At 55.8% G+C, this 57,671-nt stretch carries 39 protein-coding genes (2 of these 39 running past the window's edge); 21 read left to right on the top strand and 18 right to left on the bottom strand.

Annotation, left to right across the window (positions count from 1 at the left end):
* Positions 1 to 118, bottom strand: the beginning of a protein-coding gene (locus ACQUQF_RS17970; protein ID WP_435180510.1) for a tRNA-guanine transglycosylase. It extends 1,784 nt beyond the left edge of the window; the window shows 118 of its 1,902 coding nt (coding positions 1–118); its start codon is at positions 116 to 118; its stop codon lies off the left edge, out of view.
* Between the two features lie 143 nt (positions 119 to 261).
* Here ACQUQF_RS17970 and ACQUQF_RS17965 point away from each other — a divergent pair, with 143 nt between their 5' ends.
* From ACQUQF_RS17965 to ACQUQF_RS17950, 4 genes are all read left to right on the top strand, one after another.
* Positions 262 to 729 carry a 6-pyruvoyl trahydropterin synthase family protein gene (locus ACQUQF_RS17965; RefSeq protein WP_435180509.1) on the top strand — a complete coding sequence of 156 codons (468 nt, stop codon included), beginning with the start codon at positions 262 to 264 and terminating at the stop codon, positions 727 to 729.
* A gap of 4 nt (positions 730 to 733) precedes the next feature.
* Complete coding sequence (locus tag ACQUQF_RS17960) at positions 734 to 1,516, top strand: 7-carboxy-7-deazaguanine synthase QueE (RefSeq protein WP_435180508.1); 783 nt, start codon at positions 734 to 736, stop codon at positions 1,514 to 1,516.
* Positions 1,517 to 1,533: 17 nt separating this feature from the next.
* A complete protein-coding gene (gene queC, locus ACQUQF_RS17955) occupies positions 1,534 to 2,244 on the top strand; it encodes a 7-cyano-7-deazaguanine synthase QueC (protein ID WP_435180507.1) in 711 nt (236 codons plus the stop codon).
* Between the two features lie 61 nt (positions 2,245 to 2,305).
* Positions 2,306 to 2,779, top strand: coding sequence for a hypothetical protein (locus tag ACQUQF_RS17950; RefSeq protein ID WP_435180506.1), 474 nt, complete (start codon positions 2,306 to 2,308; stop codon positions 2,777 to 2,779).
* A gap of 455 nt (positions 2,780 to 3,234) precedes the next feature.
* Here ACQUQF_RS17950 and ACQUQF_RS17945 read toward each other — a convergent pair whose 3' ends face one another.
* The 15 genes from ACQUQF_RS17945 to ACQUQF_RS17875 form a co-directional block, all read right to left on the bottom strand.
* Positions 3,235 to 7,311: a DEAD/DEAH box helicase gene (locus tag ACQUQF_RS17945; RefSeq protein WP_435180505.1), complete on the bottom strand. Its 4,077-nt coding sequence runs from the start codon at positions 7,309 to 7,311 to the stop codon at positions 3,235 to 3,237.
* Positions 7,312 to 7,369: 58 nt separating this feature from the next.
* On the bottom strand, positions 7,370 to 8,044 hold the full coding sequence (locus ACQUQF_RS17940; protein WP_435180504.1) for a hypothetical protein: 675 nt from the start codon (positions 8,042 to 8,044) through the stop codon (positions 7,370 to 7,372).
* Entirely contained in the window at positions 8,034 to 10,943 is a 2,910-nt protein-coding gene (locus ACQUQF_RS17935; RefSeq protein ID WP_435180503.1) for a TFIIB-type zinc finger domain-containing protein, read from the bottom strand. Before ACQUQF_RS17935 ends, ACQUQF_RS17940 begins: the two co-directional genes overlap by 11 nt.
* Positions 10,940 to 11,761 carry a hypothetical protein gene (locus ACQUQF_RS17930; RefSeq protein ID WP_435180502.1) on the bottom strand — a complete coding sequence of 274 codons (822 nt, stop codon included), beginning with the start codon at positions 11,759 to 11,761 and terminating at the stop codon, positions 10,940 to 10,942. Before ACQUQF_RS17930 ends, ACQUQF_RS17935 begins: the two co-directional genes overlap by 4 nt.
* Positions 11,758 to 12,672 (bottom strand): hypothetical protein, encoded by a 915-nt coding sequence (locus ACQUQF_RS17925; RefSeq protein ID WP_435180501.1) that lies wholly within the window; start codon positions 12,670 to 12,672, stop codon positions 11,758 to 11,760. Before ACQUQF_RS17925 ends, ACQUQF_RS17930 begins: the two co-directional genes overlap by 4 nt.
* Positions 12,669 to 17,315, bottom strand: a complete 4,647-nt coding sequence (locus ACQUQF_RS17920) for a DEAD/DEAH box helicase (RefSeq protein WP_435180500.1) — start codon at positions 17,313 to 17,315, stop codon at positions 12,669 to 12,671. The genes ACQUQF_RS17925 and ACQUQF_RS17920 overlap by 4 nt, the downstream gene beginning before the upstream one ends.
* Positions 17,316 to 17,516: 201 nt before the next feature.
* A complete protein-coding gene (locus ACQUQF_RS17915) occupies positions 17,517 to 18,419 on the bottom strand; it encodes a phospholipase D family protein (RefSeq protein ID WP_435180499.1) in 903 nt (300 codons plus the stop codon).
* The gene (locus ACQUQF_RS17910; RefSeq protein WP_435180498.1) at positions 18,409 to 20,151 is read right to left on the bottom strand and encodes a Zn-binding domain-containing protein; all 1,743 of its coding nucleotides are present in this window, start codon (positions 20,149 to 20,151) and stop codon (positions 18,409 to 18,411) included. Before ACQUQF_RS17910 ends, ACQUQF_RS17915 begins: the two co-directional genes overlap by 11 nt.
* A 2-nt stretch (positions 20,152 to 20,153) precedes the next feature.
* The gene (locus tag ACQUQF_RS17905; RefSeq protein ID WP_435180497.1) at positions 20,154 to 23,432 is read right to left on the bottom strand and encodes a helicase-related protein; all 3,279 of its coding nucleotides are present in this window, start codon (positions 23,430 to 23,432) and stop codon (positions 20,154 to 20,156) included.
* Between the two features lie 2,282 nt (positions 23,433 to 25,714).
* Positions 25,715 to 25,927, bottom strand: coding sequence for a hypothetical protein (locus ACQUQF_RS17900; protein WP_435180496.1), 213 nt, complete (start codon positions 25,925 to 25,927; stop codon positions 25,715 to 25,717).
* A 153-nt stretch (positions 25,928 to 26,080) separates the two neighbouring features.
* Positions 26,081 to 28,138 carry a Piwi domain-containing protein gene (locus tag ACQUQF_RS17895; protein ID WP_435180495.1) on the bottom strand — a complete coding sequence of 686 codons (2,058 nt, stop codon included), beginning with the start codon at positions 28,136 to 28,138 and terminating at the stop codon, positions 26,081 to 26,083.
* Positions 28,135 to 28,689 (bottom strand): hypothetical protein, encoded by a 555-nt coding sequence (locus ACQUQF_RS17890; protein ID WP_435180494.1) that lies wholly within the window; start codon positions 28,687 to 28,689, stop codon positions 28,135 to 28,137. The genes ACQUQF_RS17895 and ACQUQF_RS17890 overlap by 4 nt, the downstream gene beginning before the upstream one ends.
* Positions 28,686 to 29,552 carry a DUF2797 domain-containing protein gene (locus tag ACQUQF_RS17885; protein ID WP_435180493.1) on the bottom strand — a complete coding sequence of 289 codons (867 nt, stop codon included), beginning with the start codon at positions 29,550 to 29,552 and terminating at the stop codon, positions 28,686 to 28,688. The genes ACQUQF_RS17890 and ACQUQF_RS17885 overlap by 4 nt, the downstream gene beginning before the upstream one ends.
* On the bottom strand, positions 29,549 to 30,268 hold the full coding sequence (locus ACQUQF_RS17880) for a hypothetical protein (protein ID WP_435180492.1): 720 nt from the start codon (positions 30,266 to 30,268) through the stop codon (positions 29,549 to 29,551). The genes ACQUQF_RS17885 and ACQUQF_RS17880 overlap by 4 nt, the downstream gene beginning before the upstream one ends.
* Positions 30,261 to 31,382, bottom strand: coding sequence for an ArsR/SmtB family transcription factor (locus ACQUQF_RS17875; protein WP_435180491.1), 1,122 nt, complete (start codon positions 31,380 to 31,382; stop codon positions 30,261 to 30,263). Before ACQUQF_RS17875 ends, ACQUQF_RS17880 begins: the two co-directional genes overlap by 8 nt.
* Before the next feature lie 69 nt (positions 31,383 to 31,451).
* Here ACQUQF_RS17875 and ACQUQF_RS17870 point away from each other — a divergent pair, with 69 nt between their 5' ends.
* The 10 genes from ACQUQF_RS17870 (at position 31,452) to ACQUQF_RS17825 (ending at position 47,013) form a co-directional block, all read left to right on the top strand.
* On the top strand, positions 31,452 to 32,972 hold the full coding sequence (locus ACQUQF_RS17870; RefSeq protein WP_435180490.1) for a metallophosphoesterase family protein: 1,521 nt from the start codon (positions 31,452 to 31,454) through the stop codon (positions 32,970 to 32,972).
* Complete coding sequence (locus ACQUQF_RS17865) at positions 32,969 to 35,680, top strand: AAA family ATPase (RefSeq protein WP_435180489.1); 2,712 nt, start codon at positions 32,969 to 32,971, stop codon at positions 35,678 to 35,680. The genes ACQUQF_RS17870 and ACQUQF_RS17865 overlap by 4 nt, the downstream gene beginning before the upstream one ends.
* Positions 35,680 to 36,945 (top strand): DNA double-strand break repair nuclease NurA, encoded by a 1,266-nt coding sequence (locus tag ACQUQF_RS17860; RefSeq protein ID WP_435180488.1) that lies wholly within the window; start codon positions 35,680 to 35,682, stop codon positions 36,943 to 36,945. The genes ACQUQF_RS17865 and ACQUQF_RS17860 overlap by 1 nt, the downstream gene beginning before the upstream one ends.
* 73 nt (positions 36,946 to 37,018) lie before the next feature.
* The gene (locus ACQUQF_RS17855) at positions 37,019 to 37,684 is read left to right on the top strand and encodes a hypothetical protein (protein ID WP_435180487.1); all 666 of its coding nucleotides are present in this window, start codon (positions 37,019 to 37,021) and stop codon (positions 37,682 to 37,684) included.
* Positions 37,684 to 39,327: an ATP-binding protein gene (locus tag ACQUQF_RS17850; protein ID WP_435180486.1), complete on the top strand. Its 1,644-nt coding sequence runs from the start codon at positions 37,684 to 37,686 to the stop codon at positions 39,325 to 39,327. The genes ACQUQF_RS17855 and ACQUQF_RS17850 overlap by 1 nt, the downstream gene beginning before the upstream one ends.
* Before the next feature lie 93 nt (positions 39,328 to 39,420).
* The gene (locus ACQUQF_RS17845; protein ID WP_435180485.1) at positions 39,421 to 41,712 is read left to right on the top strand and encodes a hypothetical protein; all 2,292 of its coding nucleotides are present in this window, start codon (positions 39,421 to 39,423) and stop codon (positions 41,710 to 41,712) included.
* Between the two features lie 624 nt (positions 41,713 to 42,336).
* Positions 42,337 to 42,651 (top strand): hypothetical protein, encoded by a 315-nt coding sequence (locus ACQUQF_RS17840; protein ID WP_435180484.1) that lies wholly within the window; start codon positions 42,337 to 42,339, stop codon positions 42,649 to 42,651.
* Positions 42,652 to 42,725: 74 nt separating this feature from the next.
* The gene (locus tag ACQUQF_RS17835; RefSeq protein ID WP_435180483.1) at positions 42,726 to 45,176 is read left to right on the top strand and encodes an Eco57I restriction-modification methylase domain-containing protein; all 2,451 of its coding nucleotides are present in this window, start codon (positions 42,726 to 42,728) and stop codon (positions 45,174 to 45,176) included.
* Between the two features lie 374 nt (positions 45,177 to 45,550).
* Positions 45,551 to 45,727 carry a hypothetical protein gene (locus ACQUQF_RS17830; protein ID WP_435180482.1) on the top strand — a complete coding sequence of 59 codons (177 nt, stop codon included), beginning with the start codon at positions 45,551 to 45,553 and terminating at the stop codon, positions 45,725 to 45,727.
* A gap of 944 nt (positions 45,728 to 46,671) precedes the next feature.
* On the top strand, positions 46,672 to 47,013 hold the full coding sequence (locus ACQUQF_RS17825) for a hypothetical protein (RefSeq protein ID WP_435180481.1): 342 nt from the start codon (positions 46,672 to 46,674) through the stop codon (positions 47,011 to 47,013).
* 338 nt (positions 47,014 to 47,351) lie between these two features.
* Here the strand turns inward: ACQUQF_RS17825 and ACQUQF_RS17820 are convergent, their stop codons facing one another.
* Entirely contained in the window at positions 47,352 to 48,044 is a 693-nt protein-coding gene (locus ACQUQF_RS17820) for a hypothetical protein (protein ID WP_435180480.1), read from the bottom strand.
* Positions 48,045 to 48,249: 205 nt separating this feature from the next.
* Here ACQUQF_RS17820 and ACQUQF_RS17815 point away from each other — a divergent pair, with 205 nt between their 5' ends.
* Both ACQUQF_RS17815 and ACQUQF_RS17810 read left to right on the top strand, forming a co-directional pair.
* Positions 48,250 to 49,056 (top strand): hypothetical protein, encoded by an 807-nt coding sequence (locus ACQUQF_RS17815; RefSeq protein ID WP_435180479.1) that lies wholly within the window; start codon positions 48,250 to 48,252, stop codon positions 49,054 to 49,056.
* 56 nt (positions 49,057 to 49,112) lie between these two features.
* Positions 49,113 to 50,045 (top strand): metallophosphoesterase family protein, encoded by a 933-nt coding sequence (locus ACQUQF_RS17810; RefSeq protein ID WP_435180478.1) that lies wholly within the window; start codon positions 49,113 to 49,115, stop codon positions 50,043 to 50,045.
* 69 nt (positions 50,046 to 50,114) lie between these two features.
* On the opposite strand, the gene ACQUQF_RS17805 is transcribed toward ACQUQF_RS17810, so the two are convergent.
* A complete protein-coding gene (locus ACQUQF_RS17805) occupies positions 50,115 to 50,627 on the bottom strand; it encodes a hypothetical protein (protein ID WP_435180476.1) in 513 nt (170 codons plus the stop codon).
* A 154-nt stretch (positions 50,628 to 50,781) separates the two neighbouring features.
* Here ACQUQF_RS17805 and ACQUQF_RS17800 point away from each other — a divergent pair, with 154 nt between their 5' ends.
* The 5 genes from ACQUQF_RS17800 to ACQUQF_RS17780 all read left to right on the top strand — a co-directional run.
* Positions 50,782 to 51,060: a hypothetical protein gene (locus ACQUQF_RS17800; protein WP_435180475.1), complete on the top strand. Its 279-nt coding sequence runs from the start codon at positions 50,782 to 50,784 to the stop codon at positions 51,058 to 51,060.
* Positions 51,061 to 51,318: 258 nt separating this feature from the next.
* Positions 51,319 to 51,951, top strand: coding sequence for a hypothetical protein (locus ACQUQF_RS17795; protein WP_435180473.1), 633 nt, complete (start codon positions 51,319 to 51,321; stop codon positions 51,949 to 51,951).
* Positions 51,952 to 52,039: 88 nt separating this feature from the next.
* On the top strand, positions 52,040 to 53,767 hold the full coding sequence (locus ACQUQF_RS17790; protein ID WP_435180471.1) for a hypothetical protein: 1,728 nt from the start codon (positions 52,040 to 52,042) through the stop codon (positions 53,765 to 53,767).
* Between the two features lie 188 nt (positions 53,768 to 53,955).
* On the top strand, positions 53,956 to 55,881 hold the full coding sequence (locus tag ACQUQF_RS17785) for a hypothetical protein (RefSeq protein WP_435180470.1): 1,926 nt from the start codon (positions 53,956 to 53,958) through the stop codon (positions 55,879 to 55,881).
* Positions 55,878 to 57,671 carry the 5' portion of a hypothetical protein gene (locus tag ACQUQF_RS17780; protein WP_435180469.1) on the top strand. The gene runs 690 nt beyond the window's last position, so only the first 1,794 of its 2,484 coding nucleotides appear in the window; it begins with the start codon at positions 55,878 to 55,880; its stop codon lies off the right edge, out of view. The genes ACQUQF_RS17785 and ACQUQF_RS17780 overlap by 4 nt, the downstream gene beginning before the upstream one ends.

Below are 57,671 nucleotides of genomic sequence, written 5' to 3'. Positions count from 1 at the left end.
TTCCTCCAATTAGGTTTACCACAGGCAGAAGTTCGGGCGTCTGGATACGGCCGGCAGGCGTGTCTATTTCGCCTCGACGGCCATATGTAGCCTTTCCAAGAGTCCTGAATGCCGACATCAAATGACCTGTGTAGTAACTCTATCGTTGCCCTCAATTAACTTCTCGTTCTCAAAATCGTCACATCTCCGACTCATTTCCGAAGTTACCATAACTTTCGGCAAGTGGTTCAAAGTTAAGTATGCCTCAGATAATATTGCAGTATGGCCCAGGACCTATATGAAGAGCACTCCTTCACATCGGAGGATCTCTCCGAGACTGAGCGAACCTTACACGTCGGACGTGAGCGGCCGATTCGCCTGAGTACAGGACACCGGATTCTACACCATGACGGCAAGTGCAGCCGTCCTCATGGGCATAACTACAAAATCAGCGTCTCGATAACTGGCACCCTGACCAGCGAAGGATGGGTCATCGACAAGGGAGACGTCACTTCTGTATTATCTGAGTGGGATCACCGATTTCTCGTGGAGAAGGGCGATCCACTGATCGAGGCTTTTGAGGCCAGCGGCGACGGCGATGCCCTAATCGTGCTCGACCAGCCCCCGACAGCCGAGGTGATGGGAATCGTTCTTGAACGACGGCTGGAGGAAACATTGCCGGAGACCGTCAGTAATGTCGCAGTTGAGGTTCGAGAGACCGGTGAGCTCGCTGCCGGGGAGGCCCTATAGAGCAATGCCGGTGAATTCGGATGTTCCAACGGTTGAGGAGGGTTCTACTGGCACAGAAACGAAGGACGGGCTGCCAGTGAATGAATTGTTCTACTCGTTACAAGGCGAGGGGAAGATCGCCGGGATGCCGAGCGTGTTCGTTCGGACGAGTGGTTGCAATCTCCGGTGCTGGTTCTGTGACTCGTTCCATACCAGCTGGGAGCCGACCCACGCCTGGCTCGATATCGATGCCGTCATCGACCGTGTCACCGATTATGAGAAAGCAAACCATGTCGTCGTGACCGGCGGCGAACCATTGCTCCACGATGAGACTACCGAGCTGTTAGATCGCCTCAGCGATGCAGGCTACCATACTACCGTCGAAACCAACGGTACGATCTATCACGATACTTCCATCGATCTAGTGAGTATCAGCCCCAAATTAGCGAGCAGCACCCCGACCGCGGCAAAGGACCCGCAAGGTGATGGAGAATGGGCTGATCGGCACGATGATCGACGGATCGACATAAACACTCTCTGCCAGCTCGTTGAGGGCTATGATTTCCAACTGAAATTTGTAGTTACAGATAGAGATGATGTGCCCGAGATCAACCGGTTAGTTGATCAACTCCGGGATGCCGCAGATACGGCGATTCGGGATTCAGACGTGTTGTTGATGCCGGAGGGTTCGACCCGTGAACGATTATCGGAAACCCGTGAACTGACTGCGGAGGTAGCGATGGAGTACGGATATCAATACACGCCTCGACTTCACGTTGACCTCTGGAACGACGCACCCGAAACATAGTATCAAATTATACAGCCATGACGACTACTCAAGGAGATAGCACGGATAGCGCGGTTGTCCTTGTATCGGGCGGGATGGATAGTGCGACTGCAGCATTTGAGGCGAAGCACAGGGGATATGACTTGTACTTCCTCCACACGACCTACGGCCAACAAACAGCGGACAAAGAGTCAGAGTGCGCCCGAGAATTGGCCGACTATATGGATATCGCTGACTTTCTTCACATCGAAACAGACCACTTAGCCCGGATCGGTGCTTCCAGCCTTACTGACGAGAACATAGATGTGGAAGAAGTCGATCTCGATAGCGATGAGATACCGTCAAGCTACGTTCCGTTCCGGAACTCGAACCTGCTATCAATGGCCACGTCGTATGCTGAAGCAAACGACTGTGGGGCCATCTTTATTGGTGCACACAGCGAGGACTACTCCGGTTACCCGGATTGTCGCCCGGAATTCTTTGATGCGTTCCAACAGGTCATAGATATCGGGACGAAACCAGAGACGCCAATCGATTTGGTGGCACCGTTCGTGGATTGGACGAAAACAGAGATCGCGGAGCGTGGTCTAGATCTCGATGTTCCGTACGAGCTCACGTGGAGCTGTTACCGCAATGAGGAACCAGCCTGTGGTACTTGCGATGCATGTGCCTACCGACTCAAGGCATTCCAAGACGTAGGAATGAAGGATCCGATCAGATATCGAGAGCGCCCTAGCTACAGTGACTGATAAGACGTGGGGCCAATAGAGGGACAAACGATTCTTGTTGGTGTGTCCTAATGCTCACATTATGGGCGAGTTTGCGGACGAAGTCGTTCATCGGTTGAAAGACCACCTAGCACAGTTCTCCTCATCTTATGCGTGGGAAACGGAGTACCCTATTGCACAAACACCGATTGACATCGTAGGAATCGATGGTGATCGGTACGTTTTAATCGAACTCGAATGGCGTCGAGCTGACCCGGCCGACAACGCCGCGAAGATTTTTCGCCACCTCAGTACGAGGGAGATTCCAGCTGACCAAGTTAGAATTCTGCAGTTATTCACCAATCATTACGATCTCATCTCTGGCGGCGTCTCGTCCAAGCGAAAAAACGCGGAGTTCGTAGGAGAAACTGCAGCGGAGTTACTGGAGCATCTCACCTACCACCCGATTAATTTTGAAATAGATCCGCCTAAATCAGGAGAAGACCGGCCTCCGCAATGGGAAGACATCACAGATTCGACAGCTAAGAAGCTCGCATCAGTAATTAACCATCCTTGATCTGCAGGTATTCTCTTCGCCGTTGCCGCTGTTCTCCGAGGTATCAAAGCCCTAGCTCTGTATCTAAGTATGTGCTAACGCTTCCGTACTCATTCTCCATAATTTCACAGAGCTCACGGTTGACTGTCAGACCGCTGTGAGTGATATTTGCAGATCCTACGTACACTAGTTCGGGACCCACGACCGCTTTCGCATGTAGATCATCTACGGTAGTCATCGAGGTGTTTTCCATACGAGAGACGAGAGAGCGCATGTAGTCGTTGTGTTGTTCGCCGGTGCGAACGTAGAAATCGACATCCGTGTTCAACTCTCTAATCGCCGCGGACAGGGAAAGTCGGCGGCTCGATAATTTATCGGTGAGTGGAAAGCGCAGTTCCACATCGCTGAGCCAGGGCGAACAAATCGCCACACGTTGGGCGTGAACGAGAGAGTACCCAATAAAGTACGAGAGCCCACTAGAGGGTAAAGAAAACGCTCGTACCATCGATCTCACCTCCTGGAAGCATCTCTCGGTCGATCATTTGCGACGTGACATCTTCGGACGGAACTCTTTCGATCAGTTTCTCTCGGAGGCGTTCGAGCAAGACATAGCTCAAGCTCTCCGACTGGTCGTGTGCCGATATGCACTCCGCTAAGTGTAGATTCTCGACACAACCGTCGATATCCGGAGAGAAAAACAGGGATTTCACCCGATCAAGGTCTCCAATATCGTGTGGCATTTTTCTGACCGCATCAGCAGGGAATTCATTGTTGCCCGCTACCTGCTCTTTTGAGACGGTCTGTTTGATTCGGTATGCCGTTTCGGTCGAGATGCCTTCCTCACTCGAAAGCTGCCTAGCTCGATCAATCGAGGAGAGTACTTCATCCACGATCAGATCGACGATATCGGGGAAAATCGGAGTTTCATCCATATCACGGACGACTTCTCGAACGGTGTGTTCGTCTGGGTTTTCCGGTATTCGTTCCACGAAGTCCTCTGATGCCCAAAGCCTCTCATTGATGACCTGTGGATTATAGCAGATATGGGTCAGCGCATTTAGTGCCGTACCCGGATCGGTCTGGAGGTCTTCGTAAACCAGATCAACGATGCCTTGGCCACCCTGAGACCGCTCGAACACATATACCTCGTCGGCTTCGTGATCAATCCCGTAGAAGAGCATACTTGGATTGACTCCGCCAATATCGGCGACCAACTGGGTGAAACAGTGCGCCGCTGTATGCCGAGCTACCTCGTTGAGAGATAGCTCATTCAGCGACTTATAGCGACGTACCCGTTTCTTAGTCTCTTCGTCAATGTCGGACGCGTAGTCGTCTAGGTCGAAAATCAACCCTCGGGTATCGAGCGAGAAACCCAAGGGCCGATTCCCGGTAGTGATCTCCTGAGAAATCCGATCCTCGCCGGTGAATATGAACTCATTTTCTTCACCAACGGGTCGTGCCGGTGTGATTTCGAGAGATACTCCCGTGAGAGTCACTTTCCCGGTAATGTCAGCGAGGGTTGCTCTCCCCCGTGTCGCTTCCTCTTGACGCCCTTCAAGTTTAGTCTCTACTTCCGGGTTAGAATGGATTTTTCCGAACGCCCTATCGTTATGACGTAAGCACCGATCCTCTTTAAGAATCTGGAAACACTCGGGACAGTACCTGACGATATTCAGAGCGCGACCGCCGCTGAGATCTTCTATATCGTCAAGAGTGATAGAGTCCGGAGTAATCATACCGTCGCGCCGGTCACCGGGGACGTCCTCAAAGGAGAATCTGACCCCGTCATCATCAGCAATGGTTTCGGGTAGGTAGGCTTGCAAATGACCTGCCTCTTGTTGATACTCGCTACGGTACGGAGCATAGGTCTGAACGAGTTTGTCTATAGACTGTTCGTCGCCATTCTCATCGTCCTCCCCATAGAACACCGTGAAGTACTTCCCAGCGTCTTGGAAGTAGTTCGGGGGGACGTACCAGACAGTGCCTTCAAGCGAACGGTCGTCAACTTTCAGGAACCGGTCATAATAATACGCCCCTCGAAGGAGATGCTTGACGTAGTACAGGCTCTTATCGTTCTGTTCAATAGAGTTGTATTCGTCGAGCTGAGTCAGCGTCTGTCTGAGATAGTAGATCTGTTTACGCTTCGTTGCCGTCTTATCGAGCTCCTCGCTTTTAATAGCGCGGCTGGCTGTATCGACGCGGTCAACCACCTGATCAACGGATGTCGGCAGTTCTGGAAGGTTAACAGACTCGTATTCTCGGTCAACGACACGCCGGAGTCTCTCGACGTCACTCGTTATCCCGTAGAGATCAGGGATCAGATCGTCTAATGCTTCAATTTGTTCAGTAGGCGGAGTTTCAGCGAGGTTTGTGACGGAGGTTCGAAGCTCTTCTAGAGTTGATTCCAAGGCATCGAGCTGTGATTTGACCTTCTCTTCGGTACTGACATCGGAATCTTCGATCTCGTCGATTAGCGCTTGTCGCTGACTACAGAATTCCAAGAAATCAGTTCTAATCTCTGAGACTAGAGACCGGGCCAAGTCTTCTCTTTGCATGGACTGCCCAACCTGATCCTCGATGAGATCCGATATTTCGGGCAGTGTCACGTCCTCCCGGAGCTCAGACAGAACCTGATCTACAGTCTCAACCGGCTCCTCTCCATGTAATGCAGGGAGCTGACTCTGACCCACGTCAATTCCGAACTCTCGGCGCAATACAGCTGCAGGTTCCGTGATGAACTCGTAGTACTGTTTGTAGCCCAGGTCTGAACAGAGGAACCGTTCGAGGAACTCTTCCTTCCGGTCAATTGACCCAGAGAACCACTCTTTCGAGACAGCTGTTGATGTTTCGTAGAACTTCTCGAACTGGTCGTGGATCCAGGCAATCACGTGATTATCCGTCTTCAATGGCGTTCGAATCTCAGACCCGAGGAAACGGTCGGCACGATAGAACATATTCGCGTCCTGAGTGAGATCCGAGAGGAATACGACAATGTGTGAGTCGGTGTCTTCCTTCCGCGCTGCTCGTCCCGCACGCTGAATGAATGACGACAGATCCCACGGCGTCCGATACTGCGTGACGATAGTGATCTCACCGACGTCGATCCCGACCTCAAGGAAGCTCGTCGAAAGCAGCAGGTCGCTCTCGGCTGTAGCAGCAGCGTCGAACCCAGCGTCTGAGTAGACAGATTCGAAGCGAAGTGAAGATTCGATGAACTCGCAATCCATCTCCTCAGCTACCCGATCCCAGTTAGAGTAATCGCTACCAGTTCTGTGATACCGCCAGAGTTGGTTTGCTCGATCAGCGTCCTCCAGTTGCGCCCTCTTTTGGTTCACTTGGCTTATACTGTCGATGAATGAGAGGATTTTCCCGCGCTCACCGGTCTCGCTGTTCAAGAGGCTATGTCCAAGCAACATCAACTGCTGGATGGCCATCGATGAGACCCCAGGACCTTCCTCCGACGTTTTGAGGAAGTAGTAGTGCTCCTTGTCCTCGTGGTCCGTTCGGAAATCTGAGTCAGGCGGCGCGACTGATTCAACTCGTCCACTTGGAACGGGAAAGAGATCAGTAGCAAATCGCTGTGGATCATCGACCGTCGCGCTTGAGCCTAGCCAGAGCAGCGAATGGTCTGTTATCGCCTCGATATTTTGTGCTATATTTGCAGTATGTGCTCCTCTGAGCCCGGTGTACAGGTGTACTTCGTCGAATACAATCGTATCGGCCCGGTCAATGATGTTGTAGTTCGGTTTGAGTGAGAATAGCTCCAGAGACTCTAACGTCGTCAGAAGAATGTCCGGCCCAGGCTGATTTTTGATATCAGTCCGATTAAGCAGGATCTCCCGATCAGAGAAGGAGTGTGCATCATTGTTCTCGCAAACCAGGCGGTAAGTCGAACTTCCTCCTTGGTAGGTGAATGAGTGAGTTTCGTCGTCTCCACACCAGCAATCGGCGAGCTTGAATCGACGCGTGCCGTGCTGATTAGCGAAGAATGCGTCTTCCCTTTCAACCTCTGATGACGTATACGGTGTGTTGCTGGTCCATACCCCAACAGAAAGGCTGGTGTCGTGCTCTGTTCTAAGGTTATACAGGTGTTCTAGAATCCGTCCGAGTTGGTCCTGTAGGAGGGCCCGACTCGGATAGACGACGATTGCCAAGTCCTGTTGATCTTCTGCTAACAGCTGATAGAGTGGGCCGAGGAACGCTTCTGTCTTTCCAAAGCCAGTGGGTGCCGAGAAAATCGCGCCACGCGAGTTGTTGGATGACCGTCGATCCGCATCGAGGTCGCGGATCAGTTGCCAGCTTTCGACCTGAAAGTCGAGTGGCTTGAAATCGAAGAGTTCGATGATGTCAGCAACGAACTGATCGTCACCAGTGTATTTACTCGTGGCTCGTCGATCCTGTGGCCTTTGTGTGTACTTGACACCATCCGTGATGTAAGGAGGATTGTCTTGGCCAGCATCAAATATCTGGGTGTTTGAGAGAAAACCGCGAATCAGCGGTCGGATATCATCAGGGATTCGTGAGGCATTCGAGTTCCGATCAAAGTACTTCATGCAGTCGATTTGTTGGAGATGGACACGATGCCGCAATCAATCTTTCCACGAGAGGCGATCATGAGAGAGTCACTTCGAGATAGTCTGCGAGATCGGACTCATGGAGGCGATTGAGTTCCTCTTCTGAGAGCGCTGCCAACGTTAGCCGTTCGTCGTCTAATAACCGGTCAACGAGATCATCAAGCGGTGTATCCCGGTATGGGCCAAACAGAGCGTCCTTTGCCTCCTCTAGTGATTGACGCATGAAGTGACCGTACTCTCTGGCCTCCTCTTTCCGCTGATCGATTTGATCCCCTTCAATCTGTGACTCCCAGTTCCAGTTATCGAGGAGGGTATCGAGTGCATCTAACTTGTCTTGATCTACCCGCTCAACCCGCTGGTTCAACCGAATCATGCCTCGGACAGTGTTGTGGACGTCGATTCTCGCTTGGTGAACGAAGTTGTTGACCTCCCTCCGTTGAGCTTCGACAGCTTCGCGGGTTTCGGGAAGTCGTTCTGCGAGAGCATCGTAATCGTCGTGCTCTAACAGAGATCTAGCCTCTTCGACCGCGTGTTTCGCCTCAGAGTCTATCTCAACTTCAGTCCGGAAGAAGGCTTCAGTAAGAACTCGTTCGAGAATCGTTTCCTCCATCGTTTCTGCGAGCTCGTCTAGTTCTGATTCCAGGCCTTGTCGCCGGTGCTGTTCGTAAATCGTCTCTAGCTGTTCCTGAAACGTACTGGAATTAGCTGACATAGTGATCGCTCACCTCCTTGAACCGCTCACCGAGACCTCCCCTGTGTCCACCGTTACTGCTCGCACCATCGATTGGAACAGAACGGAACCGTTTCACGACTGGTGTGGCTGCCAACTTCAGAGAGATCAGTGCTGCCTGAATCTGATCTTGAGTGTTTTCCATACGGAGAGTATCGGCGGTATCAGCGGCCTCAACAGCCATATCGATGTCTGCCTGAGAGAAATCAACAAACTTCGCCAGCTCCTGTTGGAGATCCGGATTCACGTTATCATAGGTTCTGAGATTAGACACGAGTTCGGAAACTCGGGTCATATTGAGCGTGGAGAATTCCGAGTTGATCTCCTCTATCAGTTCACGGTCGTAGCCGTGGTCCGCTACCTCTTCGAGAGCTTGGCGTACATCGTACATCGTATCCGCAATCGACCGGACATAAGCCTCTTGTCCGAATCGAACGCGGCTATCTATCTCTGCGATGTATTGCCGACCGAGCATGTCGAGAACCTCGTACGGTGGGTTCCGATCCAGCCGTCTCCGAATCTTCGGAACGTCTAGACTCCCCCCAGAGACGCCCAGTAGTTTTCCCACCATAGCTTCGATGTGATCGGCGGAGTCCATCGCTGTCTTGATGTGGTCGTACTCTTCCTGCGAGAGGATCTCAGTAATCTGTTCTTCGAGATGCGGATCAACCGAGAAAGCGTCGTCCTCGCTGAAGCGTTCATTAATCGCGGTCGCATCGATGTTGCGCCACGGAGAGTCAAGCATCACGAGATGGACGTATGTAGCTAAAACGAAGTCCGTGAAGTCATAATCTGCACTCCCTTTGTAGAACACCTTCTCCCCGTTAAGATATTCCTCAATCAGCATTTGACGCCACTGTAGGGCGTAGTACATCAACTGAGTCCCGCACTCTGTGAGAAGCGAATCAACGTCAGCACTCCGCGGTTCCTCTACCCGGCGGATTCCGTATTTGAGTATCTTCCGGAGGTCAGATCTTCTGAAGTCACGTCTGTCAAGCAGAATCTGATCTATTTCCGGTGAGTCATCACTCTCAACGTAGACGAACGGATCCTTCTGACTGCTAAGACGATATTCGAGTTTGGTTCCTTCGTAAAGTTTGAACCCGTCCGTGAGATGTTCGATAGCATCCCTGAGCCCTTGTCGGATGAAGCGGTTTGTCTTAGCGTATTCTTCTGGATTTTCGAGCCAAGAATCCACTAAGCCGTTGTGTTTCTCGATTAGCTTCTCGACACGACTCTTCTCCGGTGTCGTTGTTTGGTCGGTACTAGACGACTCCTCGTCGTCTTCTTCCGTCTGTTCGCTCTGTATTTCCGGCTCAGAGGGGGAAACCCCCGCACTGGGAATGATGATACCGTCATCGGTTACATCGACAACGGCAGGGGCCCCGTCTTCTAGAAGGTGGAACGCTTCCGCAAAGCGCCGATCAACCGTGATTTGATCATCTTCAACGCTACCGTACCATTTCGCTAAGTCCGCAAACTCTTCGGCCTCTTCGTACACTTCGTCTGCCGCGGATACGGTATTCCGAAGCCGTCGGAGGGAGCTTGCGCTTGAGGGTGCTTTGGCATGACCTTCATACCACTCTTCCAGAACTTCGAAGATCTCCATAATATACTCTCGCGGTGACTGCTGACTTTCGTCTAAGCCCGTGTAGATTCGGCGAAGGAAGACCTGGTTAAACGGGAACAGGTCACGGAACGCTTCGTCGCAGAAGCCACACTCTGCGCAGAGAGATCCGTCCGGTGCGGGCAGAAGCTCGAAGTCGCCGTTCTCTCTATCGTATCGAACGCTATCGTCGTGGGCTTTGATGTAGCCGAGATATGGACGGGCGAAGTCAACAGCAGACGGCTCGTCGAGGAATAGAACGTTCTTCGAGTGGCGCTTGTTTGTTTGGAAGAATTCGAATCGGTCCTCGGCCGTCCGTGTATGGAGCACTTCCGTGGAGTCTCGCGTTCCCGCGACGATGAAATCCCAGTTGTCATCGGGTTTATCTCGCTCCATGTAGTTACGGAGTCGCTCGGCCTCCATCGAGGCTATTGCGAAGTCCTCAAAAACGATGACTGGCCGGGTGTCCTCGAACTGACTGCCGACGTATTCGAGCACGTCGTCTAACGACGCGGTGTCATACCTGTCGCGGATCTCGCGCCACAACTCCTTATTAAAGGATTCGACCGCCTCATCAGCAGAGACGTGATCGGGGAAGACGCGGAGTTCCTCTTGTTGTTTGTACTCGCCCTCAGTAACGAATTTGATCTCACGAGCGTACTCCCCGCGTTCAACGAGGAGCTGTAGTTTTTCCTGGATGAAATCCCGAATGGCCTCCTCGTCTTCCCTTGTATGGGTAGTCTCGTAGCCCTGTCTACCAAGGTTCAGTAGTGCACCTGAAGTAGCATTGTTAGCGACAGTCTGGGGGTTGTTCGTGATATCGTCCCTGAGCTGTTTGAATTCAGACGCTCCTGGGAGTGGTTCCTCAAAGTGCTCCTGATAGAACTCCGGAATACGTTCCGAGAGAATAGACATGAGATCGTCATCTTTGTCGATGTGGAGGATGGGACGACCGTCGTCGTTCAACTGGTGAGAGAGATACGCACACAATTCGGATTTACCCGTCCCCACTTCACCTTCGATGACGACAACGAAGTTCCCGAGTTCGTCCTCGGAAAAGAGCTGATAGACCCTCTCTTCACCCCACTTTTCAGTGTCTTCTGTGCTTGTCCCACGGAAAACTTCGATTCTACGGTGAGTGAAATCGAAGAGCTCTCGATTCTCGGATCGTACTGCTGCGACCTTACTGAAGAGTTGTCTCAGGGTTCGTTCATCGATCTTCTGGAAATGTGGACACCACAGCGGCCCTCCCGGTATCTCTTCAGAAGAACTCATGCTATCACCTCGATTGAATTCGCGTCTTTCTCCATGCCGGACCGTCGTGGAGAGCGATCTAAACGGACTACGCCAGCATCACCATATTCGACCAGCTTGATTTTCTCCTCCCGGATCAAGTTGTAGAGTGTACGAGCGAAGGGTGCGGGGACATCCCGCTCGCCAGTAAGATCAATCAGTAGAAGGTTCTCCTGAAGCCAGTCTATGTACTCTTGGATGGCGATCCGTCTCTCATCACCAGTGGCGATTCGAAGGGATTCTAAGATCATCTCAGGGTCGGGATATACGACGTATTCGCGGCCGGTGGCTTTCTCGATTAATCCGAGGAAATCAGCTAGTCGGGTCCAGTTGACGAACTTGGGCTCGTTGAGTGTGATGGGGCCTTGCTGGGACCGAGGTCGGTATTCGCGCTGTTCGTGTTCCCATTTGTCTATAGCCTCATACAGAACTTGGTCACTCGCATGGAGGTGTTGAATGTCCTCCTGTAAGAGGTACTGGTAGTTGAGCAGAACGACCGATTGCTTCCCCCACTCACCCGGTGTCGCTTCTATCGCCAAGTTGTGGAGTGCAGTCATTCGGAAGTCAAGATCTCGATTACCCGTTTCCCAGGCAAATTCAGCCGTATAATAGTCGGGTTCCTGCCTCCCGATCATACCCAACTCCTGAAGCCCCCGAACTCCCTGGCTGCGCAGGTCTTCTGGAAGATCAGTGTCGTCAGCGATCTCTTCTTCAGTCGTATTACCCCGGTCTATTGAGTCATAGACCGTCCGTAGTGGGCCTGGAGTCTGAACCGTGTTGAGAATGTATCCTTCTGTCATAGTGCCTCCGTCGTGAGAAAGTCCTGGTATCTGGCGTCGATAGGACTGTCTTGGGGGTCAAGTTTGCTCGTGCTATCTCTCGCTTTCTGCATCGCAGGGCTCCGCCGGGCATAGGATGGGTCGAACACACTACCGTCCCGTGAGACGGCCCGGTTCAACTCACGAGCGATTGAGGTACTCGTCTGTCGATCCCACTCGATACGCCGCCGAAGCCATCGTCCCAATCCAGGAACCTCGTCTTCCGTATTCAGTGGTACGCTTCCGTATTCATCCGGCCGTGCAAAGATGTCGCTGAAAACACTATATAGGGGTAGATAAGGAGCATCGGGAAGGACGTCAAACAACTGTTCTGCGCGGCTAAGAGACTCTCCTGCCACAAGTTCGTAGATATTTGCGTTGTCCTGAATGAACACGTTCTTGGTATCTATCAGAGGCATGTCCCAATCATACCTCCGATACTGCTGTTTGAATGCCTCGTAGAACGACTCGACGCTACCAATTCGTTCCGTAAACTGCTCTTGGTACAGTGGACGCTGTCCGCCGATAGGCGTGAATTGTGGAGAATCGGCGATCACTACGAGTGTGCCCTCTCTTGAGGTGAACCTATTGACCAAATGTTCGATGGAGTACGATGTCTCAGTTTCGTAGTGTTCGTTTGTGATGACACAGAGGTCTGCGCCGCCCGGCAATTCCATATTACCGGTGACGTGGTATTCGTAATCGAGGTAGTCGTACTGCGACCCTCCCTGTGCGAGCTGCCGCCACGATGTGGGGAATGTGAAGTGATCGATCCCGAGATAGTGTAATGCAGGGAGAGTTCGGAGCATCCACCAGCGTGAGTTGCTGACGGGCTCGTGAGCGAACGCGACCTGATTACGAGTCAATTTGTCCAAGAGCGCTTCCGGTTTCATATGCTCTCCACCTCTGCTTCGTCTTTCCCGACGGTCGCTGCGAGCATCCGGCGATCCAAGAGATCTTTTTCGAGGTAGTACGCAGGAGTGCGAGCCAGTAGGAGACACTCATCGCAGTAATCAACGCAACGGTCACAATCGGCGACCTCAACGACCCTGGCTTCCAAATCAGACAGGCTCTGAAGAACCTGCCACGTGACCCCGTTTCCTCCTTGGCGGCTGTCCACGATATGGACGTCAACCGTGTTCGCCGTGCGCATCGCCTTGACCCGGAAGTCCGAGCGGTCACACTCTGCGACTATCGCAATCGCTTTTTCCAGTGCTTGTTGAAGACTGACGAGCGCCTGTGGCCAAGATTTCGTTTCGTGGGTCGTCCATTCGTAGCGCTCTTCGAACGCGTCCCGCTCAAAGCTTACCGTTACACCCTGAGTGTGATATTGCTGACCAACGGGTCGATAGACTTCCTCTTCGACGTCTTCCAGCATCTCCTCCCAGCTCTGGTCCTCCGTGGAAGAACTCGACTCGCGTTCGATTAGAGCCTCCGAGCGAAGGATCGTTTTGTCAGGACTGTTCGTGTGGCGGCGCTCGAAGGCATATACGAAGTCCGTGACCTCCTGCTGACCATAGTTAACTTCTGCTGGCAGGCCGAATAGTTCGACGTCTTCAGTCTTCTGAGAAGCGTCGGTCTCCGAGACGTATGTTGACATAAGAGCGCGAGTGCTATAGCCTCGCTGCCCGCCCATCGCCGTTTTGCACTCTACACTACTGATTCCGTGAACCTTCGTTTCCTCAAGTTCGGTTGCGCAGTGAGGGCATTCAGTCTCGCTCGGTGGATAACTCTGGAAGGGACGGTCACATTCCTCGTTGTTGCATACCGATATCTCGGTGAGGGGTGTCGAAGATCCACGAACGTCGTTGACGAGATATTTTGTTCCATGAAGTGTGGTCACTGCACCGTGATCGTTCTCCTCACCCGGGAACAGATCGTATAACCTCCCAGATGCCTCGAACTCGATACTCTCACGCCGGCCAGTGAATTTGACGGGGAAGTCTTGACCGAAGTTTCGGTAGTTCGCTAGATAGCCCAATCGGTCCAGCCAGCGATCAAGCCGTCCGTTCTGTTCCGTGATGTTCTTGTTCGTATCTGACGATCCGGACGCAGCGGTAAGCCGCGAGAACGTTTGTTCCGTCCGACGATCCATCGAGAGTGGTCCATCAGAATTAAAGACCTCATCGAGAATTTCGACGCCTCGTTGTCCGAAGATATCTCGAATATAGGAGCTCAGCGTATCCCACATCTCATCACGGATGAATCTCTGGAGAATGTCGAGATTCTTTTCGACAGCACTGACGAAGCTTCCCATATTCTCGTGTTTCGGCTCCGAGAGCGCGTACATCCGCTCGAAGACACCGGACTCGTGCGGATTCCTGGCTAAATAGGCAAAGACCTCAGTCACGACATGCCCGGCAAGTAGTTCGTCGAAGTCCTCCGGATCAGGTACCCGAACGGGTTCGAAATCGTTGAGGAAGCTATCGAGGTTTGCGTAGTAGTGGCCATCAACGGGATGATTCCCCCGGATAACGGTCATAACGAGTGAGGAACTTCCCCGCGACCTTCCTGTCCGTCCACTTCGCTGCACGTAGTTCGTTAAAGTCGGCGGAACTCCGACCTGAGCGACCGTATCGAGCGTCCCGATATCGACCCCTAGCTCCATCGTGGGCGTCGCACTCACGATGTTGACATCTGGATCGTCTTTGCGGAACCCTTCCTCGATAGCGCCCCGAAGGGTGTGGGGGATGTTACTTTTGTGAATCCCGACAGTGATGAACTCCGGTTCGCCTCCGTTCGTAAGCGGGCGTGCCACGTCGTGGGCCCAGTGGTCAATAGCGTAGTCCCAGCCAGACTCAACCTGTGCGTAGCCGGGATCGGCAGTTAGTTCACCGTCGGAACCCCGGGTGAACCGTGTATAGGTTTCCAGGCTCGCACCGCAGTTGTGACATATTTCGATGCCTCTCCCATCACTCGTGGCTGGATACGCACTATAGCAGTCAGCACAGAACGCTGCCGTCTCGACAAGTTCCAGCGAAGAACTGTCTATACGCGGGATGCGAGTGAACACGCCGCTTTCTGGCGGTTCAGACATAATACCCGCTGATTCGATTTGCTCACGCGCGTTTTCAATGTACTCCTGCACCTGTTTGCGCGGACCGTCATCGAGATTCGCGTTTCTGACCGCGGTTTTCACTTCATCAAGTGGCTGCTCGGTTATGATACCTTCTTCCAAGAAGCTGCTTAGTAGACGATTCAGCCGTTCGTCGATCCAGTCCTCGGTGAATCGGGTCCGAGATTCCAGCCTGTCGATTAGCTTCTCTCGTGTCAGGCCATCGATTGAGACCTTCTTGTAGGTGAAGCTGGCTCCTTGACCGAGTGTGAATAGCTTGTATATCTCGTGTGCGAGAACTAACTCCTCCGGATCGTCGAGGTTAGCGACGACATCGGCTGTGACCAGAGCCCCATCCAACAAGCTCTCGCAGTTGTGCAACATCGCGTGGGACTCGATGTCGTCGAGCAACGAGCGGAGGAAGTTATACGCCGTTCCGTCCTCATCGATCTCGTTCTGAATGAGAGGTTCCCAGTACTCCTCTCGAAGCCGAGTCGAGACGGTATTGAAGAGCTCGTAATTGTCTTTCTTCCCACCGGCTTCGATTAACTCCTGCAAATACAGTGTTTCAGCCATCAATCCGTACTCCGTATCGATTATCCGATCACCGACGCTCTCAGCAGAGCTATGTGAGTCGGAGAACACGAGAGTCTTTTTCGATGGGGTGTGCCGGCAGACCTCCGTTAGCATATACGAGAGCAGAGATGATGTCGGAACACCCGCATCTGTAAGATTCACCCATTTTTCGCAGCCAGGACAAGAATCAACAGGAGATCCTACACTAATGGGTGCGAACTCCTCGTCACCGTTTCCGGGATCAATCTCAACATATGGTTCATGACAACGACGGCAAAACTGCACTTCAGGGAGACGGCGGTTACATTCGGGGCAACGGCTGTCGCGGAACACTTTCTCGCACTCTCGGCACCAGTACACCTTGTAAGGAGGTTTTAGGAAGACGTGATATTTCTCGGTCACGACACCCGCGAGACGCCCGAATGCCATAACCGTCTCAATGACCCCTTCAGGGTCTTCGACGCCTTGGTTCCGAGCGCGAGTCAGCAACTGGTCGTAGGATTTGAAGCCAACGACGCCAGTGGTGTCCGTCTCGAACCACGTAGCAAACGCAGCGACTTCAGGGACGTTTGTCAGTACATATTCGTACCAGCCACTGTTGGTTCCGCTCTCGTCGATAACGGCCTCGACGAGTTCGTTCCGTCCCTTGACGGAGTTGAGTACTGACTCGACGTCATCAAACTCCGTTCTAGCCAGTGACAGGAGTCTCGTTTCGATAGCGTCAGTTGCCCACTCTCCAATATTGGTCTTAATTTCAATTTTCTCGTCTGCTACAAGGCCGACTTCACGCGCCGTTGAGAGCGCATCTTCGAGGTCGTATTCTCTAAGATGGCTCGTCGGATCATCGATGTCCCCGACTGCGAGTGCCAGTACGTGAACAAGATCGGCGATGTCACAGGGAGAAAACCGTCCGAAATCAGGTTCGCCAAGAGTCGGAAAGTCTCTTCCAGTGAACCCAATCGTGTTAATTTCGTCTTCGTCCGTCCCAGTCAACGAACTCGCCAGCTCTCGCGGGTTATCCACCGTGGCGGAGACCATCGATATCTGGGGATCCCGGTCGTCGTAGAAGTGCTTGAGACGCTGGGAGAGAAGGGAAACCGCCGCACCTTGGATCCCGCTCCAAACGTGGGCCTCATCGAAGACGATGTGCTCAACGGGATGTTCTCCGGGCGTATTTCCGAGTACATCCCGGGTTTCATCGTTGTCACTGATGAACATATAGTCGAGTGCCTCCGGGACGGTCAGCAGAATATCAACACCGCGCCGGATGCTATCGCGGGTAACCCGTATCCAGGGGTACTGGTTATCGTCCGTCCCCACGTTCGTTTCGCCCAGCACTCGGAGTTTGTCATCCGGGTTCCGTGGATCCTCAAGCCCACGGATGTAGGACCCCGGTTCGACTTCGTGGTCTCGTGTACCGACGCGGGTAGGCGTGTCGCCGTCCCAGATACCGATTGTGATCCGTTCGTCGGAGTTTCGATAGCGATTAATTTGGTCGAGATAGGCGATGAATCGATTTAACTGATCCACGCCCAGGGTCTTCATCGGATAGAGAATAATCGACTTCAGCCCGTCCTCCTGGGTCGAGAGGCAGTGATTTAGAATAGGGAAGAAGAAGGCCTCCGTTTTCCCGGTAGCCGTCGGTACGGCGAGGACGTTGTCGCGGTCCGTCGTCTCGATCTGCTCGATCATTTCGGCCTGATGCTGATACAGTGACCCCTCTTTGCCACCGAAGAGTTCATCGTTGACAGCATCGATTATCTCGTCACGGTAGCCGAGGCCCTTAAGAAACTCCGACGCCGGCTGATCGTGGAACTCCGGAGCATCGACGAACTCGACGTATGGACCCTTCTGTTCGATCAGGTCGTTCTCGACGAACGACTGGGCATTCGTGATTCCGTTCACCTGGTTTAATTTCGTCATCCGGCGGTTCCACCAGGTAATTTCTGCAGCTCGGTCTTTCGCGCTCGCAAGCGTATCTTGAGGTGTTTGCATTTGTGAGGCGTTGGTTGGTTGTCTGGTTGGTTTATGGGCGGGACATAAAACTGCTATCCGATGACGGATGCAGTCGAACCCTCAGTCGCTGAAGCCGATATGATAGCGATGTTAGTGAGATTGTGCTCGTGCGACGGTTTTTTCGACGTCTGTCGCCTCCTCCCAGAACAGGTCGAAGAAGTCCCGCCAGAACGCCACCTCGGCCGTGGTAACAGTGAGTACACCGGCCTCTCCATTCGTCAGGAAAGAGTTCTCCCGGATTTCACCACTGCCGACGTAGGCGACTGTCTCGTCCGCGATGACCATTTTCTGATGGATACCACGGTAATGCCGTGACGGCTCGTTCGGGTGGCCACGAATGCGGCTCCCGAAGTCCCGGATGCTAAGGTTCGCGCCGACCTGCTGGTTGGCTCCATACAGATCCGTGAGCTTCGCAAGCGCCCGGCACTTATTCGTGTGGTCGTAGCCATCACCCTGTTCCACGTCACGAGTCAGAACTCGGAGATCGATTCCTCGGGCCGCGAGATCGGTCACGTGGTCTAGCAGCGCGTTGAGCCCGGACTGTTCAAAGAACGGGACTGCGAGACACACTTCGTTCTCGGCGGCCTGTAACACGGTGATTACCGCCTCTCGAAGCGTGCAGACGTCGACGCTCGGATGGTCAGCACGGAGATCATCGAGATCAGGCTGCATATCCAACGGCACGCTCACCACAGCCTGCCGGGCCGTCGGAAGCGTGTCCGTCGACATTCGTCCAGCGTCAGTCCCGGAATCGGACTCGCCGGTCAGGTAGGCGTCGATGATCTTCTCAAGCGCCGGCGCGTCGACGAGTGTGTAGACCATCGCATCCGCTCGACGCTCCGAGCGGACGACACCGCGGGTCACAAGGAATTCAAGGAAGAACAACGCATCCTCTGCGTTGTCATCGAGCTTGTCGTCGATGTCCGCGCGCGAGATATGCGCGTACTCCCGGAGCTGGTCAGCAAGCCACTCGTAGATGGCGTCAGTTCGCATTGATGAACTGGTCCGCATAGTCCCTGTTCAGCAGTGCATTCGGCGGCACCCAGCGGTTCACTTCACTCGGCAGGTACGGCCGACAGTCGAAGTCGTCGGCGTACACACAGGACGGACAGCCGCTCTCACAGAGTTGCCCACAGGCCGACAGATGTTCGGCAGCCTTCCGGAGGAACTTCTGGAGCACACGGCCTTCGCCGTCGAGTGTCAGCTGGGCCAGTCCGCCGGCACCGACGTTTTCACGCTCGTAGAGGATGACGGCACCATCCTCGATGAGCAGTTTGCTCCCGAGGACATCGTCCATGCCAATCTCGTGAGCTGCCGCCTCGAACAGAGCGTGCTCAAGCGCGTGTAACAGCGGAATCACAACAAGATCGTGATCGCCGTCGACTAGTTCCTTGACCGGCGCGTCACAGAGTGTTTCGAGTTCATTGCGAGCCACCTGGGTGTAGGTGTCGCCCTCGAGATCGCTAGCAATCTCTTCAGCGACCGAGTACAGAACGTCGACATCGAGGTCGAAGACGAGCCCACGACCCCGTGACCGGACGACGTAGGCACGCTTCGTGTTGTCGTCGTGGTCGAAGGTTCGGATCAGGCGGTCGTCGTCATCGATGTCCGTTCCCTTGGCGGTCACACTAGTCCGGTAACCGTAGACGGCGGTCAGGGAGTTGACGCTCTCTACGGTGAACAGCCCGGAAAGACCCCAGAAGTCCGTGAGAACATTCTCTTGGTGGGTCGGCAGGTCTGACACACGCCAGCGATACGGGTCGTGATTCGCGTCGTGAGCGTCAAGGAGCGTCGCCAGCGAGATGTGGTCACCGTCGATGAACAGCGCGCTCTTGACCATCGGCGTGATGAGGCTGTTAGCGTCGGTCGGCGTCGGCTTCATGACCGACGGCGTACCATCTTCGCCGTCCTCGTCCGACGGGATATGGCACTCTTGACAGAAGCGCCGGACATCACGAGTCGCGTCACACTGGACACACTCGAACTGCGCAGTGCTCAGCGACCGGTCGTGGTGCAGGTCGTAGTGCCCCTTACCACAGTCCTCGCATCTGATCGTGCCGATGTGGTTGTCGTCGATGCTGACCTGCCACGGTTGCATCGGCTCGACGTTCGCACACCGCGGACAGGCATACACCAGCGGATACTGCCGGAGCGTTTCCGAACAGTCCGGACAGGTGAGGTCACTCGTCGACGGGTCCAGGACCTCGAAGTGGTCACACCGCGGACACCGGAACGTCTGCGGCGACACTCTCGCCCGAACACGGCTGTCCTTGGTGAGCTCAAGAAGCTTGACCTGACTCGGCGGAATGACCCAGTCTCGACCGCCGCTGGTTGCAGCAGTCGTGCCACCGTCCGGGTGCGGGTCCGGATGCTCGTCCGCGTTTGTGGACGTCTCATCATCGGTGCCGCCCAGCATCTCTTCGAGTGCCGAACCAGCACTGCTAGTGCCGTCGGCACCCTGTTCACTGTCCGATCCGGTCGAGGAACTCGGCCCCGCCCCGAATCGTTCCCGGAAGCGGGCGTTTTTGCGTTGAGTATGATCTCGGTTTGCGCGCTCTGCGTCGTCGATGGCTTCAGCGACGACTTCGGTCATCGGGTGGTGCTGCAACGGACTGCAGCCAGTGACACGGTCGACACGCAGCCGCGTGCCATCACGGGTCAGGAACCCACCGTCGTGTTGACCGAAGATGACCTGATACTCTGTGAGTGTGTAGTTATTACTCATTGTTAGTTTGTAACGGTGTAGTCGGTGTTGATCTCGTGTAGGACGCCGTCTTCCTCGATGTCAACAGTGACCGACCTGTCACTGCTCTTTCGCAGGGTGTACATCAGCTCGTCTTGGCCCTGGAACCAGTTCGAGAGGTACGGCGACTCGTCCAGGCGACCCCACTCGTGAGCGTACTCACCGAGTGCGGTGGTGATGACGTCGTGAATCTCGGCGACCAGCGCCTTGTCGGTATCCGACGTCCGCAACAGCCTAAGGAGGTCGGCCTGGATCTCTTCGTTGCGTCGGCTGTCGGAGAGGGCTTGCGCGGCGGTGTTCGCGGTGAGAGCGAACTCCTCGTAAGAGAGGCCGGCAAGGACGGCCTTCAGCAGGTTCGGCACCAACAGCTCTGCCGCGTGGGCGTTGGTCGGCTGGATCGGGTAGGTCTCGTAGTACCCTTCGATGTCGCCCATCACTCTATGGAAGTTGGTGTAGAGGTACGCGTCTCGCGGGTTCGACGGCAACAGGTGTATCGTCACGTGCCCCGGGGCATCACCGCGACCGGTTCGGCCAGCCGTCTGTGCCTGTTCGGTCATCTGCTTCGGGGCACCCAACATGATCATCTGATTGAGCGTCTCGATGTCCACGCCGAGCGAGATGACGAGATTAGCGAGGAGAACCGAAAGGTCACCCTCCTGGGCCTGCTCGAACAGTTCACCCATCTCCTCGTTGCCCGTATCGCCGCTCAGGAACGGCGGAGTCAGCGCCTTGTCGATACGCTCACGGCTCTTGTCGGCGATGCTCGTCTGAAGTGCACGCCCATCTGCCTTCTTGTAGACGTACCCCAGAAGGAACTCATAGGCCGAGAGGTCAGCCCCGCGACCTGCGGCGTCAAGTGCGTGCTGTAAGGCGGCCCGATAGTCGTCGTCGTTGTGGGTCGCATCATGGGTTGCGATGATCCCTCGTTGGACGGACTGCCGATTCGAGGTTGCAACCGGCAACATAGCGAGCACTCGGTAGCGAACTGAGTCCTCGTCGACGTCGAAGAAGTCACGATAGTCGCCGGTTGCCGGAATCGGACGAATGTTTGTCTCGTCCGTCCTCGTGATGGCCGACAGCAACTCGGTCTCGTTAGCGATCGTCGCCGTCCCGGTCTCGAACGTCGGCTGGTGACAGTACCCGTCTCGATGGTAGTCGTGACCCTGGATTTTGCTGTAAAGCAGGTCCGGTAGCTCCAGGAAGATCGACAGGAGAGTCCCTGTCAGATTGTGAAGCGAATGGACCTCGTCGAACACCCAATGGCCAATCGGTGAGTGTTCGTAATTGTCCGGATCGAGCGGGATAGCCTTCTCACACTGCGGGCAGGTAACGTCGTCCCAGTCCGGATGCGGATTCATAACCGACGCGGCCGCACCACAACGGTCACACGGGAGGTACGTGCCGCCGAAAAACGGGAGCTTACCGTACGGCTGGCTTTCGTACCCGCGGACAGTCGCTTCGTAGAACAACTTGTCCGGCGTTGCGACAGTGAACGTCGGCAGGTAGGCGACTGCCTCACCCGGGTGGTAGACGTAGTCGATATCGTGTCCACAGTCCTCGCAGTGACCGATGACGCGGTCAGACTGTTCCGCAGCGACGACACTGCCACGGGTGTTGCAGGCCGGACAGCGGTCGTACTGTGCGAGTGTCTCACCCTCCTCGATGTCACGGAGTGATCCATACAGCGGGTCGGACTGCCCCACGAGCAGGCCAGCCGAGAGGTCCTCGCGCCCGATCACCTTCCGAAGCGCGTAGGTGAATCGCATCACCCGCTGACTCATGTCTTCGTTTAGGAGCCTCGTCGGAAACGCCAACACGACCCGCGTATCCTGGTACAGCGCCGTCAGCGCCGCGTTCACGAGGAACGGTAGGGTCTTGCCTGCAGCTGTCGGTGCTTTCAGGACCGTCGTCTCCTGCTGGTCGGTCGCCAGGATGGCAAGTCGGCGTTGGATCGCCTCCCACTGGAACGCGTACAGACTATCGGTGGCCGATAGGTCGAATCCGTCCGGCACGGCATTGAGCACCTGCCGGGCGAGTTCGAGAAGGCCATCAGCGTCTGCCACCGCGGCGCGTTCCTCGTCGGTTAGGCCGTCGAGTCGGTCTTGGAGCCCGGTGCGGCTTTCGGTCAGCGACTCGATGGTGTAGCTCTCGACCGGAAGCTCGCGGTGGTAATCGTACACGCCGTACGGGGTCAGCAGGAACGTCGACTCGTCGGAGACGGATTGGGTCAGCGTTCCATTGACCTGGGTGTAGGTAGCCTCGATCTCCTCGCGGTCCTGCTGACTGGTTTCTCCCCGGCCATCGACAGCGTCCTCGATAGCGTCAGCGTGCTGTTGATTCGGGAACTTCAGTTCGGCCCCGCGGAAGGACAGCTGAAGGTTCGGATTGAACACGGACTGTGACTTCTCGGCGAGTCGGTAGCCCTGACTCGGCATTGACCCAGCACCCGTGTTATGGAGTCTGACGCGCACGCGGGCATAGTCTGTGTACGTCGTCGATGTCTCAAGCGTCACTTCGAGTGCGAGGGCGATAGTGCCTCGCTCAAGGGTGATGTAGGCCGCTTCGCGGTTCGAGTCTTCGGTGTACGGCGTGACCGTAACCGGGTCGGTGACAGTACCGTCTGCGTCGATGGTGGCGATCTCCGTGGTGTCGGTGGCCGGGTCGTAGAGTCGAATCGGAACCGACTCACTCTGGAGTGTCGCTGTCCTGCGGGCGGACTCGTCGTTCGTCCAGAGGTCGCCGAGGTTGATCGGCGACTTGAGGGACAACTCATATCCCTGGAGCGGGACGCTCTTGTCCTCGTATTTTTCGCCGTTTTCGGTCTCGGTTCGCAGCGAGACCGTCGAACCGCCGATATCGACTGAGGTGAAAGAACCCGGCGTGTAGATAGCCGAGCTGCCGGTAATGCGCCCAGTGTAGTTCGGCCGGGTCTCACGGTAGGTGAGGAAACCGGCACGGTGGATCGTACCCCCAATCTCTAGTTCGGCATCTTCGAGACTGTCCTTGTGGACCAACACCGACGCTTCCATATGCGGCGGGTACCGCCACGACTTCTCGCGGTTGTCCGTCGAGACCGGCTGCGGAACTAAGTGGTTCGCGTCCGAGACCTGTCCCGGCAGTTCGTCAACGCGGTACGTCGCGTCGCTGAGTTGCCGCTGTGACTGGATGTTCAGCGCATCCTGGTCACGCGTGTGCGGTGTTTGTTCTTGAAGTAGCTGTTCAACTTGGGTTTCGAGTGTCGTTGTTACCCTTCGTAACTTCATCGTTGAAGATGACTCGGGATCGGTGATCAGGCCGATCCAGGAGTCGGGCGACGGACACGGGTCGTGCCTCTGGAGTACAGCCGACAGCGACCATTCGCGGAGGATCGATGTCGAATGGAGAAGACCGCGTGCCGTCAGGGGTTAGTTAGCGTACGATGCGGTTGCTGTCATGCGGACCTAAGGTCCGTCGTCGTCGTCCTGTTCCATTGATGGGAAACTGTGGCACAGTAGCCAGCCGGCAGGGCCGGAGCCACGGGGTGCCGGTCGCCCGTGGCTGGTTAGGGAGCGGTAGCTCGTATTTTCCCCTGATTTCACGCCGCGCGTAGCGCGGCGATCCGCCTGGGGACTCCCTCGTCGACGAGCCGCTGTGAGGTACCCTAACAGAGTCGGTTTCTGCCGGGCCCCGTACCTCGATTTTGAGACTCGTCTTCGAGAGAGGCACCGGTATAGTACACTAGATGTGTACAGTACCGGTGGACGGAAGCCGCCAGCAGTGTTATCACTGCTGCCGACCTCGAAGGGCGTACTATCCACTCCTTAGCGCTCCCACAGAGTGGGAGCGTGCTGTTTCAGGCCACCGCTCACAGTAACACGTCTCTCCCTCAGTGGCCACCTGAGTTCCCGACGTAGCCGTGAGCTGACATGCCTGCTTGAAGCAGAGCGGTCCGAAATGGGAATTTTCGGACCCCGGCGTCGGAGAGAAACATAGCTACCGAAAGCGTCTTGATGCCGTAGCCTTTAGATATGACTACGGCAGGAGCGGTATTCCCCTCCTGGCCGAGGATTTACTTTCCCCCCGGCCCGGTGGTTGGCTCCCGGTGGGCCGGGGGAGCGGTCAACACACTTTGTGAGTGCGATGACCTTACAGGTCCTAAGAGCCGCTGGTTTTTCTCCCCCTCGATGACAGAAACAATATCCGCAGTAGAAACCCCACAAGTGATGATTTGCATAGATTAGGGGGTGAGCCCTGGCCAATGTGTTCGTTCCAATCTATATATGTATATGTGATATATTTGGATCCATAACAGAGGTATGTATTAGAGGCTCCAGTCAGTGAACCACGAGGGGAACCCCTGGCAGTAATACGTTAGTGGGTCAGTCGCACCGCACCTCGTCGCGCGCGTGGGACAGCAAAATAGAGTCCGAGCTCCGCTCGGATACCAGCAGTATATAAGTGAGCCCCAATATAACCCCGCTGAGAGTTGACAACCATAATTTTCCTGATGTTTTGGCAGGGTTTCGGGTGTAGGATAAATTACCATTCTCAAATTCTCGGGCTCTCAAAAATCAAGGTTGTGCCGACAGAGCTATTAATCAGAGTTGGGATCCGAGTTTAAATTAGAATATTTGGTAATGTAATATACTAAGCTCTCCTTTTGAGATTTGTGTGTTTACTTATACCTAGATCAATCTCACAATAGGACGACACGGCGATCTGCACAGTCAATTACTTGATAGAGGGTTTATAAAATTCTGTCACTTACCAAAGGACGAAATTTTCTATTTAAATGGGGGCTCCAAGTGTGGAAGGTATGACCGCTACTATCTGATACGTAGATCGCCACCAACATAAACCTTTGCTCAATAGCAAAGGTTTTCGAATATGATGCTAGCGCAGCAATCCGGAGTAGCAATTAATCCCGACCTTCTGTCTCGGACAGATATCGTTCACCGGCCTCAGTAAGCCAATAAATGCGGGCGCGACCGCCGGGATTTTTGCTATTTAAATAGCCCTTTGATGCGATTTCTTTGAGACGGCGATCGGCCCATTGGCGCGTTTTGTCGTGTTCATTTGCGACCTCTTTGGCCGTGAAAGCAGGATCGGTTGATTCAGCAAAAAAGGACAGCAACTCGAACGTGGAGACGGAGGGGTCAGGTCCTCTGGTCATAGGTTTATCTGGGAAACAGTGGGCTTGTCACCATGAGTATAGTTTATAGATTACCAACCGAAGTACAACCGGTTTAGGCATTTGAACTATGAGTGCAGTGCTGAGGAACGGCAATTAGTTGCATGTGTGATCGGGGCGAGGCAGACATAGCGTGAACACTAGTAGCGTTTGAAAGTGGGATGACCGGCAGCACATATGAAACGACAGGATATGCCCGCACTGGTGGAATGCCGTACGACTGCGCTCTCAAAACTCAAACGAACCTATCCGATCTCGGGATTTGGTTATCTTGGACTTTTGACGTGTCTCATGTGCTGTCTGGTAGCGACCACGCGGAGTAGTTGGCTGGTTTGGCGAACGTTGATGAAGAGTGGCCTCAGTTACTGTGCTGAGTCAGGCAGTAGGGGAGGCCGGTGACTTCGACGGCTTCGACGTCGGGGGCTTTGATGGCGGCTTGGCCTTTGCCGTATTGTTGGAGGTCTTGTTCGTAGCCGCGGGGATGGAGGGGACTTTGGTGATGACTTCTTCGCGGAGGCCGAGGAAGATATTGGTGTTGGTTTGTTTGAGGATGTCGTCGTCGATGTCTTCGGGGTTTTGGGTGATCATGAAGAGGCCGAGTTTGTCTTTGCGGCCTTGTTTGACGGCGTCCCGGACGGCGGGCTGTGATACGCGGTTGAGCGTTCATGCAGGGAGTGTCAGTAACTCCAAGGGAGTATCGCCGTCCGTTGTCCAGTCAGAATCTCCTGTTATGGGTGTCTGTTAGATAAACCCGATCTTGTCTCGGAGTTTGTTCGTTGGTGGGAGGTGTTGGCGAGCGGCAGCGGCGCTTGCCAGGTCTGCGTACATCGTGGTGATTGGAAGGCGGGCAGTGGCGTTGGACGCGCCGATGTGCGCTTGTGACAGGAGGTAGGTTTGTGCGGCTAACGTCTCGATGGGAGTATCGCCATGGACGCGTTCGACGGTGATTGGTTGGGGAAGTCCGGTGCTTTCTCTGCTGGCGAGGGTTTCAGGTTCGCCGAAGGTAGCGACGATGGCTTTGGGAAGGTCCTCGTAGATGGCTGCGGTCGCTTTCTGCGGCGTGTCGAAGTGAGCGCCGCTGTATTTCAGGACGCGGGCCGGGGCTTGCTTTCGAATCTCGACGACATCGTACTTGACGTCCAGGTCGGAGAGGAAGTGCTCGACGTCGCTGAGGTCTTCGTTGGCGAAGCCATCCCGATGGATCGTGATGTGGTTCGGGTACCGGTCGTACCGAGTTCGGAAGCCCATCACCGCCTGCTTGACGATCTCTTTGAGTTCCTTCGGTGGGATTTTCTCCCCGGACTGCGGTCGGGATGACGTATAGCCGAGAACGGCCCCGTCAGCGTGAATCGCGGTAGTTGCGGCTGCGAGATGGATGTGATTCCCGTCGGCTGATTCGTCGTACTGATGAGTCACGTCGATACCGAGGTGGAGTTCAGAGTCCCCTGGCAACGCCCGCTCGATAGTGAACGGAATCCCGCCTGCAGCCGCGACCAGTCCGAGGGCGATGTTGATGATCGTGAACCGTTCGTCCAGCGTCGCTTCGTGTGCGAACTGGCTGTTGAGGTCCTTCGTGGCGAGGACCTTCTTCACCTCGTCGTAGACACGCTCGGGATCTGCCGTGTCGAAGTACCCAGTGTTCTTCGGCGGGAGCGTGCAGAAGACGGCGTCGTAGTCGTGGTCGTCCGGGATTTCAGCGGCGAGCTCCATGCCGAGTTGGTCGGCTGACATCGTCGCGTCGAAGGTGACCTCTTCGACGCTGTCTGGCGGGGCTCCGATTTGTTCGAGTTTGCTTTGGAGCGTGGACCAGCCCCGTTGGATCCGGTCGTCCCGTTTTTCCATCCGAATGTGGCACACACGGAAGGGATCCGGTGCTTCGTACACTCCGAGGCGGGTGACGTCACTCGGGTGCGTCCCGGTCTGCCCGTCACTGAACTGGAGAACGTCTGCTTCTGGATCGAAAAGCCCCTGAACGGAGATGTTCTCATCCCCGAGCAGCGGGTCCGATCCGAACTCAACCGTGTGCCCGTCGAACTGAAGTGGGCCGAGCTCTTCGACGAAGCTCTCTGCGTTCGAGATGCACTGCTGAGCGGACAGGCGCGTATTGAGCCGTTGTTTCTCTGCGAAGTCCGGTGCGAATCGAGCGAGGTTCTCAGGATGGCCTTGGAGCGCGAGGAGTTCTGGTGGGAACGCCATCTCGGTCCCGTCGCCACGCTGGCGAACTGTCCAGATGACTTCCCGGTCCGCGTCCTCAATCTCGTTAACTTTCGCTGGATCGACCCAGGGTTCCTCTCGGTGATACTGAACGAGGCTCTTGTTGCCCTCGATGTGGAGCTTGTCGGTGACGGTTTCTGGGCCGACGCCGATGACATACAGCCCCCTGTCTCGGTAGGAGGGTGTCACCCGGAGTCCGGGACGAATCTCGTCGTCGTCGAGTTGGTCGAGCGTCCGGTCTGAGAGGATCCGGTGGCGGTAATCGACGTGCAGGTAGGCGGCACGCGTGGGGAGCACCTCGACGGTGAGGTTGTACCGCTCGTGGAGCCGGAATCCTTCTTTCTCGATTACCGGGTCAATCTCCAGGATTTTATCGATGCCGTGGATGTCGTACTGGTCGCGTTTCGCGTCCTTCAGGACTTCACCGAGCATTTCACCCAGGATCTCCCGGTCATCCTCGTCCGCGTAGACGACCGGTCGGGTGCCGACCTCGTTGATTTCGAAGCGGGGAAGATCTACGTGTTCGTGCGCGAGTTTTACTAGGGACACGAGCTTGAACGCGCTGCCGACGACGACCGGTGTCACATCGAGTTGTTGCCGGACTTTGCGACGGGCCTTGTACGTCGCCCGGAGCGTGTTCTGCCCCGAGGGTCGGAATCCTCGCTTCGGAACGAGTTCGTACTCGTAGACGTCGTAGTCCGGTAGATCATCTGTGGCACGGAACGTCGTGAGACCGTGGTCTCCACTGTCGGCGGACGTGTCAGGGGTTTCGGCGAGCCCGTCTTCGAGGGCTTCCTCGGTAGTCGGGGGCCCTCCATTTCGAGGAGTTTGGCATCGCTCTGGACGGTGAGGTTCTGATATTCCGTCCCGTCGTTTCCTTCGTCGATATCGTACTCGACAGCGGTGATGAGGTAGGTGGCTCCTCTGTCGTAGTCTTCGTCGTAGATCTCCGCTGGTGCGGAGTTCTTCCACATCGTGATGGTTCGGTCGTCACCGCCGCCATCTGTGAATTTCAAGTTGCGGCGTGGGTACTGACCCTCGTTGTCGAAGACTGTGTCGAGCGTGAATCGAACGGCGTAGGTGTCTCCGACCGGTACGTCGTTGAGTGAGTTTTCGTCGAGGTTGATTGGTTTCATTGTGCGGCCTCCGTTGGTGGGAGACATTCGGCAGACGCTTCGACCGTGACCTGTTTCCCTTTCAGATGGTCGAAGTTCACGACAGCGTCCTCGGTCGCTAAGATCTGACCTCGGACTCCGAGAACCTCTGACTGTATCCCCTCGTCAACGGTGAGCTCTGGAAGGGTGCTGACGGTCGCATCGTCCCCGGCGAAGTGAACCGGGAGTGAAACAATCCGGTCTTCGACGGTTGTCTCGTCACTGGGGAGTGTCGAGAACGGTTCCAGAGGTCCTGTTAGGACGTCCCGGCACGAATCAACGGCTTCCATGAGCGCGTTTTTGGGCTGGTCCAGCGCCTCGTACCACTCCTTCGTCGATTCGGTCGACACGACATCCTCCAACGCGTCCTCAACGATCCCGGCGACACGACGATTCGGTGTCCGAGCGACGATCATGCCGTGAGTCGCGCCCTGTTCCGCCCAACGACTCACAGCGCGATCTGCTTGCGTGATTCCAGCCTTCACGCTGTCTTTGGCGACGAGGTAGACGACGAAGTTGTGCGCGCAGGACCGCCGTTTGAACGACGGGAACGGGCAGTCCTGATACTCGCATGACGTTCCGGGCGTGAAAACGCACTGCTGGAAGGGCGGCTTCGACTGGCACTCTTGACACGGGGAGTCGTCCGCTCGGTCCCCACAGTGCTGGCACCGGAATCCGGGATGGACGTCGACGCGGATCTCTTCTCCGACGAGACCTGCAAGGTCAACCGGCCCGTTCGTGTCTGCGAGGTACAGCCGTGGTTTCCCCCGAGACCAGGAGACCATCGTCGGGTGACCACTCACGGTCGCCCGAGAGTCCAGGTCGGCCAGTTGCTGAGCCGTCATTTGTACCCTCCGAGAGTACCCTGAAAGTCAGTCGGGCTCCGGTACGGATCGATGATCTCATCGGTCAGGTATCGCATTGCCTCAGACTGGATTGCCATCTCGATCTCGCGGCCGTAGAGCGTGATGCGACCAGTATCGTCAAACCCGACTTCGACCTCGATGTTTCGGTCAGGGAGATCGACACGGACCTGTTCGAATGGATCCCCGAAGTATTGCTCCCACCAGTCCGTGTCTCTCAGGTCACCCCTGTCTTGGGCCGACACGTGGTCTGGTCGTTCACGCTTGCTGGGATTGACGTCGACACGTTGGACGCGACTAGATTCCTCGATGACTGTCCGAAGATCCTCTTCATCGAACTCTACTGTCTCGAATTTCACGTCCTCGTCGAGAACCGCCGCGAGTGTCGTGAGAATCTCCTGTTCGACCTCCTTCGTTGCCTTTTCGATGGCAACGTAACCGTTCTGGAGGAAGAGGACCGCGTACCGTTCGGCGCGTTTCGTTTGTTTGGTGCCTTCGAGCGTAGTTAGGTCGTAGTACGTCTCACGACCGTACTCCGCCCAGCATAGCCCATCAGCTCCCTTAGTGAACGTCTGTGGAAGCATTCCGCTGCGAAGGTCGACGTCTGAGTCGAACGCCGAGGTCGTCTTGATCCCTGCTTCGATTGCTTCCATGTCGATGCTCTCGTCCCGTAGTGGCACAATCTTGTAACTAGCCATCGAATTCGGCCTCCTGGTTGATTCGTCGTTGGATGAACGGTTCCAGGGTCTCGGTAACCCGATAGAACGCGCGGCGACCTTCTCGGTCGCGTTCTACAAATCCCGCGTCGCTGAGTTCCCTGAGGTGATAGGAGATGGTCGATTTGTCACGGTGGAGTTCCTCAACTAACGTACTCGGTTGGACACCGCGATCATTTGGGAGCTGGAGGATCTGTTTCAACACGGTGAGCTTCGACTCCGAGAGGTCCTGGACGCGTTCGGTCGCATCAGCCAAGTGGAGTCGGTCGGCGGCCGAATTCGTGGCTGCTACGTCCCCTGGCTCCAGTTCTTTCCGGAAGGCCTCTTGGAGTGACTCCAACGCGAGGACGTGAATTAAGCGCGGGATCCCCTCGCTTAGCTCATGGATGCGGCCCACAGTTTCCGAAGGGAGTGTAAACTCGTTCTCCGAGAGCACCTCGAAGATGATGCGCAGCGTTTCGTCGGTGTCTTTGCGAGGGAACGCATCGAGGTAGAGTTCTTTCGAGGGTGGGAGGGAGTCTTGGACTCGTCCTCGGTTGACACCCCACCGTTCGGGCGTCCAAGTCGTTACGAATAGGCCGCTGTCCACAGCTTGTTGGAGCTCGCTGAGTGAGGTTTCGATTCGTTTGTCTAACCCACAGTCATCGATGCAGACGATTGGGGATTCGAGTTCGGTCAATTCGTGAGCGAACTTATCGAGAAGGAATCCTTCGTCGGCCTTCTTTCCGAGATCCCGCGCGTCAATGAACTTCGTATCGATATCCTCGGAGAGTTCCGTGAGAAACGATACGACGGTGTGGAGTAATTGGGTCTTCCCGATTCCTGACGGCCCGATTACAGGGGTGTGATAGACATCCTGTTGCTGAGTTACGAAGCCCGCGTATTCACCGACCTCGTCAAGTGCGTCTTCGTGATTGACTGCTTTTTCAGGGTGATTTTGGAAGTATTCTGTGAGCCGTTCGCGGCTAGCTCGTTCTGGTTGGAACCCGTGATCCGACAACCAGACTTCGTAGCTTCCGACGTGCCCCTGTTGTCCGCGTTCGAAGGCTTCTCGGAAGCGGTTTTTCTTGTCTTCGTCTTCGTTACCCGGTTCCATCGGTTCCAACTCCTCAAACTATCCAAGTTACCCAAAACTATTAAAACCTATTGCTTTTATTGACTATCTGTGTTAGCCACCATGTTGACGCTTACTCACATCGCGGATACGCACCTCGGCCACCGACAGTACGGGTTGAAACAGCGGGAAGACGACATGGTGTCGACGACGCGTACTGCCTTCCGAGAGATGGTCGAGGAGCACGACACGGACGCGGTCCTGTTACCTGGAGACCTGTTCCACTCGCGGGATCTCCGACCGAAGGTCCTCGACCAGGCGGAACGAGAACTGAGCCGACTACCGGACGACGTGCCGGTGCTAGTGTCCCGAGGAAATCACGACGAGAACTTGACGCCACGCGAGGTGACGTGGCTGAATTACCTGCATCGGCGCGGCCACATCGTGTTTCTGAAAGCAGATCTAGAGGCCGATCCGGAAACTGCTCGGTTCGACCCATACGACCCGAGTGACCCCGGAGATTGCGCTGGGTTCTACGATATCGAGGTAGAGGAGTGGGACGGGCCAGTTCGAGTGTTCGGGCTCCAGTGGCGAGGCGCGAGAACAGGGCAGGCGTTGCAACAGGTGGCAAACGGGATTGAAGCGGCGAATGCCGAGCACGGTGAACCGGCGGCGACCGTATTGCTGGCGCATTTTGGAATGGAGGATGAGGTCCCGACGCTCGGCGGGACGATGACGCACGCAGAACTCCGGGATGTGAAAGAGCACGTGGATTACCTGGCGCTCGGGCACATTCACAAGCGGTACGAGGCTGCTGATTGGATCTATAATCCTGGCTCCCCAGAAGCGCACAACACGCGCGAGGGTCGCCACGACTGGGAGCACGGTTACTGTTCAATTGCCCTGTCTTCCAACGGAGACGAGGGTGAAAACTCAGTCGAGTACGAGGTGGACCACCACTCGACGAAGCGACGGCCGTACTACCAGGTTGAGTTCGATGTGACGCCGTACGACTCGCCAAGCGAGCTCGAAACTGAATTCCAGGAATACGTCCGTGGGGAGCAATCGAAGATTGACGAGTACTGCGGGAAGGAGGAGTTCACGGCGAATGGTGACCCCAGAGCACCGATCATTGATCTTCGGTTCACCGGGACGTTACAGTTCAGTCGCGGGGACTTCCGAACGGATGAGCTCGCGGAGTGGCTGAAAGATGAGTGCGATGCCCTGTACGTCCAGGTGAATACGGGGATCCGGACGGCGGACGTTCAGCAACTGATCTCCGAGATCGACGAGGAGGAAGTGTTCCAAGATGGACGGTTGAACACGGATGCGTTGGAACACCGGGTGTTCGAGACGATAGCGAAGGAATCGATCTACGATGACCACGCGGAAGACGTCGCCGACGTCCTGGGGAACGCACACCAAATGGCGCAGGCCGAGGAGGCAGTCGAAGATATCCACGATTCGGTGAGCTCCGCACGGCAGGAACTGTTCCCTGAGTTGACGGACAACATCGTGCTTGACATCGATGAGGACCCCTTCTCGGACACGGGTCCCGATAGGGAGACTGGGTCCGGAGATGAAGAACCCAGTCGAGAGGTCAGCGATGAAGCGGAGGTGGTGCAGCAATGAAGATTACTGAGGTAGCGTTAGAGGATATCAAGTCGTACGAGGGACGGACAGTCGTGCCGATTGAAGGCGGTGTGACCGCAATCCTTGGTGAAAACGGCGCGGGGAAATCGACGATCCAAGAAGCGATTGGGTTCGCGCTATTCGACTCGCTGCCGTTCAACAACAAGGACTTCGTGCGGGAGGGCGCGAGCTCCGGGACTGTCGAAGTCACCTTCGTGCAGGAGACGGCAAAGGGACAGCAGCGCTTCCGCGTGACGCGGTCGGCTGGTCGATCAAACTACGGCGTGCACCGGTACGATTCCGAAGGTGACGAGTGGATCGACCAAGACATCGATTCCAAATCCCAACTCATCAAATGGTTGTGCGCCCGGTTCGATGTTGAGGACAAAGAGGAGTTGCAGAGCTTGTGGGAGTCGTGTATTGGCGTTCCACAGACGCGGTTCCTCTCTGACTTTGCGGACAATCCGAAGCCTCGGAAGGAGAAGTTCGATGCGCTGCTGAATCTGGATGCGTACGAAGAGTCCTGGGATCGGCTCAAGGACATTCCGGCTGCGATTGAGCAGGAGGAACAGAAGCTCCGTGAGGAGATTGCAGGGCTCACGAGTACCGTACAGGATCTGCCTGACAAGCGGGCGAAAGCGGAATCGCTGGCCGACGAGGTCGCATCAATCGAAGCCGAGATTGAGCGTAAGACCGACGATCTGACTGAGAAAGAAACGGAACACGAAGAGTTAGAAGCCGTCCAGGATGAAATCGACAGCCTCGAACAGGAGGTGCGGTCACAGGAGCAGGAGATCGAGGCTACCGAGCGAGAGCTGGAAACTGCAGAGAAGGAACTTCGCGCCGCTCAGAAAGCACAGGAGAAATGTGAGGAGAACCGTGAGGGGTATCGCCAGCACGAGGAAGCGAGTGAGCGGCAGGACGAGCTGGAGGAACGAGAGAACGAGCGGGACACGCTTGCTGAGCGGAAAGACGAGCAGAAACAGGAGGTCTCGTCGGTCGAATTCGAGGTAAACCAGCTTGAAGATGACTTAGAGACGCTGCAGTCGGCGCAGGAAACGCTGGAGGAGCGCGAGGACGAGAAACAGCGGTACGAAGAACTCGACGAGAAGATCAACTCGCTACAGCAGCGTGAGGGCGAGGTCAAGGAACTACAGGAACGAATCGACGATCTCGCCGGAGATATCAGCGAGAAGCAAGAGAAGGTGGAGTCGCTCGAAGCGAAAGTTGAGGCCATCGAGGAAGAGTGGGAGGCAACGACGCGTCCGGGAGAACTTGACGAGAAGATTAACGAGCGGAAGGCGCGCCGGCAGCAACTGAAGAACGAACGGGAACGGCTCGAAGAGCAGTTGGAGCGGCTGCGAGATACGGATGTGGATGCGCCGTGTCCGACGTGTGACCGACCACTGAAGGAGGAACACCGGTCGGACGCAATCGACCAGCGCGAAGAACGAATCGAAGACATCGACACAGAACGTAAGGAGCTCAGCGAGGAGCTCTCCGATCTACGCGACCGTCGGGAGGAGGCCCGAAACGTCAAGCAACGTGCCGATAAGCTCCCGGTTCACCGTGAGAAGATCGAATCGTTGGAAGGAGAGATCGAGGATCTCCAGTCAGAGAAGTCGGAGACGGAGAAGACCCTAGAGGAACTCGAAGAGGAACTGGCGGAACTGCCAGAACTCGAAGCAGAACGGGATGAGCTGCAGGAAGCGTATGACGAGTACGAGACTGCGGAGTTCCGAGTGCAGGAGCACGCGGACGTCCCTGACGAATTAGAGGAGAAACGGGCAGATCTTGATGCTGCCAACTCGAAGTTGGAGGAGATCAACGACGAGTTGGCGGAATACGAAGGGCTGGACGAGAAACTGGCCAAAGTCAAGGAGACACTGGAGAAGACCGAGTCGGCGTATCAGACGTACATCAAGCATGAGCAACAGGCCTCCCAGGTAGAGGAACGGCAACAGGCCGTCAACGAGACGGAAGAGGAACTGGCCGAACTCGAAGATGCCCTTGAGGAGACGAAAGCCGAACTCGAAGAGACGAAAGCAGCGTTCGACGAGGAGCGGCTTCAGGCGCTTGAGTCGGACATCGAGGACATCAAAGGCGAGATAGAGCGAGCGAAAGGCTCGCTCGAAGAAAAGAGGGAAAATCTCAGCGAGACGCGCGAGGAAATCCAGCGCTTAGAGACGGCGTTGGAGGAGCGGCAAGAGAAGCTCCAACAGTTGAAGGAGCTGAAAGCCGATCACCAGTTCGCGGAATGGGTCCGGGAGAATGTTCGGGAGGCAGGGCCGAAGATGCGAGAGATCATCACCGACCGGATCGGGGCGCGGGCGAACGAGTTGTTCCGGACGATCCGAGGTGCCTCCGCAGAAACGCTTGAGTGGACGAGTGATTACGAGATCGTCGTCCACGACGCGGACGTGAAGAAGTCGTTCTCGACGCTAAGTGGTGGTGAGAAGATGGCGGCTGCACTGGCGGTGCGGCTTGCCATCCTCGAACAGCTGGCGTCGGTTGGCGTCGCGTTCCTTGACGAGCCGACGGCGAACCTCGACCGGCAGAAGAAACGGAATTTGGTCTCGCAGCTGAAGCAACTGGATAGCTTCGAGCAGCTCACCGTGATCAGTCACGACGAGACGTTCGATTCGATGACGGACTACACGATCTCCGTGGCGAAAGACCGGCAGACGTCGGAGGTGACGGTGAATTAATGCCAATTGACAAGCGGGGGGTCGCCAGCGAGTTAGAAGCCAACGTCGAGACGATTGAAGCGTATCTAGAAGACGACTCTGGAATCGTCGAACGATACCAGAATGCATTCGAGCGGCTCCCGGATGAGTGGACGAGCCGTGAGATTCGAACGGCGTTACAGGACACGTCGTATCCCGGCGCGTACCCAACGGATGGGTTCGATGATGCGACCAGCATCATCGTTCCATATCCGGAGAGTGACGGCTGGGAAAACCATGAGGAGGTCAACGAGTGGGCGCGCGACATCGTCCGAGATGTGCCCGTAATGGCTGTCGACGGGTCACAGCTCCCGCCGACCACGCAGTTCAACGTCCCGGTCGCGTACGTGCAATCGGCGTGGGCGGTGAATCATCACCACGCGGAAGGCCGACTTGACCGAGGCGTCGAAGGACGGCTACTGACGCCTGACGAGGTGACACAAGAATCGGAGGACGGCGATTACCGGTTCGTCGATTCGCAGCTTGTCGGTCATCATCGCTACGAACACGAGGGGCAACTCCTGATCGAGAAGTTGTCGGATCTGGCCGCTGCTCGTGATGCGGGCGACATCGAACGCACGCCGGTCGTGTTCTACGACGGGCCGTTGATCGCGTCGTTTGCGAACCCGCTAAAACCCGAAACCCGAGAACGATACCTCTCGACGTTGAGTCGAGTAATTGCGGCGAGTCAGCACCACGAAATTCCACTGGTGGGATACGTTGCTGGGTCGAGCGCAACGGAACTGGTGAAAATGACGCGACTCCTGTGGCGCGAGGAGTTCGAAGATGATCGCGTCATTCCGGACGCGCACGTGCTGACAGAGTTGATGAGTCCGTGGGGAGACATCACGCTCCCGTTCATCTCGAAACGTGACGGGAGTATTGACGCCTTACAGGCAACATACGAGGGAGAGACGTACGAGTTCCGCGACGATATCCTGTTCACGTACCTGAATGTGCCGCCAGGCGCTGGGCTTGACCGTATCGAGTTCCCCGGGTGGCTCTGCCGCAGCGACGGTCCTGACGGATATGAGTCGATGTTCGAGTACACCGTCGAGATCGTCCGAGCGGAGGCCGGTATCGGGCGTGGCTATCCGGAAATCCTCCAGCAGGTGGATAGCGATGCGGTACTGGATCATCAGGATCGGCAACAGTTCCAGCGGGTCGTGCAGCGCTGGGCCGAATCGAACGATGTCCCGTTAGAATGGAACGCCAAAGCACTCAGCAAGGAACTCCGCCGCCGATGATGAACGCTTTCGCCACGGCGACGACTGAAGCACCGCTCACTCGACTACTCCGAAGCACCACCGAGGTAAACCTATGACAGAATCAGCAACAGAACTCGACACCCCGGATCTCGACTCATGTGTCCGGATTGGGAGCATCGTTTCCTCGAACAGCCATCTCGACTACGTTGTCGAGATCTTCAAAGAGCGAGACTGTGACCGCCCGCCAGAGCTCCACGAGCGGGAGTTCGGGCAACCCGTCTTCATCAAGAAAGTCATCGACGGCACGGAGCACGCGGTTATGGGCGTGATCTACGACACGAAGCTCGTCGACCCTGACCAAGGCCGCACTGGCCCGCGGCTAGCCCAAGACGACCAAGCACAGTTCACGCCCGGATACATCGAGGAACGAACGACACTCGCCGGCGTGGCGCTCCTCGGTACGGCGGTCGTGACCGATGATCGGACGATTGCGGATCCAACGCATCGGATGCCGCGATGGACGCTAGAGGTAGACGACACGGTCTACCACTGTCCGGATGAGGTGACCGTCTCCTTCCACACTGTCGACGGACAGATCCAGCTGGCTTACCTCGACCGACTCATCGACATCGCGGGTGACCTCGGTGCTGAAGTCATCGTCGCACTGATCGACCGGCTCCGACGGATGCTCCCTGAGAACGACCCGAACCAACGGGTACTGGACGTAGTGGAGCAAAACATCGAGTGGCAGGCGCACGAGCGTCGGGGGGTTGTCTGATGTCCGGGAAGCAATCGGTCGTCGGAACCGTCGCCGGACCTGGAGAAGACCCGAATGAGTTCGTCTTCGTCACCCCTGCGGACAAGTCAATCAAGACCGGGGAGTTCATCACCTACACTGTCTCCGTCGATGGAGAGAACCGGTCTGTGTTTGCCCGCGTGACGAACCGCGAATTGATTCGCGGACTTCCCGACGGTTTCCTCGCAGATCCGGAAGTTGGTCCAGATACCGTCGCAGCAACGCTCGGAGTACCGACCGACGACACCGAATTGTACCGGCTGACGGCGACGGTCATCGGGTACTACGACACCGATATGACCACGTTCGCCAATCCGCGACAGCTCCCATCTCCGGGAACGCCGTTGTCGATTGCGCCGGATCAGCAGCTCGAAACAGTCCTACCGAACCTCGGGTGCGAGACGGACAGCGCAGACGTGACGGAGCTGGACGGAACTGCACACCTGGGGTGGTTATTGAATCGGCCGTCCGAAGCGACGAACATCCACATTCCAATCAAGGAATTCGCCTCAACGCACCTGGCGATCCTCGCATCCACCGGCAGCGGGAAATCGTACACAGCATCCGTACTCATCGAGGAGATGATGCGGCCCGGTTCCCGCGCATCTCTCCTCGTGTTCGACCCGCACGGCGAGTACGACAGCCTCGCGGACATACAGGGACACGACGCATTCCAAGGAGAGGATGGGTACGACCCGGACGTCGTGTACTACGATCCCGAGCGGCTTCGCGTTCGCATTTCCGAATTGGACATTGGCGACGTTATGGCCGTCTTGGACAATCCGAGCAATCGGATGCAAGAGCGACTGTCGACGGCATGGCGTGCGATGCAGCGGCGCGAAAGCCGAACGTGGGGCGTCGATGAACTCATCAATGAAATGGAAGCGAGATACGGGGATGACGACGCGAGTGTCGGGGCCTTAGAGTGGCGTCTCCGCCGGTCGATAGAGCGGAACGATCTGTTCCACCCTGAAGACAACGTCCCGCTGGACGAAATCGTGGATCCTGGTCAGTGTACCGTCCTGCAGATGGATACGCTGGATCGATGGAACCAGCAACTCATCACGACTGTCCTGTTGCGACGGATGTATCGAGAACGACTCGATGCCGTGCGAGACAGGGACTCTGAAATCGGACACCCGATCTTTGCGCTGTTCGAAGAAGGGCATCGGTTCGCACCGGCTTCCGGTGACGCACCGTCACTCGATATTATGCGCACAATCACATCCGAGGGCCGTAAGTTCGGGTTCGGACTGGGCATCATCAGTCAACGTCCTTCAAAGATCGACCAGGACGTGCTGTCGCAATGTGGCACCCAGATCTCGATGCAAATCAAGAACCCGAACGACCAAGACGCGATCAAGAACTCTGTCGAAGCTGCAGGTGAAGATGTACTCCGTGAGTTACCCGGCCTGACGCCCGGACAAGCGGTGGTTTCTGGTGATGCGATGAACACGCCAGCGCTGATTCAAGTTCGACGTCGGCGTACGGAGCACGGGGCAGAGAGTCCGGATGTCATCGAGGCTTGGCGTGAGGCGTACGATCAGCGCCAGCGGGAACCAACTCAATCGGAGTCCGCAGACTTCGGTGAAGGAGATTCAACGGGGGTCCAGAGCCTTGATTAAGCGAGGGCGGCGGTTCGAGACGGTCGTTGTGGAGCGTGACTACCGTCTTGACTCCGCGGGAATTCCACTAATCGGGTAAACGAAGGCAGAACTATGGATGAGATAACAGCAAACATTTCGTTTGACAAGTTCGCGGACATGCCGGAATTCTACGGTTCCGGTGAGGCGGGGTATCGGTTGGTGATGGTGAAAAAGCGTGAGGACTTTCTCGACCTGTTCGAGGGGGCCCGCCACGTAGATGCGGTGACGTACGCTGAGACGCCGGAACTGATGGTCCGGATGCTGACCGAGTATGACATCGATTCACTCGATGTGCTGGTCGGGAATGCCAACGACTACGCCAATCAGGTCAACGATGTCTCAACCGCGCGGTCACTCGTTCAGCTCCGGCAGGACGACCGGCTGACTGTTCGACTGAAGAACCGAAAGATCGTCCACTCGAAAATGTACCGTATCGTCATGCCGGACGATACGGTGAAGCTCGTTCATGGGTCCGCGAACCTATCCGTTAACTCGTGGGAGTACCACACGAACCAGATCTCGGTCATCACTACCGAAGTCGGGACGGAGCTCGATGAGGAGTTTGCAGCGTTTATCGACGAGTACCGAGAACGATACAGCAGCCAGACGCTTCTTGAAGGGCTGGTCGAAGCCATCGAAGACGCAGACACTCCCGAAGAGCGCGAAAACCGCATCGAGTACTGGGTCGGATCTGGAGATTTAGACGTGAGCGATACGGCCGCGCTCAACCAAGATGCGACGGAGGATCTGAAGGAGATCGCAGATCGAGTAACGGCAGCAGTCGATGACCCTGAGGAAGCGGATGAATCAGTTGCATTCATCGATGAGCCGGAGAAAGCCGACCGGACGGTCGTCAAACCAGATGGGTCAGGTGACGACGATGACACCGATCCGAACGAACCTTCGGAAACAGAGGGTGATAGCGAGGAATCACCGGATGTGGGGCTTGTCGAGTCAGACAACGAAACGGCCCTCACCGAGACGTTAGACCGGCCCCGAGTTCGGACGCCAGAGAAGAAAATTCGAATGGGGACTAGTAAAGTAGACAGGGATGTCGCCGACGAGTTCAGCTCTACTCTCCGTTCCCGCGGCGCGACTGTCGAGGATCACAGTATCACAGCTCCGCTGAGCGCCTACAACAACCAAGTTCGGGAATCAACAGAGATCCCCACCATGTCCGTCGTCCCCGAAGCCGAACAGGTCATCATCGGCGATGATGAGGACCTGATTTTAGTCGCTACGGATCCACCGACTCCCGAGGTTCTGGACCATTGCCTCGATACCATTGAGTCCTACGTCGAGACCGTCAAAAACCACGGGTACACCCAGACACCGACCGCCGTAATGGCTCAGATGTACGAAGCGTTCCTCTACGGCTTCTGGGCCCCGTTCGCCAACCAGTACGCTGAGGCACTCTCGTCCCCGTCGCGGACCCTCGACAACGTCCTACAGCACCTGTACATCGAAGGGAACAGCGACGCCGGAAAGGATAAACTCACGGAATACATCCTCCGCCTGGTTTCGGACAACACAGTCATTTCTGGAGTTGATGCAGACGACGTGGGTGTTGATGAGATTCGCGGAGTTCGGGAGTGGGACACCTGTTTCCCGTATGCGATCATCGACGCGGAGAAAGGCAAGATCGAAGGGTGGAGCCCAATCCGAAACTACTGGGGTGATTGGACGCCGACCAGTGTCGATCAGCCGTGTCTGATTTTCACGACTAACGATTCGCTTCCGAAATCGGAGTTCCGGAACCGAATGAAGATCCTCAGTATGGACGTGTCGTTCCCTTCGAATCCAGAAGACCCGGGGTTCCATGAGGCGCAAGACGATCTCGCAGAAGTGTTAGAGCGAGAAAATCCGATATTCAGCTACGTGGCTCGCCGGATGCTAGCAGAGCAGCCGTGGACCGAAGGCAATGGCACCGTGGAAGACGTCCGCCAGATCTTCTGTGACTTCTACGAGGAGGCTGACCGAGAACCACCGGAGTATTTCCCTGCTAATGAGCCAGCGGAACAGATGTACGATACAGGGCGGCTCAAATGGCAGCGCGACATCCAGGGAGGCCGTGTCGAGTTCGAATCGGAACCCGATGGGATGAACGCTGACTTTGACCGCGAGGATTGGGAAGTCTACGACTACGAGAAACGACTGGACAAGCGGTTCATGTCCGATAAATCTGGGACGAGTGTCTACATCGGTGCACCGAAGGAATTTGCCGAGTGGGTCGGCTACTCGGTAGACGAACTACTCAACGGACCCGCAGAAAATGGTGAGACTACCGACCAGCCGGCGGAATCTGACGCAACTCCTGAAGAAACAGACTCGCCTGGATTCTTCCGACGGCTACTCGGCAGCTGACCCACGGCCCACACTTCACCACTATGAGCAGGAGGGCTGAATGTGCCTAACATACTCTTTCACTCCGGTAAACAAGCCGCGTTGGTTACCCAATAGCAGTGTGTCGCCAGCCCACCAGGGTGAGTGAGTTGAATGGCGACGAATTTCGCTTGCTGAAAGCATGTGACGCTCACCACTCGAATAGTATCACAGATCGCACCCGAATTGGTAGCGGGGTGTGTCCAGAATTTTTCGGCGGGTATAGGCCATATTAGGCGGTGTTTCTTGCTGTCAACACGGGGGGTGTCCAGAAAACCTATCAATAATCTGGGGCTGGGTGGATTGCTGTTCCGATGACTGCAACTGGGTATAATGTACTGGACGTGCGTGGGTGATTGGTTACTCTCTCGTAGATGTTCGGTGAGTCATAGCCATGTCAAGCGGTTCTGGAGAGTCCATGTCGCGGTCTACTTTCTGCTCCCTGTCTGGTGAGGTCTGATACCTTTTTGCCCAATATGGTCGTGCTGTGAGTCGGTCGGTCGTGCTGTGAGTACGGATTTTGGCTTCTAACGACCTGTAGCGTTAGAAATAGCGAGGTTCTCAGGGCTAACCCTTTAATACGACCAGATAATTTCCCGGTTTGCAATGCAGCGAGTCATCGACCGGAAACTGTACGACACGGACCGAGCTGAACAAATAGCCCAGTATGCCCCCAACGCGGATCGGAGTGACCTCTACTACCTCATCGAAACGCTATACGAGACCTCTGGGGGGGAGTACTTCCTTCACTGTGAGGGCGGCGCGGCAACCCAATACGCCAAGCCGTGTAGCGGAGGCGGCACGACGGGCAGTGCAGAGATCGAACTTCTCGATGAGCAAGCAGCGCTAGACTGGTGCGAAGAACGCGGCATTGACGGTGAGATCGTCGTCGAGGAATTCGGTCACTTGATCGAAACGTAGTTCCAGCGACTGCCTCGGAAACCACTCCTCTCTGAGTGGCTGGCGTACTGCGGATCGTGCCCGCAGCGAGGAATATGAGGGATCTAGAAGAGATCAAGCGGCTCCACCGCCGGGGAACGAGTGATAACGCTCGTCCGTATCCGCAGACCCCTGTCCCGTCTCTGGCGACGGGTGGTGGGGGAGACCGATCACCGGTTACCCCAGTAGGGTTGGACGCACGGCGGCGTGAACAGGTAGACGCCGTCATCCAGAAGTTGACAGGTGATCGGCACGAGATTCCAGCACCGTTCTCGAAGCGAGAGCTGTACCAGACTGCTGCTGGCGTTGGAATCGAGGTGTGGAAACCCGCAGTAAAGGACCGAGTGACCGAGCGTGTACTCGACCGACTCAGCTACGAGTGGGACTCAGCCTCTCAAACATTCGCGCCCGTCGTCACGGATGAACTCATCGAGGACATTCGACGGGCAGCAGGCACCATCACTCCAGCATTCGACACGAAATTGTCCGAGTCGCTCCACAAGCAACTCCAGGAGTGGTGCGAACTGCACGGGATCGGGTCGATAGAAACAGTGGAGGTACAGAGAACTGTTACGCGTCATGCCGTCCTGAGTGTTCTGCTAAAAGCGACGGTGTACGAATGGTACCGGTGTTGCGGCGTCATTCCGCCACTCTCCCATGCGGTACAACAGGCGTTTCACAACGCACGGAAGCAGACAGGAGACGGAGTGTTCGATCAGTTCGTTCTTGACCACGTCGCGGAGCTGGCTGATGAGGACGCCCTGGAATCTGCGTTGGCTCACCGGGCTCGATTGCTCTTCTCACCCCAGCCAACGGAAGATATTGGGAAGCTCTACGCGGAGCTAACACCGAGCGAGTACCGGCAGTCACTCGGGCAGTTTCGGACACCGCCGGAAATTGCAGCGACGATGAAGTCCTGGGCTAACCGCGATGTCGACCACCTTCTCGACCCTGGAATGGGGGCGGGCGTACTATCCAGCGCGTTTCACCCGCGCTGGCGTCTGAACACTGATCACGGGCACGTCGACGGGATCGAACGTAGCCCCCTCGCTCGGGTTATGGGCGCGACAGCACTCACGTTGGGTGGACAGCTGAATACGCCGCGAACACACGACTTCCTCAATCTTGATCCAGACGAACTGCAACACGACATCGGCGGGATCGTGTGTAACCCCCCATATACGAGCGGGGACGCGCTCCCGAAGGAATACAAAGAACAGATCAACGGCGACATAGAGCAATCGACAGGAATCGACGTCAGTGCGCGATCACCACTCTACACGTACTTCCTGTACCACAGTCGGTCGTTCCTGTCTTCGGGTGACCGTGCGGCGTTCCTCACGCCGGACAGCTTCCTCACGACGGCCTACGGTGACTCACTCAAACAGTTCCTACTGGATGAGTTTTCCATCACCGCGCTCGTTCAGTTCGACCCAGAAGGCGAGTCGGTCTTCCAGGACGCCCAAGTCACCGCACTCGTTTGCTTCTTAGAAGTAGATTCCGGTGGTAACACGGGTAAGACACGCTTCATTCGCGTGGACGAGTCCATCGATTCGAATACGCTTCGTGACGCAGTCCGGAACGGTGACCAGGGCGAGACCGATTGGGGCTTCATCAATCACGTGCCGCAAGCAGACCTCGCCCCCAGGGAAAACTGGGCAGCACTATTCGATCCCTCCGACATCGATACAAGCGGACTCACGCCGCTCGGCGAGTTCGTCACGATCCACCGGGGGAGGTCTACCGGCGATGTGACGTTTTTCTGCCTGACTCAGGACGAAGTCGAGGAGTCCGGGATCTCCGAGAAGCACTTGTCTCGACTCATTCGTCAACCGAAGCTCGTCGACGGATACGACTTCCGTGAGGAAGACTGGGAGGAATTACGAGATACTGGGGAGGAGGTTTGGCTATTAGACCCAGACGAACTACCAGATGTCCCGAAGTCACGACGGGACTTCCAAGACCAAGTACTGTTCCACCCTGACTCGCTCCCGAGGAACAGCGACGGTGAGATGCCGAAGATCGTTTCGTATCTACAGGATAGTGTCTACCGGGACAACTCACTCGGGGCAAACGTAATCGAAAACCGTCCGTACTGGTATCGACCTCGTCGACAAGCCTCGCCTCTGGTTCTGGTGCAAGACGCAGGTCGAGACGGATTCACCTTCGTCCTCAACGAGACGACGGCGAGGAACATACACAACTTCCGTGGGTTCTACGACGTGAACCTCGACGAGACGGAGCTGAAGGCGTTGCTCGCGTACTTAAATAGTAACGTGGGGCAGCAGGTGATTCAGACACAGACGCAAACACAGCAGGGCGGCTATGAGAAACTCAGAATCAGCGTGCTCAAAGAACTCCCTGTTCTCGATCCGAGATCGCTGGACGAGTCAATGGTGACAGCTCTGGCCGACCTATTTGATGAGTTGCGTGAGACTGCCAGAGATGACGATGGTTGTGAACCCGTATTGGATCGTCTCGATAGTCTGCTCCAACAGGCAATGTAAATCTCCATCTACAGTTGAGCGCGTTCCACCGAGATGTCGACGTTCTCGTCGAACGGGTTGACGAGAAATTGCCAACGAACACCCTGCGACACTAGATGAAGAGTGTACAGCGTTACGTGAATACTCACTCGTGTACCCATGCATGTACTTGAGTACGTACATAGGAATGTACTCAGGACGAGGATAGATTTTAGGAGCGAAGTCGCTTTGTCGACGGCATGTTTCGACGGTCGTTCCTCAGAGTTCTCTCGGCGATCCCGGCGGTTCCATTATTCCCTGACCGACTTCAGTCCAACCACCCACCATCTGTCCCTCCAGAAGGGAATCTTATGTTCTGGTTCCATTTCTATGGGGCAATCCGACGCGACCGACCGATGAGTACCGAACAAGCGCGCGAGAAGACCGTGGAGGAGTTGGATCTTCAGAACCTCACCGACGACGAAGCCGTCCGGCTCTTGCAGCTGGCGAATAAGGGAGTGTACGACACCGATGATATGCCCGAGCAGTGGCAGGGCGTCTTTGAAGAGATGGAGGAAAACCTCTACCCGTAATGGCGGGATCAAGATGGAGAACCGAGAGGGATGAACAGGAACCCTTCACTGGAACCCAATCGAGTACCGTCCGCTCGGTACCAGTTGCTTCTATCAGTATCTATAGATGTGGCTGTGGAAAAGCGGTAGAGCCCAAGACAAGGTCGTCTTGGGCTTTAGGGTATCGTGCTAGAGCCAAGGGCCGGATTTGAACCGGCGGTAGGCGGCTCTGCAGGCCCGATTTGGGAAGGACTCGACAGCCCCGTGTAGCGGATCTCTACTGCCCGATCTCCGCAGACCGGGGTGGAGCCGCAAACCCGGCAAACCGGTTCAAATCCGCCCCTTGGCTTCCTCTCGCGCGCAAATGGGTTGGTGACCAAACCATCGCGCGTGCGCGCCGTTGTCGGCATTGGTAGCGTGGTCTAATGGGTAGACTGTACTCCATCGAGTTAAAGATCTGCAATAGGCGGCCTAGGGCCGTGCGTGGTAGAATTGACTCGGAGGAGTTGCAGACCCAAGATGTCGGAGGTAGGTTGGTGACCCATTTGACCACTATCGTCTTGCAGGGTTGTTCACGTGCAAGGGGTAAACAGTAGCCTTAATCATCCGAGAACTGCCGATCCCGGGCCAAACAGTTGTTGGTAATACGGTTTTTATTCACTCTATAGCTTATAACTGATCGGTAGTTTTTGCGCAATCCGCGGCGCGAATCGAGCATGGAAAGTTCCCGTTAGATACCGGTAATATTGTCGTGGGCATGTTGACTACAGAGGTTGCATTTAGCAAGAGATCGCTATTCGTTTCACGTCTTCAGTGGCGGGGCAGTCGTTAGGCTGGTGTGCAAATTTGTATATAGGGATCGCTTATATAGCCAGTATCTAGCTCATTACAATAAATGTCAAACCATTCCCGTTATTTGTATGACGCACAGGACAGATGCCCCACCAAATGAAAGCCAGAAAGTAATGCTAGCCCTGCTATTACAACGCCGCGAGTTCCGCCATTATACTGAAATAGCAGATTGTTTTGGTCAGAACGAGAATACCGTCAGTAGCACTCTATCGAAGTTCAGGAACGAGCTCAACCTGTTGGACTATGATAATGGCGGGTATTATCGGCTAACACCCGGTCGAGAACTTGAGGCATGGGGGTATGTCCTCTATGGGAGGGACGCTTTCAAGACGACTTTGCGCGAGTCGGCTAAGGAAGCGTTGCTGAACCGTCCCGAGGTCACCGCCTATTTGGAATCTATTGACCCAAGCGGAATGTCTAAAGAAGACCAACAACGACTCAAAGAATTCCGGTAGAAAATTTTTCTATGATTAATACATCTTAGTTTATTGTTAATTATCAATAATGTTGTCTCGTGAATCTGGAAATTAGCACATCACATAATATCAGTATTCAATCTGTATGTCTACATACTGGATGTAACGCCTAAGCAGAGCGAGTCTCGTGACCGATACACGCCCTCTATTCAGCACGAGTTTATGTCACTTACAGCATATTAGAGACGCTTATGTAAGATACACGCTCTGTATTGAGCGACGGTTACGCGGACAACTCTGAATAAAGAAACCTGCTACCAACAACTGCAAATGACACCTCCTCACTACAGGACAAATAACGGGCTAGCGCCGATTAGTTACTCTTCAAACTCCTCCGCGGCGTGTCGTTCATTTGCATCGGCAAACCGCCACCACGCAATTTGATCCAGTTCGATCAGTCGGTACCCGGTCTCGGCGGAAATCCACTCACAGCTTTCCAAGACAGCCTGATCACTCGAGGCATCAAGATGCGGAGACTCGATGACGTCCGCGATGGCCTCAACGAACCGCCTGACCTGAATGTCCGGCTTGACGGTGTCGATGCCGGCATTCATTCGAAGGTACTGGAACGTCCGCAGTCCAACACCGTTGATACTCCCAAACGGGTCAGTAGTGTAATTGTAGGGATCAGCATCACGAGCCCACTGCTGGAGTCGGTCTAGGTCATCACTTCCACTAACGTCGGCGATGACTCCCGCTCCGTCGATGAGGACACGACGCTTGCGCTTCGCCTCGAATATCTCAACCAAGTCCTCGTCGTCGTGGTCAAGCCTTGAAAGGGACTCTAGCGAGTCTATGCGACCAGATTCGAGAAACTCCTCGTGGAACCGCTCGACAGCGGGCATCACGTGGTTGAAATAGTTCTGGCCGGTCGTCGTCCCTGCGGCGTCCGCCAACAATAGCAGGGGATCGTCGCCCGTCCACCGGTCGAGGTTCAAGAACTTCTCCGCCTTTGCCGCGTAATCGCTCTCGTCTGCATACTCGTCGATCAGATGCTGGATGGGGCTCATTGCCCCTAACTCACAGATACCAGATAATTAAAATCCACCCAATCCATCATGTACCCCACAGCCGGGATGTCGAACATGAGTACCAAACTGAGGAGGCCCCGATGAGCGACTGGATTGACCCGAATGGATTCGACGACGACGTCAAGTGGGCCCTCCGCCGAGTCAAGACGATGACGGAATTCAAACAATATAGGAGGTCGACTTGATGAGTGAGGACGAACGGGATACGTTCCAACTGCGGTTCAAAGACGGGGGTCTCGTCGAACAGCCGGCGGAGAGCAAGGTCGATGATGACGATCCTGCCGCCGAATCGATCGAGCCGGGAGAAGAGACAGGGTTCGTTGTCGAGGCGAAGTCGGGGGCCCTCGACGTGAACGGTAACCTTGTTGAGACGGTCGAAACCCACGGTCGGACGCTTGAGTTCGGTTCGCGGGAACACGCCGAGAACTACGCCCGCCAGTTGTCGGCTTCAGGGGGCGGACTCCGCATTCAAGCCGCCCCAGAGAACGATCCTAGCGATGTCGACGCGTACCTCCTCGCCGACCATAATCCGTCAATCAAGGAGCCAGCCACCGTCGAGGGAGATACATGGACGTTCGACGTCGGTGCGAACCTCTACGGCGTACTCGGCGAGGCAATCTTAGTCGAATCGCCTAAAGCCCACGCGCTTCACTACTTCGTTCGGCAGGATCTCGATGACGTCAAGCTGGAGGAGAAACTGAACGTTGACGTCCAACCCGGTAGACTCATCTCGATGAGCGATGACCTTGGCGAGAATCAGAAGAATTGGATCCCGGATTGCAAGATTATTGCGAAAGACGGATGGGATGGCCCTGTGGTGGAGCGGTACTACTGCGAAATCAAAACTGGGAACGCGTCCTTTGAGCGGACACAGGTCGCGGCGATGGAACAACTCGCCCGAGACGAGCGTGTATTAAAAATCCGGATGCTCATCGAGGAATTGCCAGATCAGTATTCTCTCCGAATTCACGAAGTCGAGCCACCGGATTGACGAGGACTATTCGGGATAATAACAATACTAAGTAGTTCGTCCGTAATGTACCGTCTATGGGCTTCGAGCATGAGGGGTCTAAACAGCGGTTCCTTGTGGTCGGCGACAACCACGGCGATGCGGAGTCACTCAAAACCGTCGTTGAAGAAACGGCCGGCGAGAAGTTCGACTTCGTCATCCACACGGGCGACATCACGGACGCCTACCACCGCGGAGTTGACACGGCGGCCGACCAACTCCGCAGTCTTGAGCCGCTGTTCGAGACGCTGGCGGAGCGTGGCGAACTAGTCTACATCTACGGTAATCGGGACAGCGAACGTGGTGGTGACAGCCACGTCACCGACCGATACGAGCTGTCACCCGGTACTCATCTCCCCTCGGGCGACTCCGTTAAAGTCGCCGGTCAGCGGTTTACGGCTGATCCAGACGCCGTCACTGCCGGCGATGTGCTGGTCACGCACGGCCAGTTCCCCACGCCTTTCTACAAGTTCGAGGGCCGGGCCTACTTCTGTGGCCACACCCACCGTGGATGGCATCGTGGCCGGGCACTCAATGCGGCTCACCTCAAGAACGTGCGGAAAGGCTACTTGGGAGCCTATTTTATCGTCACGGTTGACGATAGTTCTCTCGACGTAGAGTGTTACGGCATTGATGAGCCGTGGAAGGCCGTCGAGTGTCCCGACCACAACTGGGTCGGGACGCAGTACCAGCCGGCAAAGTTCGGCTGTCGCCTCTGTAAGTTCGGTGAGGCAGAGTCGTTGCGGGACGTGGCGTGGGCAGCATACACACTCCACGTCGACGACCCGGGCGAGGAGGCCATCGATGCAACCGACCTTATGACCCAAGCACTTTCGCTCCTTGATGGCTCCGACCAATTCGAAGAGCAGTTCCGGGGCTACATCAACGCGTTACTGGAGCAACCCGGCCCACACGATCCACTACAGCCGTCTGACGGTCATCCCACGAGGCTCGTACCGCGGTCGTGGTGATTATCCCACTAGCAGGGCCAACCCTCAAAATAAAACCACAACATAGTGGTGAACTGGAAGGAAAAGCGACTACTTGAAGTAGTCTATTTCGGCAAGTTCCTGTTTCACGATTCGTTTTGCCGTTCCAATATCCGAGTAGTCGATAGAAAGATCCCTCATCAATTCCCTAAACCGTGTGGTCTCGACAATACGCGTGGCATTCGGGTTCTCTTGACGTTGAAAGCGGTCATAGTTCACTACGACTGCAATAACCCCTAGGGTAACCGTCTCAATCTCACGCTGGCTACCAAACGCAGAAAGATTTAATTCCCGCATAATGGCGCAAATCTCCTTCTTCTGAGAATCTGGAAGTTCAAGAGATGACGCGAGTGCATCGGCGAACCGATGCTTATCGCCATCAGTCGGACTCCACCCCTCGCGTCGATTTAGTCGGCGAGCCCGAGGCGAGGAATCGTCCCTATCGAAGAGCGATCCGAACTCGGTCTGTTGGTACTCAGAGGCTTCTGCATAGCTGATCTCATCAGTGGGCGGATCTTCAGATGAGTAGGAAACCCATTTCGGAGACGTGCCTTCATCGCCCATGTAGGTTACTTCTAGTAACTCGTTTAAGTGGTTTACTCATCTGTTAATAATTGGGGCCAGAAAAACCCGCAAACCCCGAGAAGGCCAGTTTGTATGGCTTACAAAGCCTGTACCCCCCGCGTCCGAGACAAAGCGAACACGACCGTACCCAATCATGAACACTCACTACCCGTGCACGAAGGAAGAAGCGCACGAAGAGGCCCTCGAAAACGACCTGAATGAGCGATACACAATCGGAGAATCACTCAACCTCATCATACTTGAGAGCCCGGGTGAGAATAACGGGCGCGAGGCCTTTGCGCGGCATAACGATGTTTCGGTCTTCATTTACCCGAATGGGTTGTCACTGCACGCCGGTACGAAAGTACGGGTAAAAATCTCAGAGAAGGGTGACAATCATCTCAAGGCCATCGCTCTGGCGAGAGTCGGCTAAGCTTCCGAATCCCTCACAGGAGTAGTGCTCCCTATCAGCACTACGGGGTGAATGGTGCTGTTGGCAGCGAACCGAAGTGGTGGGAAGTCGAGTCCGTCTCCAACAATCTGCAGATATTCGGTTCCTGTTTCGTGTCCTCCCATTCTTCCTCTATTTCCTCGGAAGCCTCAAGCAAGCAATCACGATCCATACCGGTTTAGATATAGGATGGACGAGATCGCAAATGTCTTATTGTGGAGATGAAGGCGTTAGATATGAATGATAGAGAGTCTAGCACACGCGTATTCGGAAGTGTTCGCCCCGGAGTACTTCGTTCTACTCTGTGCGGTGGCCATCATCCTTTATGAATGGATGCAGACGACCGGGTCAAGCGTTCGCGGTCTCGGTATTCGAATCGGGGTTCTCACGCTCGGATGGGTCGTTGCACTCGTCATCTATAAGATAGGCCCAACCTTGCTCAACTCGCCGCCCACGTGGGTAACGGACATTACTGGAAGTCTTGGCCTCGGTGTGGGCATTCTCGTCATCTGGCTGATCTGGCATCTCAGAGGATGGGGGAACCTCGTGTCGGCATTCTCGCTACTACTCGTGGCGGTCACCGTCCCCCACCTCCTCACTACCCTATTCTGGGCTCTCTCAAGCCATGTCCTCTACGCAGCGACACCCGCGGGATACTTGGTGTTAGTCGACCGGCGATTCACCCCGTTCCTTCTCATCGCTCTCGGGATGGTGGTCAGTCGCCCGCTCGCCGGCGCCCACACGTGGCTTCAGTCGATCGGCGGCCTCGTTGTGGCCGGTATTTTCGTCGGTGGGTTTTGGTTCCTGCGAGAGCGTTCGCGCCATCCTGACTCGGCTGAGGAGAACACAGGTGAGAACGTCAAGCGCGTCTGACCGTGGCCTCTTAGCGACAAGCCGTGTAGAACGCCAGCCTCTGTCTTACTCAAAAAGTATATGCGGTGGTCATAGCTTGAGGAGGATAGTGCCAGTCATTCACGACTATGCTGACGGTTCCGGGATATACCTTAACAGTAACATCGATGGCTCGTATATCACTCTGCAAGCGACTCCCGCTGCAGAGTCCTTCCTCGCAGATTTGGGGTACACAGATGAGGACAGCGTCAGTTGGCAATTAATCAAACCGCTCTGGAAGCAGGGACATATCTATACTGGAGGGAGCGGAACAACTGTCGAGGCAACGGACGTCACGACGAACCAAATTGACTCCAGTTCGCTAAGCCGAAAAGAGCAGGATAAGCTCGAGACATTCCTCACCAGTGGGACTGACTCTCAGAAGGTGAATGTCCCGAAAGACGTCCATGGGTTTTTGGAGAAATGGAGTCCGAATAGTGACCATGGTAAGGAGGAGACAGCCGCATTTCTTGACAAAGCCGCTGATCGTGAGGGCGCTATTAAATCGGTCAGACATCTCGGGCCGCACCATCCGATTACCGTTGAAGAGGCCCGAATGTCAGACAGCGGGAACCCGGTGTATTCATTCCGTACAGGTGGTCGTAGATGGACAGCCACCGACCTCCGATGGGTCAATCATCCGTGTGACTGGGTATTTACCATCTGCCCCGGCGATGGGTTCACACAGCTGTTCAACGTCTCTTCGGAAGGCGTTGACTGGGTGGCAATCGACGACAGTGACATCCAAGAGGTAGACGTGAGGGACGCGCTACTTGTCTACCCCGATGTTGTCTGGTTTTGTGACGAGGTTCCGGGCTACCACCCCGAAACGTCATCGTGGAATCTTGCCGGCGGCGCTCCAGAGAGACTTCCAGACGAGTTCGTCTCAAACATCAAAGAGGTGGCCAAGGCCACTACGAACGGCCAACAAAACGAGGCGACGGAAGGCATCATCCTTTCGTTTGATGAGGATGTAGGATATGGCCGCCTACAAACGCTAGACTATCAGACGGTTCCATTTAACGCCGAGGAGTACGCCGATCCAGACGGCGAGTTCGATTTGCAGGAGTCCCTTGCGGTGTCCTTCCACGTACAGCCGCATCGAAACACAAAATACGCGTTTGACCTCGAACCGACCACAATTAGTGGAGGGCATCTGTTCATTGATGGGCTCCTCCAATCTAATAGAGAGGATACCTCTTCGGAGAGTACCAGCGGAGGCTCAGATACCGAGCTCCCTGACGATGTCCACGAGATAGTTGTCGGCTGGTGTGATGATGCAGATGCTCTTCACTCGGTTAAGGATCAGATGGCGGAGCAGGCGATCCAAGAGCAGGCCCTATGGGAATCGATCCGGGACTTTGAGTCCTGCGACCGAATCACGGTCAAATCACTCACAATCACGAGTAACGGAATGCCTCAATACCAAATTGGATTCCGTCAGCAGGGGAATACAGATACATGGACGGTGACACACGACATTTCTGAGCAGTCAATAGATCTGGACATCGTCATCTGTCCATCACGTGCTCCAGTACAGGAAGCGCGGTTGACGGAGGGGTTGATCGAGTACTGGCGGTTGGCTCCGCTCTCAGAGGAACCTGCGAGTGAAGAAGCGTACAGGAATGATCCCCAAATCCGACGTCACCGATACAATATGTATCGAAGCCACTCCAACCGTCTGTTCAAGGGTCTCGTCCGTGATCTTGAGACGGTATCGCTCGCCGGCAATGCCGATCAAAGGAAGTATCATGTTGACTCGCTCTCCGATCCGTACGGCAACGATGGGACTGCATAGACCTGCCCGTGGCGCTAGCCTAACAGCAGAGAGACTAAAGTCAGACAGGTACGGAACAAGTTAGCACTCAACCAAATCGAGACCTTAGAGCGACGTGAAGGTCGTAGTTTGCCCACACTATGAACGGCGGACATCCGCTGGCGTAAGGCAAAGAAATATAACCGCCTCGACTTATTTTGCAGTTTATAATGGCAGGAGTGCTGCCCGACTGGAACGAAAAAACCGACGAACGAGGGACGCCAATCGATCCCCTAGGGTCTGACCGGTCGCGCAATCGGGTTGTGAACCTGTTTTCTCGTGGGTTAATCACGTCAATTACGCTTCGGCTCCGGTATCTGTCGATACATGCGTGGGCATTACGGGAACTCAGCAGCCGGTCGCTGGAGGACGACGAGCGATACGACCGTCTAAAACGCATCGAGAAACTGTTCAGCCTGACGAGTCACTATCAGCACCTCGCCGAGGATCAACCACGGGGTGCCACGATCAGCGGAATGGACGGAATCACCCGGGTTACCTCCTATGACTACGAACAATTCGACAAGATCCACTTCGACGATTTCGAACTGCTGAAAAACGACAGCTACGCCTACCCGACGAACTACGAGAACCTCCTCCAGAAGTTCCTCCTGAAGCGCGGCGGGTTCGAGCTGACGGGCGCTGGAGAAGAGCTGGCCGAAATCGTGGAGAACCATCTGGGCGACGAGGCCGAACGCGTCCTTGAGTGTGCCGGCCGTGGGTACGCGACGAGAGCGGATTTCGAGGCACTCAAAGAGCCGTTTGCAAATCAATCGCTCTACTTGCGCGATGTCCACGAGGATGAGCGCCGGGCGTTCGAGAAAGTCCTCCTCGGTTTCTTGGACTGGACGGGCGAGGAACGAAGCGGAACGGTCGAACTCCATGAGACGGTTCCCGAGTCAATCCCACTCGACTTGCTCGACGAGTTGCAGGAAACCATCGACGATCCCGAGGAGTTGCCAACGCAGAGCCAGCTCTATGAAAAATACCGACGGAAGTACCACAAGTATCGCCGTGGATACGGCCTCTTCCTCCTCCGGGCTCGCCAACTGGAGACGGAGACGGATGACGATCCCCTGACCCTCTCGGCGGCCGACCTCACTGCATTTGAAGACTTCCGAGAGCTAATGCGAATCTACTGGTTGCAGGTCTACACCGGATATGCCATCGAAGCCCAACTGGAGGCACTGTGTACGTTCTTGAACTCGCGGATCCCGGCCCGATACGACTACGAGCCCCTTCTCGACCGGGCCACCGACCAGACGCTGATCCGCCGCGAACTCGCGGGACTGTTCGACTCGTTCACTGTCGAAGCGGGTTCCGAGGAGGCAAGTTCGACACAGCTCACCCGCAACCTTCTGCTCTACGGCTCAACGGGGAGATTACGACCGACCGTCTCAATCACGCCCCGCGAACCGGAGAGGCCGCCGACTGTTGGCTCGGTGCGGGAGCAGGCCCGCGCGATCGTCAGCGAAGGGTGGGATGAGATACCGCCAATTCCGGGCGTGTCCGGATACAACGAGGTACTTCTCGGAAAGGCTATTCGGACATCGCTTGACGAGCTTCGAGACGGTCTCGACGATCCAGACAGGCAGTTCGAATGGTGGGCACGAAGCCTCGGACGGTCAATCGCGCTGCTGTTCCTGTGCGTGGAGCGGTTCAATCAGTTAGAAGAGGAGCAGAACTGGCTGTTCAACTACGCACACAATCGGTTGCACTCGCGGTTCGCGTCACTCCCACGCTTGTATCACGGCGTTCGTCAAACCGATCCCGAGACTCCCATCAGTGAGTTCGGACGTACGCTGCTGGAGGACTACGTGGTTGAAACTCACCTTAAGGTGTTCTATAACCGCCTTAGTCCCGGCAATCTCAAGCGGGTACTTTCGTTCGACCAAGACGAGCGGCTCTGTCTTGAGGCCCACGTCGACCGGGGCGACAGGCCGGTTCGGGCGACCCCCTCGTTCGTCCGGTTCGATGAGATGAACGTCTTCCTGCGCGACTGCGGCCTCCTAACCGATGACGACGAGGCAGGGTATCTGGTCACGGATCGGGGCCGGGAACTGCTCGCACGCCTTGAAGGGGGGCACCACGAATGAACCTCCTCAAAGAACTCGACGGGAACGGCTGGAGCATCCAGCAGGCGCTCCTAACCACCTTTTCGTTCGATCCGCGCTTCTTCAGCGAGTACGTCCGTCCCCGGTTGCGCAAGCGGAACTGCGACCTGCCTGCGGTCTTCGTTGACGATCACCGCTACGGGCAGAACATCGACACCGAAGAGTGGCTCGAAGCACCCATCGGTTCACACTACTTACTTGAGCCGGTGCAGACGGGCGGCGTGTTCCACCCGAAAGTGAACCTCTTCGCCTCCGAGCGGAGCGTCTACGCCACAGTCAGTTCGGCCAACCTCACGCTCGAGGAATACGCGAAAGCGGCGCAAGTTGGCCAGTCCGTGGGATTCCAGCGATCATGGCTCGAGGACGAAGAGCGCAATCTAAGCGAGGAGTACCACCTAGTTCGGGACATCCGTCGCTTCTTCGCCTCGCTCGCCGGCGACGAGCACCACATTACCGGCCGGGAAGCGTCCGAATACGTGGAGGAAACCCTCGCCACACTGGAATGGCTCGACGACTACGAAGCCGAGGTCAGCGGTCGCTCTGAATCCGGTCGAACCACGCGGTTCATACACAATCTTGACGCCCCGATCCTGCAGCAAGCCCTCGACCTCGTTGGAGAGGTCGAGACGGTACAGGTCTACGCCCCCTTCTACGGCTCGCCGAGCGTCGTAGATGACATCCTCTCGGCAACCGGGGCCGACCGCGCCGAACTCATCGTCGAGTCCGAAAGTACCACCCTCGATCTCGAGGGATTGCCGGACGCGCTGGACATCCCCTTCGACGTCCGGGAGATGAACCACGAAACAACCCGATGGGTACACGGGAAATTTCTCACATTCCGTGGGCCGTGGGGCTCGGCATGCCTGTTCGGTAGCCCGAACCTGACAAGCACAGCACTGTTGCAGGACACGCGTTCGGGGAACTGCGAGGCGGCGTTGTTGAGCGTGTTCCCCGACGAGCGATCGCCGCCGGAGGGAACGCTGTTCGGGAACGAAGCCTTCGAGTTTGACCTCTCGGCACCTGTCGAGCGGCTGGAGACCCTGTCGGTTCGCGACCGAAGTTACGAGGGCTGGGAAGCCATACAAGACACCACCAAAGGAGAACTGCGCCTGCTTGATGCCCGACTGACCCAGCCAGACTCCGACGACGTGAGTGAGTTGATTCTCAAGCTCGATGGGCTTACCGGGACGTGCAGCCTCGAAATCGAAACCGAACGGGAAACGGTATCCCAGCGTGTTGAAGCGGACATCGACGACGGTGAACTCTCTATTCTCGTCGAGGAGGACAACCGGAAACACTGGGCAGCGGCGGTCGTCACGGTGACCGCCCTAGACAAAGATGTGGTCAGCAATCCCCGCCGCGTCAACGAAGAAAGTCAGGCGTATTTCCGGGAGTACCGCGAGATTACGCAGAGCGGCGGGACGCAAAGCTCAACCACGTTATTAAAACAAATCCTGCAAAACCCCGACACGGCGGCTATCAGCGTCTTTGACGTTGCCCTCTCCGAGCTTCGAGAACTATCATCTGACCAGTCAACCGAGAGACCTACAGAACAAGACTCAACGCCGACATTCGAGGAACGGTCGCCGGCTCGGCTAACAGGTAGTGCATCGTCCACGCCCTCGATCCACACACTCGTCGACCGACAACTGGCGTATCAGCTCGAGCAGGCCCAAGATGCGCTGGAGTTCGACGACCTCCCAACTCCAGCCGAGGTCGAATCATTCCAGACCCACTTGGAGACCTTCTTCGAGACGATGGAACTCTGCATC

The organism is Halorussus sp. AFM4, from assembly GCF_051194995.1.
Lineage (GTDB): Archaea > Halobacteriota > Halobacteria > Halobacteriales > Haladaptataceae > Halorussus.
The sequence above is the reverse complement of the archived record's forward strand: the minus strand, read 5'-3'. Positions and strand labels throughout refer to the sequence as shown.

Coding starts and splice junctions, on each gene's coding strand:
- ACQUQF_RS17965 (WP_435180509.1), top strand. CDS start 262: ATGGCCCAGGACCTATATGAAGAGCACTCCTTCACATCGGAGGATCTC.
- ACQUQF_RS17960 (WP_435180508.1), top strand. CDS start 734: ATGCCGGTGAATTCGGATGTTCCAACGGTTGAGGAGGGTTCTACTGGC.
- queC (WP_435180507.1), top strand. CDS start 1,534: ATGACGACTACTCAAGGAGATAGCACGGATAGCGCGGTTGTCCTTGTA.
- ACQUQF_RS17950 (WP_435180506.1), top strand. CDS start 2,306: ATGGGCGAGTTTGCGGACGAAGTCGTTCATCGGTTGAAAGACCACCTA.
- ACQUQF_RS17945 (WP_435180505.1), bottom strand. CDS start 7,311: ATGAAGTACTTTGATCGGAACTCGAATGCCTCACGAATCCCTGATGAT.
- ACQUQF_RS17940 (WP_435180504.1), bottom strand. CDS start 8,044: ATGTCAGCTAATTCCAGTACGTTTCAGGAACAGCTAGAGACGATTTAC.
- ACQUQF_RS17935 (WP_435180503.1), bottom strand. CDS start 10,943: ATGAGTTCTTCTGAAGAGATACCGGGAGGGCCGCTGTGGTGTCCACAT.
- ACQUQF_RS17930 (WP_435180502.1), bottom strand. CDS start 11,761: ATGACAGAAGGATACATTCTCAACACGGTTCAGACTCCAGGCCCACTA.
- ACQUQF_RS17925 (WP_435180501.1), bottom strand. CDS start 12,672: ATGAAACCGGAAGCGCTCTTGGACAAATTGACTCGTAATCAGGTCGCG.
- ACQUQF_RS17915 (WP_435180499.1), bottom strand. CDS start 18,419: ATGCGAACTGACGCCATCTACGAGTGGCTTGCTGACCAGCTCCGGGAG.
- ACQUQF_RS17910 (WP_435180498.1), bottom strand. CDS start 20,151: ATGAGTAATAACTACACACTCACAGAGTATCAGGTCATCTTCGGTCAA.
- ACQUQF_RS17905 (WP_435180497.1), bottom strand. CDS start 23,432: ATGAAGTTACGAAGGGTAACAACGACACTCGAAACCCAAGTTGAACAG.
- ACQUQF_RS17900 (WP_435180496.1), bottom strand. CDS start 25,927: ATGATCACCCAAAACCCCGAAGACATCGACGACGACATCCTCAAACAA.
- ACQUQF_RS17890 (WP_435180494.1), bottom strand. CDS start 28,689: ATGAAACCAATCAACCTCGACGAAAACTCACTCAACGACGTACCGGTC.
- ACQUQF_RS17885 (WP_435180493.1), bottom strand. CDS start 29,552: ATGACGGCTCAGCAACTGGCCGACCTGGACTCTCGGGCGACCGTGAGT.
- ACQUQF_RS17880 (WP_435180492.1), bottom strand. CDS start 30,268: ATGGCTAGTTACAAGATTGTGCCACTACGGGACGAGAGCATCGACATG.
- ACQUQF_RS17875 (WP_435180491.1), bottom strand. CDS start 31,382: ATGGAACCGGGTAACGAAGACGAAGACAAGAAAAACCGCTTCCGAGAA.
- ACQUQF_RS17865 (WP_435180489.1), top strand. CDS start 32,969: ATGAAGATTACTGAGGTAGCGTTAGAGGATATCAAGTCGTACGAGGGA.
- ACQUQF_RS17860 (WP_435180488.1), top strand. CDS start 35,680: ATGCCAATTGACAAGCGGGGGGTCGCCAGCGAGTTAGAAGCCAACGTC.
- ACQUQF_RS17855 (WP_435180487.1), top strand. CDS start 37,019: ATGACAGAATCAGCAACAGAACTCGACACCCCGGATCTCGACTCATGT.
- ACQUQF_RS17850 (WP_435180486.1), top strand. CDS start 37,684: ATGTCCGGGAAGCAATCGGTCGTCGGAACCGTCGCCGGACCTGGAGAA.
- ACQUQF_RS17845 (WP_435180485.1), top strand. CDS start 39,421: ATGGATGAGATAACAGCAAACATTTCGTTTGACAAGTTCGCGGACATG.
- ACQUQF_RS17840 (WP_435180484.1), top strand. CDS start 42,337: ATGCAGCGAGTCATCGACCGGAAACTGTACGACACGGACCGAGCTGAA.
- ACQUQF_RS17835 (WP_435180483.1), top strand. CDS start 42,726: ATGAGGGATCTAGAAGAGATCAAGCGGCTCCACCGCCGGGGAACGAGT.
- ACQUQF_RS17830 (WP_435180482.1), top strand. CDS start 45,551: ATGAGTACCGAACAAGCGCGCGAGAAGACCGTGGAGGAGTTGGATCTT.
- ACQUQF_RS17825 (WP_435180481.1), top strand. CDS start 46,672: ATGCTAGCCCTGCTATTACAACGCCGCGAGTTCCGCCATTATACTGAA.
- ACQUQF_RS17820 (WP_435180480.1), bottom strand. CDS start 48,044: ATGAGCCCCATCCAGCATCTGATCGACGAGTATGCAGACGAGAGCGAT.
- ACQUQF_RS17815 (WP_435180479.1), top strand. CDS start 48,250: ATGAGTGAGGACGAACGGGATACGTTCCAACTGCGGTTCAAAGACGGG.
- ACQUQF_RS17810 (WP_435180478.1), top strand. CDS start 49,113: ATGGGCTTCGAGCATGAGGGGTCTAAACAGCGGTTCCTTGTGGTCGGC.
- ACQUQF_RS17805 (WP_435180476.1), bottom strand. CDS start 50,627: ATGGGCGATGAAGGCACGTCTCCGAAATGGGTTTCCTACTCATCTGAA.
- ACQUQF_RS17800 (WP_435180475.1), top strand. CDS start 50,782: ATGAACACTCACTACCCGTGCACGAAGGAAGAAGCGCACGAAGAGGCC.
- ACQUQF_RS17795 (WP_435180473.1), top strand. CDS start 51,319: ATGATAGAGAGTCTAGCACACGCGTATTCGGAAGTGTTCGCCCCGGAG.
- ACQUQF_RS17785 (WP_435180470.1), top strand. CDS start 53,956: ATGGCAGGAGTGCTGCCCGACTGGAACGAAAAAACCGACGAACGAGGG.